This window comes from Paenibacillus sp. MMS20-IR301, assembly GCF_032302195.1.
Taxonomy (GTDB): domain Bacteria; phylum Bacillota; class Bacilli; order Paenibacillales; family Paenibacillaceae; genus Paenibacillus_AQ.
The window spans coordinates 6261200-6318870 of the sequence record NZ_CP135275.1; the positions used below are offsets into that span (position 1 = coordinate 6261200).

Below are 57671 nucleotides of genomic sequence, written 5' to 3' on the forward strand. Positions count from 1 at the left end.
GCTCTACGGTCTGGAGATTACGCTGGGGATTACCGTGCCCTTGATTATATATACAATGGTTAAGGCAGTAATCAGCCCGGATATCAGCTGGGATGCTATTCTGCAGGTGATGACCCATTCCTTGCATGCCCCGGATATGAACAGTATTGCCGCGGCAAGCTTTACGTTCAGCGGATATATTAACATGGCTATCTTTAACCGGGTATTCCATGGCCTGAAGGTCAAGCACCTGTGGATTCTAAGTCTGGAGGGACTGCTTGTGCTTGCGGTAAGCTTTTTTGTGCCGATCGGGTACCATGGAACCATCGGTGTGGAGCGGCATGTATATACCTGGTTCACTACGGCGGACAGCCTGCGGGTAGAAGCCTTTCTGATTGAACGGATGCTGTATATCTTCTACTTTGCTTATATCACCCTATCCCTGGTCAGCACTATTATCCAGTGGCATGTCGGTAAAGAGCTGCTGCTCAGCCTGCTGCCCTCTTCAGACAAACAGCCGAAGCGCAAGCTGCGGCAGGAAATTACAATCCTGGTCCTGTTTGCGGCCGGAACTTTGCTGATGCTGAGACTGGACCAGTATGCACTTAATCTGCTGGGTGTTTTCCTGCTGCATATCCGCTGGTACGGGGAGCTGCTGCTGATCATTCTGCTGTGCTGGTGCTTCTGGAAAGTAAGGAGGCAGAGAGCGTGAGAAGAAGGCAGAGGTTATGGAGCGCCCTACTTGTGCTGCTGGTATCCCTTGCTTTAACCGGCTGCAACTTCAAGGATATTGACCGGAGAATCTTTGTTGTCGCGATCGGAATTGATCCCGGCAAGGAGCAGGGCACCTTCAAGGTCAGTCTGAAGCTGGCCATTCCGCAAGGCGATGTGACGAAGATCGACGAGAAGATGCAGATCCTTACCGAAGAATCGGAGAGTATATCAGAGGCGCTGCGGCGGATGAAATCCAAGGTGGAGAAGGAACTGGACTACGTTCATTGCAAAACGCTGATTCTGGGGGAGCAGGTGGCTGCCAGGGATATCAGGCATGTGGTCGACTGGGCCGTACGGCGCAGGGATATCCAGCTGATTCTTAACTTCGCGGTGGGGAAGCCGGAGGCACTTGATGTATTGAAGGTGAAGCCGCCCTCTGAACGTATTCCGTCGAACTCGCTGATTCTGGCGATGAGCGGGCAGGGAACGGAATCACCGTTTATCTCCAGCGTGTATTCTTATCAGCTGATGAGGAGCATCTATGAGCAGGGGATTGATCCGATTCTGCCGATTATTGAAGCCCAGGGGGAGGAGCAGTTCCTGATCGACAAGATTGCCCTGCTGGATAAAAATAAAATCAAGCTCGTGCTCTCCCCGGATGAGAGCCGGCTGTTCAATCTGCTCTCCCGCCCTAATCTGCGGACGAACTTTCCCGCACATATCGGTGACGGAATGTACCAGTACTACACAGAGAGCAGTTCTTCAAGCTATAAGATTGTTACTCCGCAGGAAGAAGAGCCTTACATCCGCTATACGATTAAGATCAGTGCAATTCTTGAGGAGAACAGTACCGAGGAAATGGTCACTCACGCTCTGCTGAAGAAAATTGAACACGATGGGGAAGACGAGCTGAACAAGGCGGTTACGGCGCTGCTGGTCAAAATTCAGAACAGCGGAATGGACCCCATGGGCTGGGGGCTGCATTACGGGTCCAGACACTGGAACAATGACACTGAGATGGCGGAATGGGAAACGATCTATCCCCGGCTGAAATTTCAGGTGAAAGCGAAGGTGAATATCAAGTATTCGGGAATGATCAAATAGAAGCTGATCCGGATTGACGGTGCTGGCATCAAGATTTATACTTGATCTAAAAACAAGTTAGAGGATGATGAAGATGAGAACCCTGAACCTGACTTCTCAGCGTCAAGCCGTGTATGATATCGTCCGTAATTCCCATGACCACCCTACTGCCGCTGAAGTGATGAACCGGCTTGTAGAGCAGGGGCATAACCTCGCTTACGGGACTGTATATAATTCCCTGCGTTATCTGTCGGATAAGCAGATGATCCGGGAGCTGAAGCTTGGAGAGGCGGCAAGCAGATATGACGCCCGTCTGGACGATCACCAGCATATTATTTGTGAAGTATGCGGCGCAGTGGATGAGGTGATGAGCCAGGTTCCGCAGGAATGGATCGATACAGTTGCGGAGGATACCGGTTATTCCATTACCCACACTCATGTTGTGTTCGGGGGCGTATGCCCGGCCTGCCGGACCAAGGCTAAGCACTAGCACACTAGCGGACAATTCATAGTGATTCACAGCGGGAGTACGGCTGCGGATATAATTGATATATAACAAAAGACCGTTTTCATGCAAACGGTCTTTTGTTATGTGATTATAAAAATTATTAAGAAACATAGGAGAATACTAATAAGTTGGGGGAGAAAAGAGGGTTTACAAAGCCGGTATTTAATTATATATATAAGATTCAACTTTATCGTGCTTAAGACCTATAAAGAAAGAGAGAGTGAGTCCATCATATGAATAAAAAGGCGCGTCTGTCCATCCGCACGAAACTAATACTTACATATCTGCTAGTCCTTCTGGCTCCCAGCATCATTATCGGCTGGCTAACCTATCAGTCAGCCAGCGGCAAAGTGGAAGAGCAGCTCACCCGCAATGCCCTTGAGAGTGTGGTTGCAGTGAATGAAATTATTGATGCGAATATTCAAGCGAAGATTGATGATATAAGTTATTTCGCGGCACAGCTTTCGGCTGAGGCTATTAATAATGAAGCTGCGGGAGGGGCCGCGCCTGATCTGAAGACAAGGCTTAAGGAGTATGGCGAGCTGCATTCCGACGTGCTTGATATCTATGCCGGAACAAGCAAAGGCAGCAGCATCCGCGCATCTGATATCCAACTGCCGGACGGCTACGATCCGCGTAAGGAGAATGCGTATATCAATGCGCTTAAAGCCGGCTCAGGCGTTGTGATCTCACCGGTATTCCAGTCGGTAAATAATGAGACAGCGATTGCTATTTCGATGGTGCTCGCCGGCGGAAACGGGGTGGTGGGACTTGATCTTAATCTATCCTCTCTGGCTGATCTGACCGATATTAAGGTAGGCCAGCAAGGGTATATTCTGATTATCGACAGCAGCAAGAAATTCCTTGTCCATCCGGTGGAGACGATTGGCCAGGAATCGACGCTTGATTTCGTAAAGCAGATGTTCGCCGGAGAAAGCGGCAGCTTCGACTATAAGTATGAGGATACCGACAAGAAAATGACCTATATGGTGAATGAGCTGACCGGCTGGAGAATCGGCGGCACCATCAGCAAAAGTGAGGTTTCAAGCGCCACTGAGGATATCCGGCAAACCGTATGGCTGGTGATCTCTGTCTCAGTCCTGCTGGCGCTGTTTCTCATTTACCTCAATGTCTCCTCCATCCTGAAGCCGCTGGTCCGGCTGCGCCGGGCTACGGAAATGATCTCTGCCGGTGACTTGTCGCAGGATATCGGTAATTTCGCAAGCGATGAGATCGGCCTCCTGGCAGAGAACTTCCGTACCATGGTCGGTAATCTGCGGCAGATGATTATCAGCGTGCAGGAGATGACCGATAATGTCTCCTCCTCAGCCGAGCAGCTGACGGCCGGGGCCGAGCAGACTACCAAAGCCATTGAGCATGTTACCACTGCGATCCAGGAGGTTGCATCCGGAACGGAGCGGCAGGTGAGCAGCGTGCACAGGGGAATGGAAAGCACGGCGGCTACAACCAGTGAGGTTGAGCATATCTCCGAATTCATGGGCCAGGTCTCGGCGATGATGGACAAGACCTCGCTCTCGGCTTCAGAGGGTAATGAGTCTGTAATCAGTGTTGTGGATAAGATCAACGGCATTCATGAAACGGTTGAGGAGCTGGGGGGAGTTATTGACAGGCTGAATGAGCGGACCGGACAGATTCAGGGGATTGTCGGCGTAATTACCGGAATCTCACGGCAGACCAACCTGCTGGCACTGAATGCCTCAATTGAAGCGGCCAGAGCAGGTGAGCAGGGCCGGGGCTTCGCTGTAGTAGCCTCAGAGGTACGTAAGCTGGCGGAAGAATCCGAGAAATCAGCGAAAATGATCTCGGAGCAGATTTCGTCCATCCGCACAGAGATGGTTCAGGCTACGGCAACTATGGAATATGCGAAGAACCGGGTATCGGAGGGCATTATGGCAGTGGATACGACCGGGCGTTCCTTCTCACGGATCCGCCGGGCCGTCAAAGGGGCCGCGGAGAAGATTGAAGCGATGAACGGGGCGGTACATACCCTGACGCAGGAAGCGGACAGCATGGATAAGGCCATTCTGGAGATCCGGGGCATTACCCAGGAGGCTGCGGGCAATACCGAGACGATCTCGGCTGCTGCCCAGCAGCAGCTGGCCTCGGTGGAAGAAATCGCTTCCTCCACAGCCGATTTGAGTCATCTTGCCGATGAGCTCCAGCGGCTGGTCGGCCGGTTTAAATTATACACAGATAAACAATAATACGGATAATGAAGGAGAGGAACGATCATGGCAGAGCAATTAAAGGGCATAACTGTAGCCCTGGCCGGTCCGCGCAAGTCTGAGGAGATGGCCAAGCTTGTACACAATATGGGAGGGACCGCAGTGCATCGTCCGGCCCAGGGAACCTCTTTCCTGGATGATGAACTTCTGCGCAGCGGGCTGGCGGACTGGGTTGAACATCCGCCGGATCTGGCGGTGCTGACAACCGGGATGGGACTGGACGCCTTATTCGAGATGGCAGCGAAGCTTGCGCTTGAGGACAGGTTCCTCCAAGTGCTCTCTGCCTCCCCGATCGCAGCACGCGGCTATAAGACGGTGAATGCCCTGAAGAAACGGGGGCTGGAACCGGTGGTGCGTGATGATGACGGCAGCACAAGGGGCCTGATCCGCGGGCTGCAGGACTGGGAGCTGGAGGGGAAGCAGGTTGTACTGCAGCTGCACGGCGAGCCGGCTGTCAGGCTGGTTCAGTGGCTGGAACAGGCGGGTGCATCCGTCCGCTGCGTGCAGCCTTACCGGTACACGCCGCCCGGGCCGGAGGCACTGGCTCTGCTGCTGGCGGAAATTACGGAAGGCAGGGTGGATGCGGTAGCCTTCACCAGCGGACCGCAATTCCGCTTCCTGGCCCAGTATGCACGGGAGCAAGGCCGGCTGGCAGAGCTGGTTGAGGCGCTGGAGACCCGGGTGATTGCAGTATCTGTCGGCCGGATTACCTCGGAAGCACTGAAGGAAGAGGGCGTGCAGCGGATTGTGATGCCGGAGCATGAACGGATGGGCAGCATGTTTGTTGAGCTTGGCAGGTACTTGGCGGCTTCCCGGTAAAATAAAGGCTTCAGCGATCTCAGAGAGTGGCAGGCTGGAATTCCCGTCCGTTAGGGCGGGAATTCTTTATGAGAGGACATCTGTGCAAGGCCCCACTTTGTGGGGGGATTTTATGGACATCTCGGGCTGTTTTCCTTAGAATAATAGGCAACGTTCAACTACAAAGATAAAGATACAAGGAGGAGACACATGGATAAGAGAAAATGCCTGCTGCTTGGCGACTATACTCACCCCCGGTTTCACCCGCTGCAAGGCGTAGACAAGCAGGTCAGCGAAATATTGAATGATCTTCTGACCGTCCAGTGCTCGGAGAATAAGAAGCTGCTGCTAAGCGAGCATCTGGCGGGATATGATCTGTGTATCGCATATAACGAATTATGGAACGAAACGGTATCTCCGCAGCAGACCGCAGGCCTGCTGAGCTATGTGAGCGGCGGCGGCGGACTGATTGTGCTGCATACCGGTGTATCCCTGGCCAAGCGGTATGAGCTGGCTCATCTGATCGGCGGCAGGTTTACCGGACATCCTCCATACGCCCCGCTGAATTTCAAGGTCCGGGAGCATGATATTACGGAAGGCATTGAGGATTTCCAGCTGGATGAAGAGCCGTACCGCTTCGAGTTCGACCCGTTCACGGATAAGAAGATTCTGCTTGAATATGAAGCAGACGGCGAGCTGCTGCCTGCAGCCTGGTGCCATAGCTATGGCCTCGGCCGGGTAGTCTATCTGATGCCGGGCCACCACGAGCCTTCATTCACCCATCCGGCTGTACGCCAGCTCATTCTGCGTGCAGCGACCTGGGCAGCACGTATCCCGAGATAACATCCCGGCTGTAGGGGTGGTTTTGTGAAATGAACCGTTAAGGGGTATACTTTAGAAGATAAGAATTAATGTGTTTTGGGGTCCCCGCAAAGTACCTGAGCAATCACCTGCAGCAAAGCCTCACTTTGTGGGGTTATTATCCATAACTGGAATCTTTGGGAGGAAAGTACCATGAGTGATTTGTTAAAGAAAGCAATCTCTTTAGGAGTGGGCCTCACCATCGTCAGCAAGGAAAAGGTAGAAAAGGTTGTAGATGAGCTTGTAAAGCGGGGCGAGCTTGCGCCTTCAGAATCGAAAGCACTCGTAGACCGGCTGATTGAGCGAGGGGAAGAGGAACGCGGAGCATTCAAATCCGCCGTGCATGAGCAGGTCCAGAAGGTGCTGAAGGAGCTCAAAGTGCCTGTCCAGAGCGATATTGCCGGGCTGGAGTCACGTATAGCCTCACTGGAGAGCCGTGTAGCTGAACTGGAGGGCCAATCTCCCCAGGGAACAGCCGTGCCGGATACGCAAACGGAATAAATGGCAGTCCGCATACGGCATGCCGGGCGGTACCGGGCAATAGCCATGGCGCTTATGCGTCATGGCTTCGGCTATATGGTGGAGGAACTGGGCCTCTACCACCTTCTGTCCCTGCCGCGCCGGATGATTACGCAGGAGGTTCATGAAAGTGTGACACTCGGGGAGCGGATCCGCCGGGTGCTGGAGGAGCTGGGGCCGACTTTTGTCAAATTAGGCCAGCTGGCCAGCACCCGCTCCGATCTGCTGCCCGATTCTATTATACAGGAGCTTGTGAAGCTGCAGGACAGCGTGCCGCCGTTCTCTGCCGAGACCGCCCGCAACATTGTTGAGCAGGAGCTGGACCAGCAGATTGACGCGGTGTTCGAGTACTTCGAGAATCATCCGCTTGCTGCAGCCTCAATCGGTCAAGTGCACCGGGCTGTACTGCATGGCGGTAAGAGTGTGGCGGTCAAAATCCAGCGTCCCGGCATTATGCGGACGATGAGCCGCGATCTGGAGATTCTGCTCGATTTAAGCATCCTTGCCGAGCGGAAGCTGGACTGGGCCAAGCAGTACGGGCTGACCCGGATGGTTGAGGAATTCTCCCGTGCGCTGCTGGCAGAGCTCGATTACGGCCAGGAGGGACGCAATGCAGAGCGGATTGCCGGACAGCTGACCCCACAGGAACGGGTGTATATTCCCGTTATTTATTGGGACTATAGCTCTGCAAGGGTGCTGACTATGGAGTATGTGGACGGGATTACGCTGAACCGCAAGGACGAGCTGCTGAACCAGGGCGTTACCTTTAAGACGGTAGCCCAGCAGCTGGTGGAGATGATGCTGAATCAGATTTTTATCCACGGCTTCTTCCATGCTGATCCGCATCCCGGCAATGTTATGGTGCTGGAGGACGGCAAGCTGGCCTTGATTGATTTCGGGATGGTCGGGCGGCTGAGCGAGGAAATGAAGGACGGGCTGTCCGCGCTGGTCATCGCCCTGATGCGCAAAAATACGGATTCTATGGTGCGGGCCATTTTACGGCTCGGAGTGATCCCTGAGGATGCTGACCGGACGGCGCTGCATGATGACATGGACCGGCTGCGTGAGCAGTATTATGACATTCCGTTCAAGCAGGTCAGTATCGGCAAAGCGCTGAATGATCTGTTCGGCATTGCCCGCAAGCACCGGCTGGTTATCCCGCCGGATCTGGCGATGCTGGGCAAGACGATGCTGACGCTCGAGGGCATCGTCGCCAGTCTGGATCCGGCCTTCAGTATTGTGCAGATGGCTGAGCCGTTCGGCAGGCAGCTGGTGAAGCAGCGCTTCAGCGGAAGCCGGCTGCAGCGCAAGCTGCTGGGCGGTGTGGCCGATCTGGCCGAGAGCCTGGTGGAGCTGCCTGCCCAGGCCCGGCAGCTGTCTGCGCTTATCAGCAAGGGCAAGCTCAAGGTAGAGATCGGGGTGCCTGAGTTTCAGGATCTCGATCATAAATTCAGCCGGATCGGCAACAGGCTGTCCTTCAGTATTGTCCTGCTGGCGTTCAGCATTATTATGGCCGGGCTGATTATCGCCTCATCGCTGCGCGGTGAGCCTTCGCTGCTGTGGGATTTCCCGATTGTGGAAATCGGCTCGGTGATCGCCCTGCTGATGATGCTGTGGCTGCTGTTCTCGATCTTTAAGTCCGGGCGTTTCTAGCCGGAGAAGGCCGGAAAATATTTATTATGGCCGGGATGCACACAAACGGTACAAAATCAAGTACAATATACAAAGATAACTTGGGAAACTTGTAATGGAACGCAAATGGAGTGCTGTCTGAATTTCCGGTGATCACTGCTGCCTAAGAGAACCGGACTTCGGACGCCTGCCTTGCGCGTTAGTGGGACGGAAGAGCTCCGGCAACGGGGTTCTTCCGCTTTTGTTTGATAATGATGCTTAAGCGCCTTCGGCGGCGGTTTGCTGCCCCGGGGAGGACAAGTGTCTTTGATTACGGGCCGGCTGAAGCTATGAGTGCGTACATTACTCCGTTACTTGGATAAATATAAGTTATGAACAGAACAATTAGAATAATTAAGTGAGGTGGAAACATTGCCGGGTTTTAAGGAATTAGGAGTTTCTGAAGTGCTGAATGATTTGCTCAAAGGACAGGGGATTGTTAAACCGACGCCAGTGCAGGAGGAAGCTATTCCTCCGCTGGTTGAAGGTCTGGATGTCATTGCCCGGGCCAAGACAGGAACCGGGAAGACCCTGGCCTTCCTGCTGCCGATTATGGACAAGATCCGGGTGGAGAATGCTTACCCGCAGGCGCTGATTCTTGCGCCGACGCGTGAGCTTGCCCTGCAGATTACCGAAGAAGCGCGGAAGCTGGCGCGCCATACGGGCGTGAAGATTCTGGCTGTGTACGGCGGTCAAGATGTCGAGAAGCAGCTCCGCAAGCTGGAGGGCGGCAGACATCTGATTATCGGAACACCGGGACGGCTGCTGGATCACCTGCGCCGCGAAACGCTCGACCTCGGCGGTGTGAAGATGCTTGTACTGGATGAAGCAGACCAGATGCTGCATATGGGCTTCCTGGAGGATGTAGAAACGATTATTACGTCGGTGCCATACCGCCGCCAGACTATGCTGTTCTCTGCGACCATGCCGGACCCGATTAAACGGCTGGCTGCGAACTATATGAAAGAACCGCTCGATATTATTATCAAGAGCGGCTCTCCGATCCCGCTGGATAATATCCGCCAGCAGGTGGTGGAATGCTCGGACCGCAACAAGGAAGAAGCCCTGATCTCCCTGATCGAGCGTGACCGCCCGTATCTGGCGATTATCTTCTGCCGGACGAAGCGCCGGGTATCTAAGCTGAACGAAGCGCTGCAGGCCGCCGGGTACGATTGCGACGAATTGCACGGCGATCTGTCGCAGGGCAAACGCGAAGCGGTCATGAAGCGGTTCCGTGATGCCAAGCTGCAGCTGCTGGTTGCTACCGATGTAGCGGCGCGCGGGCTTGATGTGGAAGGGATTACCCACGTCTTCAACTATGATCTTCCGCTGGATGCGGACAGCTATATTCACCGGATCGGCCGTACGGGCCGCGCCGGAGGCAAAGGCCTCGCGATCACGTTCTCTTCGCCGCGCGAGCGCGCCGGGCTCGACGTGATCGAGCACGGCATCTCCCAGCGGCTGGACCGCCGCCGGTACGAGAAGGACGAATTCGGCGTTGGCGAATTCTCCTCGGTGCAGGGCGGCGGCTCGCCGCGCGGCGGGCGGCAGAGCGCTGCGCCTGAAGCAGCGCGTGCCGGGCGCGGCGGCCGCGGGCAGGGCCGCAGCGGCGGTGCGCCGCGTGCGGAGGCCGCAGGGCGTCCGGGCGGGCGCGGACGCGGCGGCAAGGATGCAGGCGGCTGGGGCGCGCCTGCGGAAGGCGGAAGCCGCAGCCGGAAGGACGCGGCAGGCGGTGGCAAGCGCAGCGCCTACGAAGCGGCTGCTGCGCCGAAGGGCGGCGGCTCTGCCGGCAAAAGCGCGGCGAAGCCAAGACCGGGCGGCGGCTATGGCGCCTTCGCGAGCGGCGGCGACAGCCCGGCTGGCGGTTACGCGGCTGGAGCAGGCGCCGCGGGCGGACGCGGCGGCAGCAAGGGCGGCGCGTCCAAGGGCGGGCCGAGCAGCGGCTACAGCTCGAACGTCTCCCGGGGCGCAGAAGCCGGCGGATTCAGCTACGGCGCTTCGAAGGGCGCCGGCTCCGGTGCCGGATACAATCCCGGCGGCGCGAAGTCGAGCCCGAAATTCCGGGCGCATGTAGCCCGCAGCAACGAAGCTGGAGGCGCTGGGGCGTCTGCTTCCCGAGGCGGATCGCGCGGCGGCTATAATGCCGGCGGCGGCTCCAAGGGCGGCAAAGGCGGGTCCGGCTCCGGCGGACGGAGCAGCGGAGGAAACGCCTCGCGCGGCGGACGCAGCGGCGGCGGCTCACGCGGCGGCCGGGGCTCATCCAGATAAAGGCGCTTTACTTAGGGGAGTGAAGCTTGTTACCATAGGGCAGTTAGCGTATCAGCTAACGGCCCTATGGTAATATTTGTTTTAGGGGCAGAAGCAGATTATTGATTTGAGCTGAAACATTTTCACCCTCAGGCCTGTCTAATAGATATTGATAATTGCAGTCTATGCTGCCGAGGCGGGTTTTGCGAAGGATACCCGGAACGCAGATGCTATACCACACTTTTAGGAGGAACTAATCAGGATGTCCAGAACAGCTAAGATTATTGTCTTATTCATTGTAGTTATTGCTGTTGGCTGGGGGATCGGGAAATATACAGCCCCGTCAGCTTCCCCGGAAGACGGAACTAACATAAACACAGGCACAGAGCTTGCCGGTGAACCTGGTGCGGCAGCTGAGCCTACCGCTGTGCCAAGTGCAGACCCAGACGGCCAGGAGCAGAATACGGGGAATAACGCAGGAGCAGAACCGGCGCCTGAAGTAACGGCTGCACCAGCGGAGACTCCGGCCCCCACCAAGAAGCCTGCTGCTACGGACAAGCCTGCTCCTACCAAGAAGCCGGCAACCGGTTCCTCCGGCAATAATAATGCTGAGATGACAGCTGCCGAACCGGAGAGCATCACGGTCATGGTTAATAAGCAGTACAAGCTGCCTGATAATTACAAGCCTGCAGATCTGGTCTACCCGGATGTACCGTTTATTTTCTCGGAGAAAATAGAGAAGCGGATGATGCGGCGCGAAGCAGCCAAAGCACTGGAAGAGATGTTTGCCGGGGCGAAGAAGGACGGCGTTTATCTGGCCGGGGTCTCCGGCTACCGTTCCGAGTCCACCCAGAAAAGACTGTTTAATAACTATGTTGCCAGAGACGGCGAAGAGAAGGCCCGCACCTACAGTGCGGTTCCCGGACACAGCGAGCACCAGACGGGCCTGGCCATTGACCTCTCCGGCAGTGACGGTAAATGCGCAGCCGAAAGCTGCTTCGCCGGCACGAAGGAAGCTAATTGGCTTGCCGAGCACGCTGCCGAGTACGGATACATCATCCGTTTCCTCGAAGGCAAACAGGCGATTACCGGCTACATTTATGAGCCTTGGCATGTCCGTTACGTAGGCAAAGAAATGGCTGCTGAAATCTTCGAAAGCGGGCTTACCCTGGAAGAATACTATGACGCCGTTCCGGTGTCGAAGTAATACATTGCTGCTTGAGCAGCTCCGTGATTGATGCGGGGCTGCTTTTTTTATACGAAATTATAACCAGCGAAGCCTGAAAACCAGTTGACATGAAAATATACGGAGTTTACAATTCGATTAAACATATGATCAAATATTCATATGTATTTCTTGAAGAGGTGATCTGATCATGACTGCACTGAATATTCTGTCATTGACGCTTTTTGGGATCTTTATCATTGCTTATGTATCGAAGCTTGTTATTCTCTACGGGAAGAACAGTATAAGGGCCAATGTACTTGCTAAGGGCAAGAAGATCTCCGGAATCAGATCCACTGAATTATTTGTCAAAATTGCAACTTTCATTTGGGGCGGAGCCTGGCTCTTTTTATCCTTGGCGGAATCTTTTATAGTCGGTATAGTGGGCCGCCATTTCAATGAACCGTTGGTAAACTTTATCGGCGCGGGTATCGTTAGTCTGGGGTGTGCCGTTTTTATTCTGGCTATGAAGGCAATGAGAACGTCGTGGAGGGTCGGGATCGATAAGTCTACAGCCACGAAGCTCATTACCAGAGGGATTTACAAGGTTAGCCGGAATGCGGCCTTTGTCGGCTTCGATCTTATGTTTGCCGGCTTATATTTGATGTATCCCAGCTTTTTGACACTGATTATTGCCGTATTTAACATCCTCGCCATACATCTGTTGATCCTGCAGGAAGAGAAGCATTTACGCGAAACGTTCGGTAAGGCATACAGCGATTACTGCCGTAAGACACCTAGATATATCTAACCTCTTTGTCAAAAATCTGTTTCATTTGGAGCTGCTCAGCTATGAAAATAAGTATTCTGGATCAATCTCCAGTCTCGTCAGGAAGCTCGCCTGCAGAAGCGTTAGCGCAGACAGCGCTGCTTGCGCGTGAGGCGGAGCGGCTTGGATATCACCGCTTCTGGGTAGCCGAGCACCATGCTGCATCCGGTCTGGCCGGCTCCAGCCCGGAGGTGCTAATGGCTCATTTGGCTGCCGTTACCTCGGATATCCGCATCGGCTCAGGAGCTGTGCTGCTGCCTCACTATAGTGCCTATAAGGTCGCCGAGAACTTCCGTGTTCTGGAGGCCCTGTATCCCGGGCGCATTGATCTCGGTGTGGGCAGGGCCGCCGGGGGCGGTGCCCCTGCGGCCAAAGCGCTCCAGGATACCCGTGTTAGTCCCGCTGGAGCAGACCGTTATGAGGAGCAGCTTCAGGAGCTTATCACTTATCTGCATGATGCTGAAGATGCGGGCACAGTAAACCCGGCCGGGCCGCAGGTCATGCCTGCGGTGCATTCTGCCCCGGAAATTTGGCTGCTTGGCTCAAGTCAAAGCAGTGCGGCACTTTCAGCCCGGCTGGGCACCGGGTATGCCTTCGCTCATTTCATCAGCGGCAGCGGGGGAGCAGAAGCGGTGCGTGAATACAAGAACCGCTTCATGCCATCCTGTGCCGGTACTGCGCCACGGCCGCTGGCAGCTGTATTTGCCGTCTGTGCTGAAACCGCAGCAGAGGCGGACCGCTTGGCAGCCAGTATGGATCTGTCCGTAGTACTGCTGGAGAAAGGGCATGTCTCTTCGCCCACCCCTTCGCCGGATACCGCTGTGAATTATACATACACACCGTTTGACAGATTCACCATCCGGGAGAACCGCAAGCGGATGATCGTAGGCTCCCCCGCAGAAGTCAGGGAACAGTTGCAGGCGCTGGCTGAACAATATCAGTGCGGGGAGCTGATGCTCTCCAGTCATATTCACTGCTTTGAAGACAAACTGAAGTCCTTCCGCCTTATTGCTGAAGCCTGTGGCCTACCCAGCAGGGAATAGCCTGTTGGGAAGCCCGCGGGGCTGGGGGGCCGGCGGAATGGATCTCAGTACAGAAAGTGGACAGTCACGCACCGGTTTTCAAGTACATAGTGTAGCATTGCGGACATGAGCGCCGTTAAGATGTGGAAAAGCGGCTGAATGCTGGTCTTAACGGACATCAGCGCCGTTATTTCACGAGAAAAGTGGAGATTTCACCAGAAAAGTGGCGATTAATCCCATGATGTCCGCAAACCCGTCAACTGGAATATAAAACGGGCTGATAAAGGCTGTGATGTCCGTAGTACCCGAATTGCTCGAAGTGCCAAAGTACCCAAAGTGCTCAAAGTACCCGAAGTGTTCAAAGTGCTCAAAGTACCCAAAGTATCCAAAGTACCCAAAGTACCCAAAGTGTTCAAAGTGCTCAAAGTGCCCAAAGTATCCAAAGTGCCCAAAGTGTTCAAAGTGCCCAAAGTACCCAAAGTACCCGAAGTGTTCAAAGTGCTCAAAGTACCCAATGTACCCAAAGTGCCCTAATCTCCGCCAGAAGGTGTACGTATTTGACTCTGGTAGTTATTGTTTCTTCCTCTATATTCACTCCGAAGCCACATTTAGGCGTACTTAGATGGATTTTTGGAATCGCCGCATTCTGGCCAGAGCGGATAGCTGAAATCAATGAGAAAAGTACCCTTAAATCCGCTGAAATTCGGTTGTTAAGCGAAATTAAGGGTAAAAATGCCCTTAATATTGCCGAAAGTAGGCAAGGAGAGGAAATTAGAGGTAAAAGTACCCTTAATTTCGCCGAAAGTGGGTGTTGAGAGGAAATTAGGGGTAAAAGTACCCTTAAATCAGCTGAAATCCGGTTGTTAAGCGAAATTAAGGGTAAAAACGCCCTTAAAATACTTTGAATTATTAAAAGTTGGTTTATGGCAAGCACTCCCCGCAATCCAGCCGCCAGCGAGCACTCCTCCCTATCTCCGCCGCCAGCCGTCAGCGAGCACTCCCCCACATCCCAGCCGCCCGTCCTTCAGCCAGCAGCTGCTCACATCTCATACTACCCTTCCCGGCCTTCCCCATACTTCATGCTTCCTCCCCCTCTCCAAACTCCTCCCGTGCCGCTCTATTCCCCCATCCGCCGCACGCTACATTTTGTATTAACCCGCGGATAAGATAAGATGGAGGTGCATGAGCTGCAGGATTATTTAATCTGCAGACTACAAAATCTACTGCCGAAAGGAAGCGAAGCAGGATGTCGATCTATAGTTTTGCCGGGGTTACACCATCGGGTACTGAAGTGCCGTTTAAGGACTATGAGGGCAAGGTGCTGCTGATCGCCAATACGGCAAGCCAGTGCGGACTGACGCCGCAATACGGGGATTTGCAGAAGCTGTATGAGCAATACAAAGATCAGGGGCTGGTCGTGCTCGGGTTCCCCTGCAACCAGTTTGCCGGCCAGGAGCCGGGAACCAGTGAGGAAGCGGAGGCTTTTTGCCAGATTAATTATGGCGTTACTTTTCCGGTGTTTGCCAAGGTGGATGTCAACGGGCCGGACGCGAGCCTGCTGTTTCAATATTTGAAGGGCCAGCAGCCGGGTGACGGCGAGAGCAGTGATATCCAGTGGAACTTCACGAAGTTTCTGGTAGACCGCAGCGGCAATGTAGCTGCCCGGGTGGAGCCGAAGGAATCACCAGAAAGCATGAAGGATACCATTGAATCACTGCTGTAGCAGCAGGCCCAGTCCAAAGCTTAACTCTCTCCTCCTCCCGGACCGTGGTGCGTATGCATCTGGCCCGGGAGTTTTTATTACAGGCAGTACTTGCTCTGAGCCTAGTTTTAGTCGGAGTACCCGGAATGGAACGGAGGAGTAGCGCAACCGCGCAGGTATCCGCCGGCTATATATTTTTGAACCTGTGATCTTGGGCTTCAGAATAGTGCGGGAGTAGAGAATTCATTCTATTGTACTTTGTACAGCAGATTACAATAAAATGAGCCTGAAAATAGAATCTGTTGTATTTTGTACACTCATTTCTTGGGATTTGGGCATTTTAAGCTCATTTTTCCGAAAAGCACTGTACGAAATACAATAGATTGGATTTTTCAGCTGTTTAGCATGGATTCAAATGTAGAAAATACAATTGCTCCATTATTATGGGTGTTCTCTTATTGCAAATACTCCTTAACGTTTCCAGTTCAAGCTATGTTCAAGCTATATAGTGTTTTTCTATTAATCAGCAGAGTTGTATGAAAATTATCCTTGTATCTTTTCAGAGACACTGTATTCTTTGAAGAGGAAAGTTTCATCCCTTACGGAATTGCATAAAGCTAAGAAGGATGCAGGATAATAACGGCAGGAGGGTTTCATAAAAGCATGAGGTTAATTACAGAGGTAGCATCGGCAGCAGGGATCCATGAGGAGCATCTGGAGTTGTACGGTAAATACAAAAGCAAGCTCTCCCCATCGCTATGGGAGGAACTGAAGCACAAGCCGGACGGCAAGCTGGTTCTGGTAACAGCGGTAAATCCCACACCGGCGGGCGAAGGAAAAACCTTAACCACCATCGGATTATCCCAGGCGCTGAATGCGGCGGGGATTAAGACGGTTGCTGCACTGCGTGAGCCGTCACTTGGGCCTTGCCTCGGAATGAAGGGCGGCGCAACCGGCGGAGGCAAGTCGCAGATTGTTCCGGCGGACGAGATTAATCTGCATTTCACCGGTGATATCCATGCCGTGACCTCTGCGCATAATCTGCTGTCTGCAATGATCGATAATCATATGTTCCAGGGCAACGCCTTAAGCCTCGACCCGCAGCGGATTGTCTGGAAACGTGTAATGGATATGAATGACCGCAGTCTGCGTAATATTGTGACCGGCCTGGGAGACGGCAACGGGACGGTGCGCGAGAGCGGCTTCCAGATCACAACAGCTTCCGAGATTATGGCTGTACTGTGCCTTTGCAATGATCTTGCCGATTTGAAAAAAAGACTGAGCCGGATGCTCATCGGTTATGATACGCTGGGCCAGCCGGTTACTGCCAAGGAGATTGGTGCAGTGGAGGCTATGACTGCGCTGCTGAAGGAAGCGGTGAAGCCCAATCTTGTGCAGACGCTGGAAGGCACGCCGGTTATTGTACATGGCGGACCTTTTGCCAATATTGCCCACGGCTGCAGCAGTGTGATCGGGACCCGCTACGCGCTGAAGCTTGGCGAGGTGGTTGTAACAGAGGCCGGCTTCGGTGCGGATCTGGGCGCCGAGAAGTTTATGGACATTAAATGCCGCCAGGCTGGCCTGTCTCCTTCGGCCGCAGTGCTGGTGGTTACAGTGAAATCACTGAAATATAACGGCGGTGTCCGTAAGGAAGAGCTGTATGCCGGTAACCGTGCGGCCTTGCTCGCCGGCTTGTCCAATATGGAGTGCCATATTGAGAATTTAAGCAAATTCGGTGTGCCGGTGCTGGTAGCGCTCAATCATTTCGAGGGCGATGCTCCGGCAGAGATCAATGATGTGCTGGAGGCTTGCCGCAGACTTGGTGTGCCTGCAGCCGTATCCAAGGTATGGGCGGAGGGCAGTGCCGGTGGACTTGAGCTTGCGTTTGCACTGAAGAAGCTGCTGGACCGGGAAGATGCTGTGAATTATGCACCGCTCTATGAAGACGGCCTGGATATTCCGTCCAAAATCAATAAAATCGTCACGGAAATTTACCGCGGCGCCGAAGTGGTGTTCTCTCCGGCAGCCAAACGCAGTCTGGCTGTGATCGACAGGCTGGGCCTGCAGCAGCTGCAGGTCTGCATGGCCAAGACGCCATATTCCTTCTCGGATCAGCCAAGGCTGCTTGGAGCACCCGAAGGCTTCACCATGGGTGTCCGGGATATCACGCTGTCCCTGGGTGCAGGATTCGCAGTTGTCATCACGGGCAATATAGTCACCATGCCGGGACTGCCGGCCAAACCCGCGGCGGAAGGGCTGCAGGTCGATGAGGGCGGTGTAATTTCCGGGTTAGAATAAAGGTTCTGGAAGGGACGCTGTAACTGCCCGGGTGTCCCTCCAGGCAATATAATCAGCCGTGCAGCCATCCAGCTGGCCGCTAATAAGACCTCACTTGCTCCGCATTTTCCTGCGGACGAGTGGGGTTATTTTATATAAACCTGCCTGTCTCTTCCTGCCGCTGGCAGACATAATGTGCTTCTGCCGGGGAAAACTAAGCCGGAGCGAAACGGACCTGCGCTTCACAGCAGCCAAGCTGATACCCGGTCCTGCCTGACTTTTCCTGAAAACTATTAAAATTTGAAATTGTGAACAATGTGAGAAAAATCACAAAAACTATTGCAATGTGATAATAATCACAATATAATCAGTGTATAAAGTGAAATTAATCACAAATACACATAAACAGGCTTTTAATTTGGAGGAGGAAGAAATCATGAAAGTAGCAGTCATTGGATGTACACACGCCGGAACCGCCGCCATTGTTAATACCGCACAACTATACCCGGATGCCCAGATTACAGTGTATGAGCGTAATGATAATATCTCGTTCCTGTCTTGCGGTATCGCGCTGTATGTAGGCGGAGTGGTTAAAGACCCGCAAGGACTGTTCTATTCTTCCCCTGAACAGCTGGCGGCGCTGGGTGTGCAGACGAAGATGCGCCACGAAGTTACGAATGTGGATACTGCCCGCAAAACCCTGAAGGCCCGCAACCTGGTCACAGGCGAAGAATTCGAAGATACGTATGATAAGCTGATTATGACGACAGGCTCATGGCCGATTGTGCCGCAGCTTGAAGGTATAGATTTGAAAGGCGTTCTGCTCTCGAAGAATTACAACCATTCCAACACCATCATTGAAGAAGCACAGAAGGTACAGAGAATTACTGTAGTCGGTGCCGGATATATCGGAGTTGAGCTGGTCGAAGCCTTCCAGATGAACGGTAAACAGGTTACGCTGATTGACGGCGAGGAGCGGATCCTGAGCAAATACCTGGATGAAGAGTTCACCGCACCGATTCAGCGGTCGCTGGAAGAGCACGGAATCAAGCTGGCGCTTGGCGAGAAGATCGCTGCTTTTGCCGGAGAGAATGGTAAGGTTACTAAAGTTATTACCAGCAAAGGTGAGCATGAGACAGATCTGGTCATTCTGTGCATCGGCTTCCGTCCGAATACAGAGCTGCTGAAGGGCCAGGTGGAGATGCTGCCAAACGGTGCGATTATGGTCAACGACTATATGCAGACCAGCCTGCCGGATGTATATGCTGCCGGTGACAGCTGTGCGATTCATTACAACCCGACCGGTAAACACGCCTATATTCCGTTAGCAACCAACGCTGTACGCATGGGTACACTTGTCGCCCGTAATCTGGTTACTAACACTATTCCGTATATGGGCACGCAGGGAACCTCGGGGATCAAGATCTACGAAGACAATATTGCCGGAACCGGCCTTACTGAGGATGCGGCCAAAGCAGAAGGACTGGATATTGAAAGTGTACTGCTGACAGATAACTACCGTCCGGAATTCATGCCGACTGTGGAGCAGGTTCAGGTAAAAGTGGTATATGAACGGGCTACCCGCCGTATCTTGGGCGCTCAGATCATGTCGAAGATGGATCTGACGCAGTCGATCAATACCGTATCGGTCTGCATTCAGAATAAAATGACCGTAGACCAGCTGGCCTTCATCGACTTCTTCTTCCAGCCGCACTACAATAAGCCTTGGAACTTCCTGAACACCGCAGGCCTGCAGGCATTGCCTAAAACTGTGGCTGTCAGAGAAACCGTAAACGTCTAAATTCCGCGATCATCCGCCGGGGCCGCTTAAGGCTCCGGTTTTTTTGTGTTGGTAAAAAATCTTCCGCCAATAAGGCTTTTGTGGTAAATTTGACATGTCAGTGAAAACTTTCACTTGGTTTTTCTGTGAGTGATATTTATCACGTAAATGTGACTGGGATCACGTTACAATGGCATAAAGGAACAAATTTTAAGTAATTAGAAGGGGATAGGAATCATGGCTTATAACAAACCGCAGGAGATCGCCGAAGTTACGGTAGAGAACGGAGTCAAGAAAGCGCACAATCCGCTCAGTGCTGTACTTATTCTCGGTTTTCTGGGAGGGGCGTTTATTTCGCTCGGATTTTTGCTGGATATTCGTGTCATTGCCGGTGCGCCTGCCGAATGGGGGTCCATTGCTAACTTTATCGGGGCTGCAGTTTTCCCTGTAGGGCTGATCCTGGTGCTGCTGGCCGGAGGAGAGCTGCTGACAGGCAACATGATGGCGGTGCCGCTTGCTTTTATCGCAAAGAAGATCTCGTTCTGGGAAATGTTTAAGAATCTGGTGCTGATAACGATCGCTAACCTGGCGGGTGCCTTGTTCGTCGCTTACTTCTTCGGGCACATTGTCGGCCTCACCTCAGACGGAGTGTATCTGGAGAAGCTGGTAAGCATGGCGGAGCACAAGATTGATGTGACCTTCCTGCAGGCCTTTGTCTCCGGGATCGGCTGTAACTGGCTCGTTGCGCTGGCGGTATGGCTCTCCTATGGAGCAGATAATTTCAGCGGTAAAATCCTCGGTATCTGGTTCCCGACAATGGCGTTTGTCGCCATCGGATTCCAGCACGTTGTAGCTAACATGTTCCTGATCCCTGCCGCTATCTTCGAAGGACACTTCACCTGGGGACAGTACTTCGGCAACTTTGCTCCGGTATGGCTCGGCAATCTTACAGGCGGTGCGATCTTCGTTGCAGCAGCCTACTATATGGCTTACCTGCGCAAGGCGCCGGCTGCGGCTGCATCCGCTAAGAGCATTCCTACAGGTGTGAAGAAACATGCTTAACAGATCAGGCAGCTGCAAGCTGCCTGTTGAATAGTTTTACCTGAGCACTTTCTGGTATCCCGGCATCCGGTTACCGGAAGGTGTTTTTGCAATCCGCAGCTGTTAGGCGGCTTCTGCTCTAACTTCTATCTTCCGGACAACACAAAATTCGCCGTGCATTTCCGACTCGGGGGAACGAAATCGGGCTCACGGCGAATAAATAGGGAGTGTTTCATATGCACTATTACCCGGGGATACGGGGAGCGAATCACTCAGGTACAGCTTATTTTCCATTGCATATATTTCATTTAATTGACGCGATAAAGCGTTAATATGGACGCTTGCTCTGCGCCCTCTTTTCAGATGATACTGGATGGATTAATGTCAACAAAGTAACAGGGGATGAAAGACAAGTTATGAGATTCTTGCAGGCTTATCCGAAGGAAGTCAAAGTATTCTTGATTGCCAGTCTGATTAATGCTACCGGCAGTGCGCTGATGTGGCCGCTGGTTACGATGTATGTATTCGATGAGCTGGGACGCAGTATGAAGGATGCGGGGATTGTGCTGCTGGTGCAGTCACTCGGCGGTATTGCCGGACAATTGCTTGGCGGATCACTGTATCATAAAGTAGGGGTAAACCGGCTGATCGTCGGGGCGCTGGCTATGAACGCACTGACCTTATTTGCGCTCCCGTGGGCAAGCGGCAGCTGGAGCCTGTTCATTATGGTCATGGGTCTGATGGGACTCTTCAATTCGCTGTCGCTTCCGGCAATCCAGGCGTTCATCGGCTTCCGGTTCGCGGAGCAGCGCGCAGAGCTTTTTAATATCATTTATGTTTCGAACAATATCGGGGTAGCCCTGGGAACGGCTCTAAGCGGGTTTCTGGGCAATTATATGCTGAGCTTTGTGCTGAACGGTGTGACTTCGGCTGTGTTCGCCGTCTTCTTCTTGGTTTATCTGCGCAAGGTGGGGGCTGCACCGGCCCATGAGACGGTCCGGAAGAAACAGCCCCAGCCGCAGGCATCCGGCCTGAAGCTGATGGGGCATACACGTATCTATCTGTATATGTCCATAGGCTCGATGTTCCTGCTGATCGGCAACTCGATCTGGAACACCGGAGTATCGCCGTTTATTATATCGGAAGGCTGGTCGAAGCAGCTCTACGGCTTCCTCTGGACGCTGAACGGCGTGCTGATCTTTGCCGCACAGCCGCTGGTCAGCCTGATCAAGCGCTGGTTCGCAGGTACCTCCACGGCACAGATGACGGCAAGTGCCGTCTTCTACTTAGGCGGGTATGCTGTAATCCTGTTTATGCCGACCTACCCGGGGATGCTGCTGGGTATGGTGCTGGCGACGCTGGGAGAGATGCTGATCTCCCCGGCCATGCCCTCCTTCATCTCAGAGCATGCCCGGCATCATGCCCCCTTCTTCCTGGGGCTTAGCGGCGGGATCGGTGCGGCGGGCAGAGTCATCGGCCCTTATCTGATGGGAATTCAATTTGATAGAGGCGGTCTCGCCCCGACAGGGTGGCTGGCTTGCGGGATGGCGGTGCTGGCTGTGGGCTTCTTCGCGGTCCACGCCTTTATTAACCGTCCGGCCCTGCGGCGTGATCTGCTGGAATCCTAATGGGATGATAAGGGGGAACAAGCAGTGCAACGAATTAATAAGGATTCAGTACTCCATATCCGTCTCTCGGAAATCAGGGATGCCCGGGAGCTGATTATTCTTGATAATATGATCTGGACAGAGCATACAACGCCGGGGCCGCTGATGTGGCGCTCCCGGGAGGACTATCTGCTGCATGCACCGCCCGGCTCACAGCTTGTGGCACTGCAAGGCGGAGAGCTATGCGGGTATGTAGGCTTCGGCTGCCCCAGCGGGATGGAGAGCAACCGTCATGTATGCGAGGTTAACATTGCGGTGCATCCGCGGTTTCAGCGGATGGGCATCGGGAGCCGGCTGATAGCCGAGATCAGGCGGCATGCTGCGGAGAACGGCATCCGTAAGCTGCGCCTGCGTGTACTCTCCAGCAACACGCCTGCGCTCGCGTTCTACCGCAAATGCGGATTCGAGGAGGAGGGGCGGCTGCGGGAGGAATTTTACCTCGGCGGACGATATGTGGACGAGATCTTTATGAGCTGCATGCTGGATAGGGAGGAATGAAGATGAAGGTTGTCTCACTTAATGTAGGCAAGCCGAAGACGGTAGATTACCGCGGCAAACCGCTGGAGACGGGCATCTACAAGCTGTCGGTTTCCGGCCCGGCGTCATTGCGGCGTGAAGGCTTTGACGGGGACGGGCAAGCTGATCTCATCAATCACGGAGGCGCAGACAAGGCGGTCTGTGTCTATCCGTTCGAGCATTATGCCTTTTGGGGGGAGCAGCTGGGCAAGAAGCTGGAATACGCTGCTTTCGGTGAGAATCTTACGGTCAGCGGACTGCTGGAGACCGAGGTATGCATCGGCGATATTTATGAGATCGGCACGGCGCTGCTGCAGGTCAGCCAGCCGCGCTTCCCGTGCTTCAAGCTGTCGCAGAAGCATGGTCCGGCAGATATGCCGGCGCGTGTACTGTCCACCGGATACAGCGGGTTCTACCTACGCGTGCTGCGCGAGGGGGAGATTGCCTGCGGAGACGGAATCCTCAAGCGGGAGAGCGGGGCAGGCGGCTTCTCGGTGAAGCAGGTGCTGTATTCCATGGAGCACGGGCGCAGGGATAAGACAGGGCTTGCCGAGCTTGCCGGGCTGGACAGTCTGGCAGCGGTAATCCGCGAGCGCTTCCGGGGCTGGCTTGCGGCTTGGGAGAGCTAGCAGATGCTGTATAGTCTTACTGTTGCAAAAACCCCCGGGTGCTGAAGCCGCATCCGGGGGTTTCCTGTGGATAGAGTGGTTTAGAGTATAAGTGCTGACAATACACAAGGCAGGAATACTCAGCCGAGCAGCTTCCATTCGCTGCGGAGCAGGCCGTACACTGCGTGATTAACGTAGCCTGCAGGCAGCTTCTCCGCCTCGCGGATTACACCTTCGAAGATGAAGCCCAGCCGCTCGGGAATCGCCCGGCTTGCACTGTTAGCTGTGGCGCAGCGGATCTCAACGCGGTTCAGCTCAAGCTCCAGCAGCGCATAATCCACGAAGACCCGGCAGGCACTGGTCATATAGCCGTGGCCTTCATAGCCTTCGCCCAGCCAGTAGCCGATTCCGACAGAGCGGTTATGCCAATCGATCCCGTGGTAGCCGATGACCCCGGCAAGCTCCTCGCGGACCCAGAGTCCGGCGGTGAAACCGCCGTTGTCACTGCCCTGCTTCACGGCATTTTTGATAAATCCGGTGAGATGATCCTGCTCGGCAACGCCGTCTACCCAAGGCAGCCACTGCCTGAGCCGGTGGCGCGAGCGCTCCACCAGCGCGAACATATGGCGGGCATGCTCCGGCAGAAGCGGCTTCAGCTTCAACTCTTCATCAATGACATAATTAAACATGCGGCTGCCCCCTTTGCGGGCGGAAGGGATACGTTCTTGCCTAACGCTTCTTCCACTCCAGTGCGTAAATGTCTTCCTCCAGAGCCTGCATACGCTGGTTAGCCAGTGTGCGGCAGTCGCCTAGCGCTCCGTTGTATATAGCCGGTCCAAGCTCCTGCAGGAAGAAATCCAGCAGATTATCTGCAGCCAGGTGGCCGATGGTCTCACCGCGTTCGGCTTCGAAGTAAGCACGGATATTCTCGGTAATCAGCTCCCGCTGCTCTTTCGGCAATTTGACGGGTTTCATGAGTACACCCCCTCTATTGAATGTTTCTATACCTCTCATGCTACCCTATCGCCCGGAGAGAAGTCAAAGCTGCATTATGCGCCGTAATCCGCCGCTTACAGCTGTTGAAGCAGCTTAAGTGAACGGGCCGCTGACCGGGGCGGACAGGCCTGTTATGCTTAACTTTATTGATCATTCCCTGCTTAACGGGTATATTAGTAGGAAACATGTTCATACAAGGAAGTAGTAATATTACAGAACGAAAGGTTGATCATTGTGGAGAATCAGGGTACCCCCTCCAATTTCATCAAGAACGTCATTACCGAAGATCTCCGCTCGGGCAAGGTTAAGGAAGTAGTCACCCGCTTTCCGCCGGAGCCGAACGGGTATTTACATATCGGACATGCCAAGGCGATCTGGATTAACTTCACGCTGGCTGATGAATTCGGCGGCAAGACTCACCTGAGATTTGACGACACCAATCCGCTCAAGGAGGACACCGAGTATGTGAACTCCATCCAGGAGGATGTGAAGTGGCTTGGTTATGAATGGGAGGAGCTCCGCTTCGCCTCCGATTATTTCAGCGAGATGTACGAGCGGGCTGAGTTGCTGATCAAGAAAGGCAAAGCCTATGTCGATGATCTTACTGCAGAGCAGATCCGTGAATTCCGGGGAACGCTGACCGAGCCGGGGCAGAACAGCCCTTACCGTGAGCGCGGCAGCGAAGAGAGCCTGGACCTGTTCCGCCGCATGCGGGCAGGCGAATTCAAGGACGGCGAGAAGGTGCTGCGTGCCAAGATTGACATGGCTTCGCCGAACATCAATCTGCGTGACCCGGTCATCTACCGTATTTCCCACTCCCATCACCACAATACCGGCGATGCATGGTGCATTTATCCGATGTACACCTTCGCGCATCCGCTGGAGGATGCTATTGAGAGTGTAACGCATTCCCTGTGCTCCCTGGAGTTTGAGGACCAGCGCCCGTTCTATGACTGGGTTATTGCCGAGTGCGAGATGCCGGCGGTACCTCGCCAGTACGAATTCGGACGGCTGAATCTGGCCCAGACGGTAACAAGCAAACGCAAGCTTAAGCTGCTGGTGGATGAAGGTCATGTGGACGGCTGGGATGATCCGCGTATGCCGACAATTTCCGGACTGCGCCGCCGCGGGTACACCCCGGAAGCGATCCGCAGCTTCGTGCACGAGACCGGTATTTCCAAAAGCCAGGGCCTGGTCGACCTGCAGATGCTGGAGCACTTTATCCGTGAGGATCTGAAGCTGACCGTGCCCCGGACCATGGCTGTGCTGCGGCCGCTGAAGGTGGTCATTACGAATTATCCGGAAGATCAAACCGAATATTTCGAGATTGAGAACAATGTGGAGAACCCGGAAATGGGCAACCGCCAGATTCCGTTCTCCCGTGAAATTTATATTGAACGCGATGACTTCATGGAAGTGCCGCCAAGCAAGTATTTCCGCCTGTTCCCCGGCAACGAAGTACGGCTGAAGAATGCTTATTTCATCAAGTGCAACGACTTCATTAAGGATGAGAACGGTGAGGTTGTAGAGCTGCACTGCACATACGATCCTGAGACCAGAAGCGGCAGCGGGTTCACCGGACGCAAGGTCAAGGGGACACTGCACTGGGTGGATGCCAGCCAGGCGGTACCGGCGGAATTCCGCCTGTATGAGCCGCTGATCTCTGCCGAGGCAGAAGAGGCTGAAGCGGATACCGAAGGCCTGGATGCTTCCGAGGGCAAGCCGGAGCCCACCTTCCTGGACCAGCTGAATCCGTCATCCATTGAGATTCTGCAGGGCTTCGTCGAGCCTGGCCTGAAGGGCAGTGTGCCGCAGGACAAGTTCCAGTTCTTCCGCCACGGCTACTTCAACGTAGACAGCAGATATTCGTCACCGGAGCATCCGGTGTTCAACCTTGTAGTTTCGCTCAAAAGCTCATTCCAGCCTAAGAAAGGCTGATCTGCAGCGGTGGTTTACCGGAAGCCGGGAGCAGATTGTGCTCCCTATAGCTACTAAGCAAACAGGCTTGGCCTCCCTTTACGGGTAGCCAAGCCTGTTTGCTGTATGCTATGCCAGACGGATATTGAATTTCTGCTGAATTCAATGTAATGGAGAACGGCTGTTCAAGTGCGGGAATTCCATCTGTCCTCATCCGCTTCAAGTGTTGACGCCGGATCTTCTGGATCAGCCGGTGGCCGGTAGCTGCCGCGGCTGACGAACAGCCACATAAAGCCAAAGCCGAGTGTACCGAACAGAGCGAGAATGGCTCCGGACTGGTACATGACCTGTACTCCGAGATTCTGGTACATCCAGCCTCCGAATATGCCGCCGAGAATCCCGGAGACCCCGCTCCACGTAAGCGTGTAGAGCGCTTGTCCCGAGGAGCGGTACGGCCGCGGCACCAGCAGCATAGTCAACTGGGTCCCGACATAGAAGAATCCGCCGAACGTAATGCAGTGCAGCACCTGAATCAGGGCAACCTGAAGCGGGGTGGTTGCATCCGCCATCAGCCACCAGCGGAGGAAGAACAGGCCGCTGACCAGGGCGAGCGAGCCAAGCAGCACGGAGATGCGCCGCTTGAGGAACCGGTCGCAAAGGACAAGCACGCCCATCTCCAGAATGGAGGAGAGGAAGACCGCGAGTCCGATCATGGTCTTGCTCCCGCCCAGCTCCGTGATGTACAGTGACACAAAGGTGTTATTCATCGTATTCGGGATGGACACCAGAATGCCGAATAGAATAAAGCACAGGAAGAACGGGTTGTAGAAGATCTGCCGCATTCCTCTGAACGGAAGCGGGGCAATGCCGATGGAATGGCTCAGCCTCGGCATGGTAACCAGGGCGATCATTGCCGCGCAGAGCAGTGCCGCAAAGAGATAGGACAGCACGGATATGTTCGTCCATTCAATGACAGGCCCGGCCAGGATGGCGGTCAGCGCCCACCCGAGGGATCCCCAGAGGCGGAACGAGCTGAACCGCAGGGAGGTGCCGTCAATATAACTGAGAATCATGGTGTTGCTCTGGGCAAAGAGCGGCCCTTGAAAGAAATAGAAGAACAGAATCGATATATATACCATCTCATATGTATTCGCCTGAAACACGAGCTGGGACAAGACCAGCGTACCTGTCAGCATAACCAGTACAATGCGCCGGATGTTCTGGTAGCGGTCACTCCAGATGCCCCAGAAGGGGTTGGCAATGATTGAGACCAGGGCACCGACTGACATCAGGCTGCCGATCTCCAGCTTGTTCATGCCGACGATCTGAAGATATAACGGAAAGAAGCTGGTGAACAGGACAACTGTGCCATAGACAAAGAAGTTGAACCATTTCAGAGAGGTGAATGATGGCTGTTTACCGGGGATCTCCTGCAAACTTTGCCCTCCTTTCCCGCAAGAATATGTGCATACCTTGCTGCGGCGGCCGGAATCATGCCGCTTCTATCACTGTAACACTTGTTGAAAAGGGATACAAACCAACTTTTATACGGATTTACAAATCAATGGTAAAGAGCGGAGAGAAGAGGAAGAAAGCAGTCCAGTCTGCAGGGCTCAATTTAACTTGAGTTTAAATTACACAGGTATTCTGAGGTCAAAGGCGGACACAGGATGCCTACTAAGCCTGATAACATTCTGCCGGAAAAGGGGGATTTTCTATGAATAAGACTCAAAGCCCGCGTAAGCCGGGGGCGGCAATGAAGCCATTTTTGAAGTTACTGCACGAAACCAAACCATCCTATCCTCTGCTGGCGCTGGCGCTTGGCCTCAGTATGATTTCAACTCTTGTGGGTCTCGTTATTCCGATGTTCACGAAGAATCTGGTGGACGGCTTCTCTCTGGCTTCCGTCAGCAAGCTGCAGATTGCGGGTATTGCCGCGGCCTTCATCGCCCAGACGATTGCCGGCGGAGTCTCGATTTATCTGCTGAATGCTACAGGACAGAGAATTGTCGCCGGACTGCGGGACCGGCTGTGGCGCAAATTCCTGGTACTGCCTGTCTCCTATTATAATGAGAACCGGACAGGAGAAAGTGTCAGCCGCATGACTAATGACACGGGAATTCTTAAGACGCTGATCTCGGAGCATCTGGCCAGCCTGTTCACCGGGGTAATCTCTATTGCCGGGTCGATCTCCGTACTGCTCTATCTGAACTGGAAAATGACGCTGGTGCTGTTCACGGTCCTTCCGCTCTCGGCGCTGATACTGGTGCCGCTGGGCCGGCAGATGTACAAAATATCCAAGGGTACACAGGATGAAACGGCAGCCTTCACGGCTACGCTAAGCGGTGTGCTGTCCGAGATCCGGCTGGTCAAAGCCTCCGGGGCTGAGCAGAAGGAATACGAGGCCGGACGCAGCGGGATTGTGAACCTGCTGTCCTTCGGGATCCGCGAGGGTAAAATCAGTGCGATGATCAGTCCGCTGGTCTCCTTTGTATTCATGATGCTGCTTGTAGTCATCATCGGCTATGGCGGCATGCAGGTATCCTCAGGCGCGCTGACCGCCGGTGAGCTGGTCGCCTTCATTCTGTATCTGATTCAGATTATTATGCCGCTGACCCAGCTGACGCAGTTCTTCACCCAGCTCCAGAAAGCTAAGGGGGCTTCCGAACGGATTATCGAGACGCTCGCAGCCGAGGAAGAAGTGTATGACGGCGTAGAGGAGGCTCATGAGGACGGGCCGGTTACGGTTGATGAGCTCAGCTTCAGCTACAAGACGGGCGAGAGGGTGCTGGATAAGGTAAGCTTTACAATGCTGCCCGGTCAGGTAACGGCAATTGTTGGTCCAAGCGGGGGCGGTAAAACTACATTGTTCTCCCTCCTGGAGCGCTTCTATGAGCCGCAGGGCGGAGTAATCCGGCTGGGCGGCAAGCCGGTATCACTATTCTCCCTGAAATCCTGGCGGGGGCGGATCGGCTATGTCTCACAGGAAAGCCCTCTGCTTGCCGGCACGATTGCCGAGAACCTCGGGTACGGGCTGGACCGTGAGATCAGCAAGGAGGAGCTGCAGCGTGCAGCGGCTATGGCTTACGCCGACCGCTTCATTGAGGAGCTTCCCGGCGGCTATAATACAGATGTTGGTGAACGCGGCGTGAAGCTGTCCGGCGGACAGCGGCAGCGGATTGCCATCGCCAGGGCACTGCTGCGCGATCCCAGGATCCTTATGCTGGATGAAGCAACTTCCAGTCTGGACAGCCAGTCTGAAGCTGTTGTGCAGAAGGCGCTGGGCAATCTGATGCAGGGGCGGACCACGATTGTCATCGCCCACAGGCTCGCTACAGTGGTGAATGCGGACCAGATTATTTTCATGGAGAAGGGCCGGATTACCGGCAAAGGCACACACGAAGAGCTGCTGCGTGATCACGCGCTGTACCGGGAATTTGCGGAGCAGCAGCTGCAGATGAATACGCCGGAGCTTCCGGGCAGTGGCATAGAGGAGGGTTCAACAGGTTATGGCCAAAATACTGGTAGTGGACGACGATCCGCATATCCGCGAATTGGTGGGAGTCTTTCTGAGGGCTGAGGGCATGGAAGAGGTATATAGCGCTGCTGATGGTCTGGAGGCGCTGCGGCTGCTTGAAGAGACAGGGGCGGATCTGGCAATCATTGACGTCATGATGCCGAATATGGACGGCTGGGAGCTGTGCCGGGAGCTGCGCAGACACTATGACTTCCCGATTCTGATGCTGACGGCTAAAGGCGAAACCTCGCAGATTGTCAAAGGCTTTGAGCTGGGGACAGACGACTATCTGGTCAAGCCGTTTGAGCCGCCGGTGCTGATCGCCAGAGTCAGGGCGCTGCTGAAGCGGTATCAGATTTCGGCAGCCCAGAGCGTAACGGTCGGCAGCCTGCGGATGAACCGCAGAACCTATGAGATTGTTTGCGGCGACAGCCAAATCACATTGCCGCTTAAGGAGTTCGAGCTGCTGTTCAAGCTGGCCAGCTATCCGGGGCAGACGCTGACGCGCGACCGGCTGATCGAAGAGATCTGGGGGTATGATTTCGAGGGCAATGAACGGACGCTGGATGTGCATGTGGGGCGTCTGCGTGAGCGGTTCCCCCGGGACAAATTCGGATTCGCCATCCGTACCATCCGGGGGCTAGGCTACCGGCTGGAGGGGGGAGCAGAATGAGCAGGCTCTGGACGGCACTTAAGGTAATTGCCAATTTTGCCGGCGTACTTACCGTACTCTTCCTCTCCTGGAACGGAAGCTATTTCGGATCACGGCTGCTGGTGCAGCACTTCGGCTGGTCGTTCCCGGATTACGGCTATCATATGCTTATTATGGCCATGCAGGTCGTGCTCTTTATTTGCATCGGAGGGATTATCGCCTTCGCAACCCGCGGCCAGGAGCACCGGTTCTATATGCCGATTCTGACGGCCATGCAGCAGATTTCCAAGGGGAATTTCAAAATCGAACTGGAGAACAGCAAGCAGTACCGGCAGTTCGGCGGTATTGTCGAGGGAATCAATGAGATGGCCAGCGAGCTGAGCCGGATGGAGACGATGCGCCAGGATTTCATCTCGAATGTATCGCATGAAATCCAGTCACCGCTGACCTCCATCCGCGGATTCGCTGCCGCACTTCAGGATAACAGCCTCAGCCCGGAGAGCCGCAAGCATTATCTGGATATTATTGAAGCGGAGAGCCGCCGCCTGTCCGGCCTGAGTGATAACCTGCTGAAGCTGTCGGCGCTGGAGGCGGAGAGCTTCCCGTTCGAGCGTAAGCCCTACCGGCTCGACAAGCAGCTGCGGGAGATGATTCTGGCTTCAGAGCCGCAGTGGCTCGGCAAGGAGATTGAGGTGGAGGCGGAGCTTGCAGAGACTACCGTAGTGGCTGTAAAAGATCTTCTAAGCCAGGTATGGACCAACCTGCTGCATAACAGCATCAAATTCACGCCGCAGGGCGGAGTGATTACGGTCTCACTGCGGATGACAGAAGAGTGGATTGAGGTGGAGGTTAAAGACAGCGGAATTGGTATTGCCGAAGAGGACCTGAAGCGGATCTTTGAGCGGTTCTATAAGGTGGACAAATCCAGAAGCGTTACCAGCGGCGCCGGCAGCGGCCTGGGCCTGCCGCTGGTGAAGAAGATTGTTGAACTCCACGAAGGAAGCATACAGGTAACAAGCCGTCCCGGTGAAGGGACGGCTACAACAGTCCGGCTGCCGCCCAGGGTCAGATGAATCCGCCGTTGATGCGGATCGTCTGTCCGGTGATCCAACCGGAGTCTGTACCCGCCAGGAAGCTGACAGCACCGGCGATATCCTCGGGCTCGCCCAGACGTCCGAAGGCGTTGGTCTTCTTCAGCCCTTCCAGCACGGCTTCGGATTTCCCCTCCAGGAACAGATCTGTAGCTACCGGCCCCGGGGCAACGGCGTTAATGGTGATGCCCTTGCTGCCGAACTCCTTGGCAAGCTGGCGGGTGAATTGTTCCACCGCTCCCTTGGTACCGGCATAGATGCTGTAGGCCGGGAACATCAGACCGACGACCGAGGTGGAGAAATTAATGATCCGCCCTCCCTGCTCCAGATGGAAGAAAGCCTGCTGGCAGGAGAAGTAGGTTCCTTTAACGTTGATGGCGAACTGCTTGTCGAACTGCTCCTCGGTAGCCTCGCCAATCAGGGAATTCAGCATAATCCCCGCATTATTAACCACAATATCAATCTTTCCGTATAACGCCTTGGTATCCTTGAACAGCTGTTCAATCTGCGCAGGTTTGCTGATATCTGCCTGCAGGGCTGCGGCTGTTCCGCCTGCAGCCTGAATGGCCTGCACAGCTTCCTCAGCCTGCTTCGGGCTGTTAGAGTAGTTAATAATGACCGAAGCCCCCTGCTCCGCCAGCCTCCCGGCGACAGCCCGCCCGATTCCCCGTGATGATCCCGTAACTATAGCCACCTTGCCTTGCAGTGATAGTGTCATTCGTGTGTCCTCCTTAAGTTTATCGCGGTGAGAGTCCCTGCTCCAGCAGTGTCCAGAGCTGCCTGAATTGCTGCCTGATCTCCGGGCTGCGCCATTCATAGGCATGGGCCGGATGGTGGAAGCGGGCTGTGGCATAGAAGACAGAGCGCGCGAGTATCGCAGCATCCGTATTTCCCGTAATTTGCTGCTGTTCTATACCTCTATTGATAATCATGCTGATCTGGTCCAGAATCCGTCCGATATGTGCTTCGATCAGTCCGGCAGATTCCTCTGTGACGGCGGCGTACATTTTGAACATCTCGCTGTCCTGCGCGGCATATTGGTACTTAAGCTCAGAGAGCTCGGCCAGATATTTGCCCAGGTGCTCAAGAGCATTCTCCGGGACTGTCCCGGCGGTCTCGCTTAGCGGGGCTACGATCTTCTCCTCCAGCCAGCGTTCTGTCACAGCCTCCCTAAGAGCAGCTTTGCTGGGAAAATGCCTGTATAGCGTTCCGTGGCTTACGCCCAGCAGTTTGGCTACATCCGTAACCGAGGCCTTGTCCGGCCCGTACCTGCGCAAGGTTTGCTCTGCGGCATTCAGTATTTCGGTTTTGCTCAAAAAAGGTCCTGATTTATTCACGGATTAAATCCCCTTCCTGTGAAAAAAGTCTAGCATAAACAGAAACAAATAACAAATAATATTATTTGTCATTTGTTTCTTGGACTGGCTTGAGAATATTCGTACTCCTAAATTAACGGGTTATCTGATTAATTCAGCCAGCAGGGCAATTCCGCGCTCCAGCTCTGCCGGGGAGGCGTAGGCGTACGAGAGCCTGAGATGACGGGCATCGCTGCGGTCATAGAGGTCGCCTGTGTTGAGCAGCAATCCGGCCTGGAGTGCTGCCGTGAAGAGCTTGCGCGGAGCCGCGGGACGGTGCAGGGTCAGCCAGATATAGAAGCCCCCGGCCGGAATATTCCAGCTGGCAAGACCCGTGCAGTGAACGGCCAGCAGCTCAAGCAACAGCCTGCGCCGTTCGCGGAGTCTGCTGCGCAGCACCTGAAGATGCTCCTCATGATAGCCGCCCTCCAGCCAGCGGGCTGCGGCCAGCTGTGACAAGGAGCTTGCGCCGTAATCGGTCTGCATCTTGATATCGGCCAGCCGCCGGACTACCGGCTCCGGGCCGACAATCCAGCCGATGCGCAGGCCGGGGCTGGCCGCCTTAGACAGTGTGCCCAGATGCAGCACCCGTCCCTCGCGATCCAGCGCCTTAAGCGGGGGCGGCGGCGGCGTATCCAGCCACAGCTCCTGATAGGCCCCGTCTTCGAGAATGGGCAGACCCAGGCTGCCCGTAATCTGCATGAGCTCGCTGCGCCGCTGCTCATTCATCAGAATCCCGGTGGGATTGTGGAATGAGGGGATGCTGTAGAGCATCGCCGCCCGGCTGCGGACAGCCTCGGCGGCAAGCTGCTCCGGGATCAGCCCGTGCCCGTCCATAGGCAATCCGCTGAATTTCACTCCGGCAGACTGGAAGGCATGAATGGAGTAGAGATAGGAGGGCTTCTCCAGCAGGATAGTCGAGCCCCGCGGCAGAAGCCCCAGTGCAATAAGCTGCAGCCCCTGCAGCGCCCCCGAGGTGATGAGGATGGAGGCCGGATCGGCAGTAATGCCGGTTGCCGCCAGCGTCCGGCTTACCGCAGCGCGCAGCCCCGGATTGCCGAGCGGCTCCTCATAGGACAGCGGCGGAAGCTTCTGCCGGGAGAGCCCGGCCAGCACCCGGTTTATTGCCGGGCCGGGCAGCAGCTCCGGGGCAGGCTCACCGGTGCCAAGCCGGATCAGCCCGGGCTCGTACTCCAGCCTGTTGATGTCCTGCACAGTCGGCAGATTAGGATAATAGCTGCCTTCCTCCACATAATCATTCCAGTTGCCGGCAGGCTGAGCCTCATCCTGATCCGGAACGGCTGCGGGGCCGGCAGGGGAACGGACTGCGGCTCGTCCGCCAGCGATTACAGTTCCGCCGCCCCGCCTTCCTTCAATCAGGCCCAGTGCAGCCAGCTGCCCCAGAGCCGTCACTACGGTGCTGCGGTTGACGCCAAGCCGGCGGGCCAGCTCGCGCTGCGGGGCGAGGCGCATGCCGGCAGGCCAGGCTCCGCTGCTGATCTTGCCCAGGAAGTAGGCCGAGATCTGGCTGTGCAGCGGCCGCGGTGAGGCAGGGTCAGGCGCCCAGGCTCCAAACGGCACGGAAGCGGACGCGTGCTCCTGTTTCTGCCGGAAAGAGGAAGATTCAGTGCCAGCAGGCGGATGCTCTGGCGGGAATTGTTGTGTCACAGGACCGGCTCCTCTTAATTGAAATATAAGACCTCTTCTTGCTATTGAACTTACGAATGTAACCTGGCGGATGCAACCGGCTTCTTTCCTAAAGTGTACCATGATTTACTTTGATTCTTTAAGCTTGGTTGGGAGTAAGGAAGGTCATTTGGATGGTTACGGCTGCTGCTGCAGCAGAGTACGATCAGTTAGTGCCGGCAAGGGAACAAATAATGCCTGCTGCCGGCGCCATTTCATGGCTTGGATAGAGGGGGAAATATAATGGCAGAAGCCATCGTGCATGGTATTATATTGGCCTTTGGGCTTATTTTGCCGCTGGGCGTGCAGAATATATTCGTATTCAATCAGGGGGCGCAGCATCCGAGGTTCCGCAGCGTACTGCCGGTTGTGTTAACGGCATCCTTATGTGACACCCTGCTTATCGGGGGGGCCGTGGGCGGTGTCTCGCTGGTGATTGTGTCCCTGGACTGGGTCACCCCGGTGATATACAGCGCAGGGATTCTGTTTCTTCTCTTCATGGGCTGGAGAATCTGGCGCTCTGCTCCGGCCACCGCCGAGGGGAAACGCCTGTCACCGAAAGGACAGATAGCCTACGCACTGTCGGTGTCGCTCCTCAATCCGCATGCACTGCTGGATACAGTGGGTGTTATCGGGACAAGCTCACTGCAATATGACTCAGCGGAGCGCTGGGTGTTTGCGGCAGCAACGGCGGCAGTCTCCTGGATCTGGTTTCTCAGTCTTGCCGCCGCCGGCCGGATACTTGGCAGGGTGGATTCAAGCGGCCGGATCATCCGGGGATTAAACAGCGTTTCAGCCCTGCTGGTCTGGGCGATCGCTGTGTATATGGGAGTTCAGCTGTGGAGGGTATTTTGAGCCTGTCAGGCCATATTCCGAAGCGTTTGGCAACCCGGTTGCCAAACTGTTCACGAAACTTCACACTTTCATTATTTATCTGAATCTAGTCTATTGACCAATGGAATGCCAACGCCTACTATTACAGATATAAACACAAAGTTCTAAATACTGGTATTATAAAGGTGGTGTTTCATTGGGGCCGACAGCCATGATTCGAGATCAGCTAGCGAACTATTTATCCCTACACGGGATGTCTATCAATCAATTTGCTATAAGATCCGGCATTAATTCCGGAACATTAAGCCGGATTATTAATGGCCATCAGCCGATTGCCATGAGCCATCTGGAATTAATTACTGCGGGAATGGGGGTGAGCGAGGATTATTTTTACAGCCTGTATGTAGATGAATGCTTCTTTCACTCGGCACCAACCTGGCGGCGGCTGCGCCCGTTCATTATCCGTTGTGCCGAGCTTGGGCGTATGGATTGTATCGAGCGTTTGGTACATAACCTGCTCGATAATCTCACCTATGTTCCTCTTCTGTTTGAAGTAGCCGAAGGGCTGTTCAGGCAGGGACACTTCCAGGCAGCTGCAGTGCTCTATGAGAATGTGAGCGCCAGCGAGAAATATCAGTATTCCGAAAGGCTGGCTACCTGCCAGTACCGCCTGTTCCGGATTGCGCTCGGGAATGACCAGAATACGAATCTGCGCGCGGCAACCTTGTTTGAGAGCTATATCCCGCGTCTGGATGAGGCGGAGCAATTGGATGCTTTGAAGGATCTGGCTAATGTATATAACTCACTTCACAGATGGAATAAAGTTGATGAGCTCGCCAGCGAGTTGCACCGGATTGCCTCTATTCAATACGAACTTCAATACTCGTTGCACCAGAACCGGAAAGTGTACAAGCAGTCATCAAGGCCGATTTATGGATATATCTTATATTCTTATCTCTTAAGGTCTTTAGTCTGCGAAGAGCAGGGGGATTATGCTGAGGCTCTAGAGCTTGTCAGTAAATATGCTGATGGCAGCTGGATTCGGGAACAAACGGATGAATCCAGACAGACAATTGCCCAGTTTCAAGAGTGGGCAATTGCGAATAATTACCTATACCGGATTCTGAATGGTTGTCATGATGTCTTAGCAGAATATGTGGAATATATTTCGGTTAGAGAAAGTGAGATCTTTACCGGAGTATTCAAAATTATTCAGGCTGCAAACGAATATGCCTGGGATATAGATGATATTCTGGAGCAATTCTCGGACTACCTGCCATTTCGGACATATTCTACGATTCTTGGCGACTACAATACGCAAGTAACAGCAGATCATTACGCACAGTTTCTTATAGAATTTGCTACCTATCTTCTAAATCATAAACGGAACGAAGGCATACAGGCTATATTGCAAAGCCTGGAATACTCTATCAAAATCAACAGTGAAGGAAAAGTTATTAAGTGTATAGATTTGTTTGAACAGCATCGTGACAAAGCGAATAATGAACAAAAGCAACAATACAAAAATTCTATTAGTGAGGGGCGAAGTCATTATGAAAAGAAAAGGGATATTATTTCTAGTTATGTGTAGTATGGTTGCTCTGCTCATTGCTCCTGTAGCGTACGGGGATCCGGTTATTGGGACAACTGTCACTACCTCCACACCAACAGTTCAACCCTTAGGGCACGGCAGTGGCGGATATTAAATAATAGTTCAACCAATGGGACATGGTGCTGGCGGATTATAAGCCTATGGGGACAATTATTGTAGAACCTGTATGATTTCAACAATATTAAGATTCCGGCGTTCCTGCTAACTCAGGAGCGTCTTTTTTATGAACAATTTCCGTAGTTATGCGCATTTATTGTCCTGTTTCAGCAGGTGATGCACCCAGGCTAATATTTTATAATTTTACATAAATATCTATAATATTGCATGAGGAGGCGGAATTTACATGTATAATCCGGCAAGTGTCAGAATTCGTATTGAAAGGGCAAGAAGCAGGCTCCACCAGCTGCAGACCCGGCATGGGGGATTTGGACATCCGGAGGTGCTGCGGCAGTCTGTTGTGCTGGACGAACTGCTCAATACTTATGATAATGTTTACCGGATTAAGAAAAGGCCGCCTGCGTAAGCTGATCTCGGGATTAAGTGAAATAACGGGGCATTTGAACGGATGCCTTAAAGCATCGGAAATGAACGGGAAGCGTGTGAAAAGGATGATTATAGAGTGAAGCATACAATCAAAATCCGGGACGAAATTGCAGCTTATCTCTCGGAGCATGATCTGTCCAATAATCAGTTCGCCATCATCTGCGGGATTCATTCCGGTACGCTCAGCCGGGTTATGAAGGGCCAGCAGGCGCTGGCGATGAACCATCTTATCCGGATTACACGGGCCATGGGGCTTGCAGAGGATTATTTTTACGGTAAATATGTAGATGAAATTATGGTTGATTCCGCTCCTACGTGGCGGCGTTTGCGGCCTTTTCTGCTGCAATGTGCTTCACTCTCGCGCCTGGACTGTATTGAAGCCATCGTACAGAACCTGCTGGATAATCTTTTGTATGTGCCGCTGCTTTTTGAGGTAGCCGAGGAATTATATCAGCAGGGACACTTACAGGCTGCGGCCTTAATCTATGAGAATGTGGGGGCCAGTGAGAAATATCAGCATTCCGAACGGCTGGCGCTCTGTCAATATCGTTTGTTCTTAATGGCTCTCGGCGACGATCCGCACAATAATCTAATTGCGGCCGTCTTGTTTGAGAATTATGTAAGTAAGCTGGATGAGCTGAATCAGCTGGATGCCCTGAAGCAGCTGGCGCATACGTACTCTTCTCTTCATCAATGGCAGAAGGTAAGCGAACTCGCCGATGAGCTGCTCCGGCTGGCTTCGCTGCAGTATCAGCTGCTTAAAGGCGGCAGCCGCACAGCGGATCATGGGCGGGTCGCCCAAAGACCGGTGTACGCATATATTTTGTATGCCCAGCTTCTCCGCGCCAATGTGCTTGAGGAATGCGGTGACCATAAAGCTGCTCTGGAACTGATTCCTGTATATATGGACGCAGGCTGGATACGGGAAGATGATGAAGAGGCCAGAAGGATTATTGCGCAATATCAGGTTTGGGGGACAGCAAATATCTATTTAAACCGGCTGATGGACGGACAGATTGAGGTGCTTGACGAGTATGTTGAATACATCTCGGTCCGGGAAAGTGAGATTTTCACAGCCTTATCCAAAATCGTCCAGTCCGCTAACCGCTACAATTGGAATGTGGATTCTATTCTGCGGAGATTCGCGGCTTACATTCCCTACCGGCAATATTCCAGTATTTTCGGTGTAAGCAACAAACTGATAATGAACGATAATTATACCCGGTTCTGCAAAGAACTGGCTGCTTATTACTTGTCACGCAGGCGTTACAATAATGATGATGTCAGCATGCGGGGTGTAGACCTGTCCGTCAAACTCGACAATACCCAGAATGTGATCCGGGGGACCTTGTCCGTGGATTTCGAAATTCTTCTTTCCGATTCCACCTGGCTTAATTAAGCGTTGATAACGTGGAGTATACTACCTTGAACTATAAAATACCCCCACAAAGTGGGGCTTCCGCTTCGAGGTTGACTCAGGTACTTTGCGTGGACCCCGAAACATATACATTCTAGTCTTTATAAAAAACGGCTGAGATTCCTCCGGGAATGCTCAGCCGTTTCTGTTTGTGCCGGCAGATGATGGCGGGCGGCAGTTAGCCGCCGATCTGTGACATCCGGCGGGTGGTAGGGGTATGGCTTTGCGCCTTCCGCTCCAGCGCCAGCGCCATTTCATGATTATGCGGCTTGTTGCCCAGTGCCTGGCGGAACAGTGCCTGTACCGCAGCCGGATCGCTTATCAGCGGACGCACATTATATTCATCTGCCCAATAGAGGCAGGCCTTGATATTACCGTCGGCGGTGAGCCGCAGCCGGTTGCAGTTGTCGCAGAAATGCTCGCTTACCGGATGAATCAGTCCGAAGGTACCCTTGGCTCCGGCAACCCGCCTGTTTTGCGAAGGGCCGTTGCCGGAAGGCATGTCGGCTTCCTCGGTGCTCCAGCCGGCTTCATTGCATGCTGCTACTACAGTTTCGAGCGGAAGGTAGGTCTGCCGCCAGGCATCGCTGCTGCTGCCGATCGGCATATATTCAATAAAACGTACATTCAGCGGGCTGTCCAGCGTTAGCGCGATGAAATCCTTAATCTCATCATCATTTATCCCCTTCATCAGCACGACATTGAGCTTGATGGGGGAGAGACCGGCAGCCTCCGCAGCTTCAATGCCTTTCAGTACTTTGATTACCTCGCCCCCGCGGGTAATCATAGCGAAGCGGTCCTGCCGCAGGGAGTCGAGGCTGATGTTCACCCGTGACAAGCCTGCCTGCTTCAGGGATGCGGCCTTCATGGGCAGCAGCAGACCGTTTGTGGTCAGCGAAATATCGTCAATGCCCGGAATAGCGGCGATCATGGAGACCAGCTTCTCCAGCTCCCTGCGCACCAGCGGCTCGCCTCCGGTCAGCCGGACCTTACGCAGTCCGAGCGGTGCCAGCGCCTGCACTACGGCGGCAATTTCCTCATAGCTCATAATCTCGTCCTGCGGCTGGAATTGCATTCCTTCCGCAGGCATACAATAAATACAGCGCAGGTTGCAGCGGTCTGTAACCGAAATCCGGAGATAATCATGCAGGCGTCCAAAAGGGTCCGTCAGCGGCTCCATGGCGTTGCTCCCTTCATCTGTGAGGTTTTGCTTTAAATTTTAGTGAATATCCTTTTCGCAGTCAATCTTCGGGTACGGAAATCCGGTGGAATCAGCAGCTCAGAAGGAGGGGGAAGGCTTTATAAACGGACAAACTGAATCATATGCGGCACAGAATAAAAGGCCCAGGCTAATTTTGACAAATGTACGACAATTTCAGGGAATGGTCATAGAATGCTCACCGAAAGCGCTTTACATTTTCGATATAATTTAAGTGCGGAAGATTACAACTTTATAACCTATCACTTTTGCGAAGAGCACAGCTATGATACCGGAACGCTCAGGCGGCAATCCGAGGGGATGCCCCGGCGCCCGGCAAACCAATAGGGAGGATTTGCAAAATGACTATACCTACAGTTCCATCACTTGTCGTGCCGGAGGCGTTCAGCCGCTGGTTGGAGAGTCGGGGATTAATATATCAGCTGCTTGTTGATTTCTATGGAAGAAAACCATCGCTTTCCCTGGTCGCTGAATGGAGAGGCAAACGCGAAATGAGCTTTGCTGCGGAGATGACCGAAGGCGGGCGGGAGATCAAGCGGTACCTGTGCAGCCAGGAGCCTGCAATGTTACGTTCCATCTGCGAGAAGGAGAAGCTCGAATATACACGCCTGATGAATGAGCATGCGGTCAGCCCTTTCGTAGCCCGTGAAGCGGCTCAGCTGGGCCGTGAGGAAGAATTCTGCAATGTGATTTCGGATGTATATGCTTCGGCGGGAGTCGTCTTCAAGAAATGCGGCGGCGAAGCTGATGATCATATTGCCATTGAGCTGGAATTCATGGCGGTTATGCATGAACGGATGCTGTATAACAGCTTCTCTATCCGCAGCGCGATGGAGCTGCTGGAGATTCAGGAGAACTTCCTGGAGGAGCATCTGCTGAAATGGACGCCGCAGTTCTGCAAGAAGCTGAATGCTGCGACCGACAGTCCGTTATATCTTGGACTCAGCCATATGCTGGAGGAATTCCTGCCGCAGGATCTGCATATGCTGCGCGCCTGGAAATCTTCGCTGGAGAGCAGCGCGGCAGCAATGGTGTAATATCTGAAGCAGCAAGGCGCCCTTCGAATTTAGAAAGGCGCCTTATTTGTGTTGTAATTTGCCTCTGCATAGAGGTTACAGTTTTGTAGCTATTTCAGTTTAGACAAGGATTCCAGTAGGAAGAAACCGCTTCTTCGTGTAATATAAAAATGTGTCATTTTAGTGATGAACGGCGAAACGAGAAGGTAGGTTGTATATGAGAAGAGGACTGCAGGCTATAGTTATCATAGGGGCTTTGCTGGCTTTTTACTATTTTGGATTCGGGATTTTCGGCAGCACGGCCGGGACGGTTATCAGTATTTTTTCCACGCTGACCGTCATCTCCATCGGGCTGGGGATTTTCATGGAGAACCGCAATCCGTCGACAACGATGTCCTGGATTCTGCTGCTGGCCCTGATTCCGGTGCTGGGACTCGTCTTCTATTTCCTGTTCGGGCAGAATGTGTTCAAACGGCGCAAATACGACAAGAAAGCCCAGCGCGATCTGATGGCCTATGAGCGGATTGAGAATGATGCCCTGCGCATGCATCAGGACTGGTCCGTGTTCAGTCCGGCGCGCCAGAAGCTGATTGGTTTATCACAGCGGCTGGGACGTACACCGATTTCCTTCAGCTCGGAGACGCGGATTCTCACCAACGGCGAAGAAACCTTCGGCACGCTGCTGCTTGAGCTGCGGCAGGCGCAGCATCATATTCATATGGAATATTATATATTCCGGGCGGATCATATCGGTACGCGCATTCAGCAGATTCTGATCGAAAAGGCGCGCGCAGGGGTAGCTGTCCGGTTCATGTACGATGCGGTCGGCAGCATTCAGCTCTCCAAGGCCTTCCTTAAGGAGCTGAGCGATGCCGGAGTACAGGTGGCCGCATACGGCAACTCAACCTCCTTCTTCTCCAGCCGGGTGAACTACCGGAACCACCGTAAGATCGTGGTCATTGACGGTGATGTCGGATTCATGGGCGGACTTAATGTCGGGGACGAGTATTTGAGCCGCAGCAAGACTTACGGCTTCTGGCGCGATACGCATATGCTGCTGAGAGGCGAGGCGGTGCGGACGATGCAGATTATTTTCCTGCAGGACTGGATGCATACCACCGGCGAGAAAATACTGGAGCAGGATTATCTCTCCCCGCAGCTGCGGTTTACAACCGGAGACGGGGCCGTGCAGATTATTGCCAGCGGGCCGGATAATGAGCGGCGTGCGCTGAAGAATATCTTTTTCTCCATGATCACCTCTGCGGAGAAATCGGTGTGGATCGCCAGCCCCTACTTCATCCCCGATGAGGACATCCTGACCGCCCTGCGTGTGGCGGCAATGTCAGGTCTGGATGTACGGCTGCTATTCCCGGCCAAACCGGATAAATGGCTGCCGTTCCTGGCTTCGCACTCCTACTTTCCGGCGCTGCTGGAATCCGGGGTGAAGATCTATGAATATGAGAAGGGCTTTATTCATTCAAAGCTGCTGATTGCCGACGGGGAGATCGCCACGATTGGCACAGCCAACATGGATATGCGCAGCTTCCATCTTAACTTTGAGGTGAATGCGCTGCTGCTGCAGACCGAGAGCGTCTCGCGGATCGTCGCGGACTTCGAGCGGGATTTGCTCTCCACCCGGGAGATTATCCATGAGACCTTCATGGATAAGCGGCTGCTGGAGCGGCTGCTGGAATCGGCCGCCCGGCTGATGTCCCCGCTGCTGTAACTGAACAATATAAGACCGCCGGAGAAGCAGAGCTTCCGGCGGTCTTTTTTTGCAGGAGGAGGATTCAGAATGTGGTAAATCCGAGACGGGTCTGCAGCCGGTAGATGATGTATTTCAACCAGGTGATTTCGCTCTGATAGTCCTCCAGCGGCAGGCTGTACCGGGCATCCTCGTTGTTCCACAGACGGGTGAAATAGCTTTCTACTTCCGTATACAGCGGCTGATCCCGCGGAACGGATACAAAGAGATTGTTCTCAAGATTATAGTCATCCAGATTGCGGGCCGTGAAATTGGTTGATCCGCCGAGGACGATGGAATTGCCTGACGCTTTGGCAATGAACATCAGCTTGCTGTGATATTGCTCCTGGCCTGTGTTATACCAGCGGATGGCAATCCGGCCATTAGAGCGCCGGTTCAGATCCATGGCTACCGGACGGTTCGGAATGCCGATCTTGTCCCGGCCGAAGGCGTTCTGATTCGGATCGAGCAGCAGCCTTACCTCGGCTCCGCGTTTGTCAGCGGCAAGCAAGGCGTCGATAATCCGGTCATCTGCCAGATAGAACATGCCCATCCAGATGATATCGCCGCGGCCTGCTGCACCGAGGCTCTCCAGCGCGGATGTATATACTTTACCTTCGGTCAAATAACGGACTTCCAGCGCAGCTTCTGGGGAGGAATTAACCTCCTGCCGGAATTGGGGCGGCTTGCTTAATAGCGGGCCTGCCCCCGACAGATCGGCTGCAGCCTGCTCGCTCTGCAGAATGTCTGCCAGTATAGGACCCTGCACTTCGAGGGCAATATTGGAATGATAGGCGCTGGCGTCATGCACATTCCCGGAGGAGATGAGGGCAGTGCTCTCGCTGAGCACTACCTTGCGGTGGTTGGCTTTGACATTCAGCAGCTTCAGATAGGAACGCGCCGTAATGTCCGGTCCGCCGCTGGCCATCAGATTCGGAATCCAGCCCCGGCCGGATTGGCCGAACCACTGGATGAAGGTACGCCAGACTGCAGAGTAGGCCGGGGTTGAATCGCGCAGATCATCGACATCGGTCATAACCACCCGGATCCCGGCGGCTTTCATATCCTCCAGCAGCTGATTGGGGGCAGAACCGTAATTCGTATTTACCTCATCGGTAATGAAGGCGATCTCCATTCCGGGATATGCTGATTTCTGGGCAATAAGCTTATCGGCCAGCTTCCGGCTCACCGGGGGAAACTGCTGGTCAACATGGGTATAATCATTGAACAGAAACAGATCGATGACGAGGAATTCTCTGGAGTCCTCTACAATCTGCAGGATCCGCGGAAGAATCTGCTCCTCCCTGACAGCGGCCCCGCCAGCGTCCTGATAAGTCAGATCATGCCAGAAGTCGACGCTGCTCACCTTATACAGGGGACTTTCTGCGGACAGGCCGGGCGGCAGCGGTTTATGGGTCTGATACAGCATCACACCGGCCAGCCATAGAAAGAGCAGCAGGAAGGCTGTCATTACCTTGAAGCGGCGGGGCCGGAGAACACGGGATTTCCGCTTGCCGGGCGGCTTAACCGCACCGGAAGCTATAGTTAGCTGTGATTGTTCGGATGTAATGGAGCGGCTGCCTTGCATCATGAATTAGTCCTCCTGGGGGCAGAGCCAAGCAACACTTCCTTGGACTCCGGCATGGTAACTATTTATTAACGCCCTCCGGAGAGAAGTGAAGCAGCTGGCCCGCAATTATCCGGATGGTCTATTGTTGCTGGAATCACTGAATTTATACGGAATCGCTGCTGCGAAACGGGCTGCACAAGCCCTGATGACATAAGACACCAGCAATTGTATAATGAGTGTAAATAATTTGTATAAGGTTTGAATATTCAAAGTATTCAGTGTAACTAGGAAAAGAGAGTGAGAACCATCGTGTATTCCATCAAACAGGTCGTCGAAATGCTCGATATTCCTTCGGTTACTCTGCGGGCATGGGAGAACAGATACCAAGCTGTCGTTCCGGAACGTACCGAATCCGGCTACAGGCTGTACAGCCAGGAGAATATTGAGGACCTTCGCTGGTTGAAGGAACAGACGGAGAAGCAGGGTATCAGCATCTCCCATGCCGTGCGGATGCTTAAGCTGCAGAGACAGAAGCAGCTGGAGGAACGCCTCACTGCAGCAGGCGGAGATTCCAGGGATGCCATCGACAAGATGAAGCAGCAGATCTATACAGCATTGTACGAGATCCAGGGCGAGCGGGCAGATGCGTTAATCGACTTCGGTTTCTCATTGTACGGGTATGAAGCTATGGTGCATCAGGTGCTTGTGCCGGTACTAATCAGGGTGGGCGACGCCTGGGAAGCAGGAACAGCAACGGTAGCCCAGGAGCATTATATGACGCATATGGTCTCGAACCGGCTGTCGCAGTTTTTTCATGTGTTTCCCGTTTATGCGCATTTGCCGAAGGTGCTTGCCTTCTGTCCGGCAGGGGAGCATCACCAGGTCGGACTGCTGCTATTCTCCCTTTTTCTGCGTAAAAACGGGGTTGAAGTCATCTACCTGGGAGCCAATACGCCCGAAGAAGGCGTCCTGAATATGCTGGAGAAGCAGAGCCGGATCGGAGCGGTCTGCCTTTCGGTTACCGATAGCGGACTTGTGCCTTACTGTGAAGGGTTGTTTGAACGGCTCAGCCGCAGCTATCCGGAGATGAAGTTTATTGCCGGAGGTAAAGGTTATGAGACGGCGGAGCCGGAGGTTACCAAGGCAACCTACAGGATGAGCGGGGCTCCAGAGCAGTGGCAGGCCTGGTATGACCAGGAGTTTGCCGGCATGCGGCAAGGAATGTAGCTGAGGCTGGAGCTGTAGCCGGGAATTTAATAGACAGTAATATTTTAGAATCGACGGGACCCTCCTGCGGGCGGCCTGCCGGTTCTTTTTTTATGCCGGTAGAAGCATATGACCGAATTTATGGAAGCCGGGGTGAAGACATTTACACGGCGCTGCAAAGCCTGTATGATATTTGTATCATTATTGTATAGTTCTTGTATAATGTTTGAGAGCTGTTATTGGCCTGCAGATCGACAGGGAGAAGGAGGAAAGGGCTTGACTGGACCCAAACGTACCGCGAAAGTTGCAGTGATTGGCGCAGGACCGGGAGGACTGGCCGCAGCTATGCTGCTTGCCGCCGAAGGATTTGCAGTGGACCTTTACGAGAAGCAGGAGACGGTTGGCGGAAGATCGGGGGAGCTCAGACTGGGCAGCTACCGGTTTGACCGGGGCGCTACCTTTTTGATGATGCCGCATCTGCTGGAGGAGCTGTTCGCTCTGGCCGGGCGTTCCGTGCACGATTATGCTGTATTGAAGCCGCTGGATCCGCTGTATTCGCTGCATTTCGGAGATACCGTATTTACCCCCTCAACGGATCAGAAGCAGACTGCCGAGGAGATTGAGCGGCTGTTTCCCGGCAATGGCAGCGGCTACCGGCGGTTCATGGCCGACGAGGGCGATAAGCTGGAGCGGGTGATTCCGCTGCTGCAGCGTCCGTTCCAATCCGTAGGCGATTATATGAAAAAAGATGTACTGCACGCGCTGCCTAAGCTGAATGCCGCAGATAATGTGTACAACCGGCTGTCGCGGTATTTTGATGATGAACGGCTGCGTTACTCGTTTACTTTTCAGGCGAAATATCTTGGCATGTCACCCTGGGAATGTCCCGGCACATTTACTATCCTCTCCTACATGGAGCATCGTTACGGCCTGTACCATCCGGTGGGCGGAATTAACCGTGTTCTGCAGGCGATGGCTGAGGTCATTCAGGAGCATGGCGGGCGGGTGCACACTTCAAGCGGAGTACAGCGGATATTGGTCAAGAACGGGCATGCCGCGGGGCTGCTGCTGGAGAACGGAGACAAGGTGGATGCGGATTATGTTGTAATCGGAGCAGACTTCGGCTCAGCGATGACGCAGCTGTTCGAGCCTGGCATTCTGAAGAGATATACCCCTAGTAAACTGGCCCGTAAAAGATATTCCTGCTCAACGGCCATGCTCTATCTGGGCGTCGATGGAGAGGTGGAGCTGGATCATCATTCCGTTCATTTCGCAGCAGACTACCGGCGTAATGTCGAGGAGATCACTAAGCTTGGGGTATTATCCGAGGATCCCTCCATCTACGTCCATAATCCGTCAGTGACCGATAAGACGCTGGCACCGCCGGGCAAGTCCTCGCTCTATGTGCTAATGCCGGTTCCGAACCTGCAGGCCGGAGTGGACTGGCAGGAGGAGGGAGCCGGGGTTGAAGCCCAGATGATGGAACGGCTGCAGCAGATTCCGCAGCTGGCCGGGCTGAAGGCAAGGGTAGAAGAGCGGCTGTTCTTCTCGCCGCTGGACTGGCAGAGCAAGCTGAATGTATATAACGGTGCGACCTTCAATCTGGCGCATAATCTCGGGCAGATGATGCATCTGCGGCCGCACAACACCTTTCAGGAGGTGCGCGGCATCTGGCTGGTCGGAGGCGGAACCCATCCGGGCAGCGGCCTGCCGACAATCTTCGAGTCGGCGAAGATCAGTACGCGGCTGCTGCGGGAGCATGACCAGGCTCTGCACGGCAGATTCACCATGCGGGCCGGCGCTCCCGGTGCGGGGGTTCCGTTATGAGCCGCGTTGCGATTGTGGGCAGCGGAATCGGCGGACTGACCGCAGCGCTGCTGCTTACCCGGCAGGGGCACGAGGTTGTAATGTATGAGCGTGCTGCACAGGTAGGCGGGCGTGTCGCTTTTGAAGAAGAGGCGGGCGGCTACCGGATTGACCAAGGGCCGACCATCGTACTGCTGCCGGAGATGCTGCTGGATATTCTGGAAGAAGGCGGTTTGCCGCGCAGCAGCCTTACGTTGCTGCGCTGTGATCCGCTCTACCGGGTTCACTTCCGGAGCGGCCGCACCTTGACCAAATATGCCGGAGCTGCGAAGCAGGCAGAGGAGATTGAACGGCTGTACCCCGGAGAAGGCAAAGGCTTTCTGCGGTTTATGAACGACATGTCGCTGCTGTACCCGAAGGGCAGGGCTTCGTTCCTTGAAAGGGGATATAGAAGCAAGCGTGAGTTCTTCAGTCCGGGAAATCTGGCACTGATGATCCGCCTGCGTGCATACAGAAGCCTGCGCTCAGCCATCGGGCAATATTTCCGGCATGAGGAGCTCAGGGACGCGTTCTCCCTGCAGAGCCTCTATATCGGCGGTGCGCCCTTCCGCACACCGGGAATCTACACGATGCTTCCCTATGCGGAGCATGCCTTCGGCATCTGGATGGTGAAGGGCGGGTACGGCAGGCTTCCGCAGATTATGGCCCGGGAGCTGGAAAGCCGCGGAGTGCCGATTCATACCAGCACAGAAGTAGAGTCGCTGATCGTAGAAGACGGGCACTGCCGCGGGGTGGCCGTTCAAGGCAGGCAGATTTCCTATGATGCCGTGCTGTATAACGGTGATTTCCCGCATGTGGAGGCATTGCTTCCGGCTGGTCTATTCCAGCAGGAGAGGAGTGCTGCCGGGATTGCGGCTAAGCCGGGCGGTGCGCCTGACAAACGGCTTCCGCGCGGAAGCTACAAGCCTTCCTCGGGCTGTCTGCTGATTTATGCAGGGGCAGCCAAGCGGTGGCCGCAATCTCAGATCCACCAGTTTTTTCTGCCGGACAGCCTGAACCAAAGCCTTCACGAATTGTTTGACCGCGGGCAGGTTCCTGCAGATTCTTCTTATTATGTATTTAATCCGGTAGTGCTGGATGACAGTGCGGCTCCGCCGGGAGAAAGTGTGCTGTATTTCCTTATTCCTGTTCCGGCTGTGCCGGATAAGGATTGGGAGCATATCGCTGAAGCATTGGCTGATAAAGTGCTGCGGGATGCCGAAAGCCGGGGTTTTCCGGGGCTAACAGCCAGTATAGTCTGGCGGAGGCTGAGAACACCGGCGGATGCCCGGAAAGAAGGGCTGTTCGGCGGCGGCAGCTTCGGCATTGCCCCGCTGTTAAGCCAGTCGGGTGTATTCCGGCCCCAGCCGAAGCCTTATTCCATAAAAGGGCTGTATGCGGCAGGCGCATCCGTGCATCCCGGCGGCGGGGTACCGATTGTTATGCAAGGCGCAAAGCTGGCAGTCCAAGAATTGATAAAGGAGATGAGCGGTCATGAATGAACGGATATTGCAGCAATGTGAAGAATTAATGAAAAAGGGGTCCACTTCATTTCATAAGGCATTTGATGTTCTGCCAAGCCCCAGGCGTGAAGCAGTACATGTTATTTATGCCTTTTGCCGGATTATTGATGACAGTGTGGATGAGCCCGGCCAATCGCCGTACAGCATTCATGAACTGATGGCGCATTTCAGCAACCTGGAGCAGGCGGAAGGCCATTTTATCTGGCCGGCGCTGCGCTGGCTGTTCAGCAGCTTCCCGCAGCTGCGGCAGGAGCCGTTCCAGCTGCAGATGGAAGGCCAGCTCAGGGATCTCTCTTTTACCCAGTACCAAAGTATGCAGCAACTGGAGAGCTATTGTTATCTCGTGGCCGGGACTGTCGGTGAGATGCTGCTGCCCGTTCTGCGCGAGGACCAGAATGAAGCTGCGCAGGCTGCAGGGATATCACTGGGCATCGGCATGCAGCTAGTCAATATTATCCGCGATGTCGGCGAGGACCTGCGGCGGGGGCGGAGATATGTGCCGCTGGAAGTGATGGAGAGGAACGGCTACAGCCAGCAGGAGCTTGAGAATGGAGAAATCAATGAGCAGTTTATCGCTGTGCTTCATGAACTCAAGGCAGAGGCGCTTAAGCAGTTTGAAAAAGGCCTGGTGAATGTGCATACGTATCCTTGGGAGAGCGGTCTGGCGATTGAACTTGCAGCCTCCTTCTATGCCGCCATTCTCGATGCTGTGGAGGCGGACGGCTATGACGTATTCCGCAAGCGGTCATATGTCAGTGATGAAGCGAAGCTCCGGCTGTTCCGGCGCGTGGTAGTACGCTACACCGGTGTACAAACTGTGGTGGTGTAAGCATGATCAGAACCCTTTTTTGGATCTGGTATACCATCGGCGCTCTGCTGCTGATCTGGTTCGGGATTCCGGAAAGCCTGCGTTTCTCTAGCGGTTTGTTTCTCGTGTTCTATGCAGCGTATGCCATGGATTTACTATCGAAGGGTGAGGCCCGGCCTTTCATGTCTGACTGGTCAGTCAGTAAAGAGGGCTTCCGGTGCAATATCCCTATCTGGTACGCTGCCGGCCTGATTTGGCTTGGAGGAATGGCTGTCGAATGGGTGGGGGTTCATACCGGAAAACTGTTTGGGGAATATAGTTACTCTACCGTACTTGGGCCTTTGTTATCCGGCGTACCGGTTACGCTCGGTTTCGCCTGGATCGCGGTAGTGTGTAACGCTGCACTAATCAGCTATGATTTCGGACTGCGCGGCCTACGCCTGCGGCTGCTGAGGGCGGCGCAGGTCGGCTGCTGGACAGTGCTGCTGGATCTGGTGCTTGACCCGGTGGCCCATGCCAGGGGCTTCTGGAACTGGGAAGGCGGCGGGGGCTTCTATTATGTGCCCTGGAGCAATTTCGGCGGCTGGCTGATTGCCGGTGCCGCCTTGTCTCTGCTGTTACCGGCTGTACCCGTTACCCGTACCGCTGCCCGCCGGGGGACGCGCCTATATCAGGCCGTATTGATTTTGTTTGGCCTCATAAGCCTTACAGAGGGCTTACCGGTCTGTGCAATTATCGCCGGAGCGGGCAGCGCTCTGGCTGAAGGGAGCTTGCGTTATGCTGGAGGCCGCCAAGTCGGGAAGCTTTGACCGCTTGTTCTACCGCTATAATTCACTTTACTTGCTGCGCAGGCATTTTCATTCCATTGGAATCAGCGGAGAATTGCAGCCCCCGGCGGCCGCAGGCAGAGGCATCTTCTACCTGATGAACCACAGCTCGTGGTGGGATGGCCTGCTCGCATACCATGCAGCAGGGAAGCTGCCCGGAAGCAGGCATTATTTCATGATGGAAGAGGAGCAGCTGCGCAAATATGCCTTCTTCCGGAGGCTTGGCGCTTATTCCATTAACCCTGGCAGTCCGGGAGATTCGCGGGCTTCCCTGCGTTATACGGCCGGGCTGCTGCAGGCGGGAGAGCGGGTCTGGATGTATCCGGAAGGTGAAATTCTGCCGCTGGAGCACCGTCCGCTGAGCTTGAAAGAAGGGGCTGCCCTGGTTCTACGGCTCAGTCCGCAGGCTGCCGTAGTGCCGGTAACGCTGTATCACGGCTTGTTCCGTCATACCAAACCGGAGGCAACCCTGCTGGCTGGTGATCCGCTGATCTTCCCTTGGGCGGGGATGGAACGTGCAGATATTGCCCGCAGACTTGAGGCTGTTCTCAGTGAACAGCTGGAGGCGCACCGCAGCAGGATTGTTAATAATCGGGGCTATATGCCGGCCGAATTCAAGCCGCTCCTTAGGAAGGGGAGGTCAACCCATGAATGGTATGATCTCCTGCGGCGGGGCGGGAGGAGCCAGTCATGATCATCGTCTTGCAGATTATAACCGGTATGCTGCTGCTCCAGCTGCTGTTTGCGTTATGGAATGCAGCGCAGCTGCCGAAGCTGGGGGCTGGAGCGGACCAGAGTGTTCCAGAAGCGCTCCCGGTGAAGGCCGCTCCAGAAGGACGGCGCTTGTCGGTGCTGATTCCCGCCCGGAATGAGGCGCATAATATTGCCAATTGTCTTTCCTCAGTGCTGGCCTGCAGCAAGGGCGGAATCGGACCGGAGATTATCGTGCTGGATGATTCCTCATCAGACGGAACCGGGGCGGTTGCTGCTGCGGCCGGGGGAGTAAGAGTGCAGGTTCTGCAGGGTCAGGAGCTGCCGGAAGGCTGGCTGGGCAAATCCCATGCCTGCGCTCAGCTCGCCAAGGCAGCAGAAGGCGAATGGCTGCTGTTTCTGGATGCCGATGTCCGCCTGCAGCCGCCCGCTCTGCAGGCTGCCCTCTCCACGGCCTATGCCCAGGGAGGCGGCATGGTCACGGGATTTCCCCGGCAGGATACCGGGACATGGCTGGAGCGGCTGGTTGTTCCCCTGATGGTCTTTACAGTTATCTGCCATCTGCCGGTTCCGCTCGTCCGCGGTTCAAGGGACCCGCGTTTTGTTGCGGCCCACGGCGGCTTCATTCTGATCCACCGGGACTGCTACGCCCGCTGCGGTGGCCATGAAGCGATCCGCAGTGAACTGGTGGATGACATGGCACTGGCGCGGGCGGTGAAGCGGGCGGGAGAGCCTGTGTGCCTCGCAGATATTACAGACTACGTAAGGGTGAGGATGTACCGCAGCGCAGGCGAAGTATGGAACGGCTACCGCAAAAATATTTACGCCGGCACCGGCCGCAGCCCCCTGCTGCTTCTGGCTGTACTTATAATGTACTTCTTATTCTACCTGCTGCCGCCGGCAGCAGTTCTGTATTATTGCCTGACCGGGCAGCCGGGCGCTGCACTTCTGCCGGCGGCGGCTGTGCTAACCGGGATTGCCATCAAGCGGATCAGTGATGCTGCCGGCAGACAGCCGGTCTGGTTCTGCTTCCTTCTGCCGGCCGGCATATTCTGCTTATCTCTGATTGCAGCAGCATCCTGGCGCGGAAGCGGGTCCCGCCGGGGCTACGAATGGAAAGGAAGGCGTTATTCATGAAACCGAAAGCTGTAATTATCGGTGCCGGCTTCGGGGGGCTGTCCTGTGCGGTAACACTGGCCGTCAAAGGCTGGGAAGTAACTGTGCTGGAACGGCAGGAGCAGCCGGGCGGCAAGCTGCAGCGGGTAGAGGCGGGAGGATACATGTTCGACCGTGGCCCGAGTACCATTACCATGCCGCATGCTTTCCGCTCACTGTATGAGCTTGCCGGAACCCGCATGGAGAAGTACGTGCAGCTGTATGAGCTGGAGCCGCGCACGCGGAATGTGTTTGCTGACGGCAAGACCGTCGACTTCTCGCGGAATACCGGGGCGATGCAGGAGCAGATTGCCGCCTACAGCTCACGCGACGCTGCGCGGTACCCGGAGTTTCTGGCCGAAGCGGCACAGCTGTACCGGCTCAGCGAGAAGCAGTTTCTGAACAGGCTGCTGCTGTCCTGGAGGGATAAACTATCACCGTCCCTCGCGCGGGATTTGCTGCGCACAAGGCCCTTTGTCAGTCTGCATGCCTTGCTGCTAAGGTATTTCAGCCATCCGAATACCCTGGCTATGCTGGGCCGTTATGCCACCTATGTCGGCTCCTCGCCCTACCTTGCCCCTTCGATATTTGCCATGCTTGGACACGTGGAGATTATGGAGGGGGTATACGGTGTCAGGGGCGGAACCTATGAGCTAATCAGAGGCTTAACTGCACTGGCCCGTGAACTGGGCGTTCAGCTGGTTACAGGCACGGAGGTTACCCGGATTTCAGTCGTATCCGGTGCTGTGGAAGGCGTCGATACGGCGCAGGGATTCTATCCGGCGGCGACAGTCATCGCTGGCGGTGATGTGCTGAGCATGAACCGGATGCTGCTGCCCGAAGCGGACCGTCCGCGGATGACGAACCGCCGGATCGAGGCCTATGAGCCCTCCCTGTCAGGCTTGATAACGCTGGCGGGAGTGCCGCGCACCTATGCCGGTCTGCTGCATCATACCGTATTTTTTCCTGAGCATTATGAGCAGGAATTCAAGGATATCTTTGAGCATAAACGCCCTCCGCAGCAGCCTGCGGTCTATGTATGCCACTCGGGCTACTCCGAGCCCGGGCTGGCGCCGCCTGGCGGCAGCAATCTATTTATACTGGCTAATGCGCCGTACTTGAGTCCTGCCTGTGACTGGAGCGAAGAAGCTTCCGAATACGGGGAACGTGTACTGTCGGTGCTGGAGGGTCATGGCATTACAGGTCTGTCCGGAGCGGATGTCCTGCAGCGCTATACCCCGCAGGATATATCCGCTGATACTTTGGCCCACCGCGGGGCCATCTACGGCATATCCTCAAATTCAGTCCGGCAAACCTTCTTCCGCCCCGCCAACCGCTCGAAGGATGTTAAAGGGCTTTGGTATGTGGGCGGAACGACGCATCCCGGCGGCGGGACCCCGGTAGTGTCATTATCGGGAAGGCTGGTAGGTGAATTTATTGCCGGCCTGCGTTAAAATCAGCGTGAATCCGCCTGCTGGCAACGGTTAGGCGGTCTTGTGCTATAATGAAATGTACTTGCGCTTAAACAGCAGATTAGTGGCGCCTCTCGCTACCCGACATATATAAATAAAGGTTAGAACGGAGGAAGACAGCATGAATCAGATGCCGCAGGACGGTGAGCTGCAGAATTCAGGGAAGCAGCCGGACACACGCGCGGAGTCAGAGCCGCAGGCTGCCGGCGCTTCAGGCCATAAATCCCTGCTGCCTGACTCCAGAACAGGGGAACGGAAGATTGAGCATGTACGCCTCTGCCTGAACGAAGATGTGGCGGCAAGCGGAATCACGACCGGCTTCGAGCAGTACCGCTTCCGGCATAATGCGCTGCCGGAGCTGAACTTTGCAGACATCTCGCTGAGCGCGGAATTTCTCGGGCGGGAGCTGCGCACACCGCTGCTGATCAGCTCCATGACCGGCGGGAGCCAGGCTACCGGGCATATTAATGCCCGGCTCGCCGAAGCGGCAGAGCGCCGGGGCTGGGCGCTTGGTGTCGGATCGGTCCGGGCCGCTGTTGAGCGTGCGGAGCTGGCTTCCACCTTCCAGGTGCGTGACAAGGCTCCTACAATTCCGGTGATTGCCAACGTCGGGGCGGTACAGCTCTCTTACGGCTTTGGTGTGGACGAATGCCGCCGGGCTGTGGAGATTGCCGGAGCGGACTGGCTGGTACTGCATCTGAACGGCTTGCAGGAGGTGTTCCAGCCGGAGGGGGATACCGGCTTCGCCTCGCTGCTTGAGCGGATAGCGGAGCTATGCCGGAAGCTCGAAGTGCCGGTCGGCGTGAAAGAGGTCGGCTGGGGCATCGACGGAGAAACTGCCGGCCTGCTGTATCAGGCCGGCGCTTCCTTTATCGACGTCGCCGGAGCGGGCGGTACCTCCTGGAGCCAGGTGGAGAAGTTCCGCAGCAGCGACCCGGTGCGGCGTGCAGCGGCGGAAGCTTTCGCGGACTGGGGCATTCCGACGGCGGAATGCATTGCCGAGGTGCGGGCAGCCGCTCCTCAAGGCGCACTTATCGGCAGCGGCGGGCTGAAGCACGGCGTAGATGCTGCGAAGGCGCTGGCGCTTGGCGCCGATCTGGCCGGCTTCGGGCGGAATCTGCTCGGCCCGGCAGTGGCATCCGAGGAAGCGCTGGATCAGGCGCTGGCCCAGGCGGAGCTTGAGCTGCGGACGGTGATGTTCGGCATTGGCGCACCTGATATTAAGGCACTGCGCGGAACCCGCCGCCTGGTCCGGAAGTAAGAGCAAGCTGATGATTACGGAAGTAGAGGAAGGGCTAAAATCATGATCAGACTGGTCCAGATGGACGAATCCGCATTTCAATTTTTTTTAAAGCAATCGACCCGTGATTACGCTGAGGACAAAATCAAAGCCGGGACCTGGGATGCCGAGACAGCCATGCAGCTGTCCAAGGATGCGATGACGCGCTTCCTGCCCAAAGGGCTCTACACAGAGGGGGCATATCTCTACTCCGTAGTGGAAGCGGAGAGCGGGGCCCAGGCTGGTTACATCTGGTTTAATATGAGTGAAAGCCGGGGCATCCGCGAAGCGTTTATTTATGATTTTTACATTTTTGAGCCGTTTCAGAGCAAAGGCTACGGCAAGCAGGCACTGGCGCTGCTGGACGAGGAAGCCCGCAAGATGAATGTGACCAGGATCGGGCTGCATGTTTTTGGACAGAATGACCGTGCTTTCGAGCTGTATAAGAAGATGGGCTTTACCGTTACGGATATTACGATGTCAAAGACGCTTTAGGTGCGGGTCCGGAAATAGCGGTATATTAAGACACTATGTGGTTTTTTACATCATTTGCAGAGTTCTGGGGTCCCCGGAAAGTATCTGATTAATCATCGAGGTTAAAGCTCCACTTTATGGGGCGGCGTCCCCTTGACATCCGCTGTTGCTGGTGGTTTTGTTCTAATATATAATGGTTTAGATCAGAGCGGTAATTCAGGCGTTGATTAATTCAACCGAAAATAGGAGTTGTCATATAAAAATGGCTTTGAAAGCTGGTATTGTTGGACTTCCAAATGTTGGTAAATCGACATTATTTAATGCTATAACGCAAGCAGGGGCAGAATCAGCCAACTATCCTTTCTGCACGATCGATCCGAACGTGGGTGTTGTAGAAGTTCCGGACGAGCGTCTGGATAAGCTGGTGGAGCTGGTGCAGCCGAACAAGACGGTTCCGACTGCCTTTGAATTCGTAGATATTGCCGGACTTGTGCGCGGCGCGAGCAAGGGAGAAGGCCTTGGCAACAAATTCCTGGCCCATATCCGTGAGGTGGACGCGATTGTTCATGTCGTACGCTGCTTCGTGGATGAGAATGTTACCCATGTGGACGGCAAAGTGAACCCGATCAGTGACATCCAGACGATTAACCTGGAGCTGATTCTGGCTGACCTTGAAAGTGTGGAGAAGAAGATCGAGCGCTCCCGCAAAAATATCAAGGGCGGCGACAAGAAATTCGCTCAGGAAGTTGAAGTACTGGAGCGCGTCAAGGAAGCTCTGTATCTGGACCAGCCAGCGCGCAGCTTAGAATTGTCTGATGATGAGCGCCTGATTATCCGCGACCTCCACCTGCTCACACTGAAGCCGGTGCTGTATGCGGCAAATGTGGGTGAGGATGAAGTGGCGACTGCCGAAGAGAATCCTTATGTGAAGCAGGTCCGCGAGTTCGCTGCAGCGGAGAACGCTGAAGTTGTGCCGATCAGTGCCAAGGTAGAAGCGGAGATTGCGGAGCTGGAAGGCGAAGACAAGGCGATGTTCCTGGAAGAGCTGGGCCTGCAGGAGTCCGGGCTGAACCGTCTGATCAAAGCGGCTTACAAGCTGCTTGGCCTATACACCTACTTCACTGCAGGTGTACAGGAGGTCCGTGCCTGGACCATCCGCAAGGGAACCAAGGCTCCGGGAGCAGCCGGAGTCATTCATACCGACTTCGAACGCGGCTTCATCCGGGCCGAGGTTGTGGCCTATACCGATCTGGTAGCTGCAGGTTCGATGAACGGCGCCAAGGAACGCGGCCAGCTGCGGCTGGAAGGCAAGGAATATCTGGTGCAGGACGGCGATGTTATGCACTTCCGGTTCAATGTATAACGTATAACTGTTTTATTAATGAAGAATATTAGAGGGACCATCCAAGAGTAGTGTTTTTACTTGCTGGATGGTTTTTTTAAAAGATAAGAATTCCGGCTGCTTATATTGTAGCCAATTAGCATGAATGGTGGTATAATATAAAGTCGTATATCTATTTCTGTTGTATCAACAATTTGAAGTATTATAACTGAAGAAATTGAATCAGGAGAGGTGAATTCCCTTGTTGGACCGATTGCAATCATTGGCGGACCGCTATGAGAAACTCAGTGAACTGCTTTGTGACCCGGATGTTGCAAACGACAGTAAGAAACTGAGGGACTATTCCAAAGAACAATCTGACTTGCAGCCCGCCTTTGAGGCGTATAGCGAATATAAAAATGTTATGGAAGAGCTTGAAGCCGCCAAGATGATGCAGGCTGAGAAGCTTGATGATGAAATGAAGGAAATGGTCAAGATGGAGATCGAGGACCTGTCCTCACGCCAGACTGTGTTGGAGGAGAAGATCCGTCTGCTCCTGCTCCCTAAGGACCCTAATGATGATAAGAATGTAATCGTGGAAATCCGCGGCGCAGCCGGCGGGGATGAAGCGGCGTTATTCGCCTCCGA

The 57671-nt window shown here is 54.5% G+C and carries 49 protein-coding genes (2 of these 49 running past the window's edge); 41 read left to right on the forward strand and 8 right to left on the reverse strand.

Annotation, left to right across the window (positions count from 1 at the left end; translation table 11 throughout):
* From LOS79_RS26835 to LOS79_RS26925, 19 genes are all read left to right on the forward strand, one after another.
* Nucleotides 1-691 carry the 3' portion of a GerAB/ArcD/ProY family transporter gene (locus LOS79_RS26835; RefSeq protein ID WP_315413692.1) on the forward strand. 371 nt of this gene lie to the left of the window's left edge, so 691 of the gene's 1062 nt are visible here — the last part of the coding sequence; its start codon lies off the left edge, out of view; its stop codon occupies nt 689-691.
* The gene (locus tag LOS79_RS26840; RefSeq protein ID WP_315413694.1) at nt 688-1797 is read left to right on the forward strand and encodes a Ger(x)C family spore germination protein; all 1110 of its coding nucleotides are present in this window, start codon (nt 688-690) and stop codon (nt 1795-1797) included. The genes LOS79_RS26835 and LOS79_RS26840 overlap by 4 nt, the downstream gene beginning before the upstream one ends.
* 73 nt (nt 1798-1870) lie before the next feature.
* The gene (locus LOS79_RS26845) at nt 1871-2266 is read left to right on the forward strand and encodes a Fur family transcriptional regulator (RefSeq protein WP_315413696.1); all 396 of its coding nucleotides are present in this window, start codon (nt 1871-1873) and stop codon (nt 2264-2266) included.
* A gap of 251 nt (nt 2267-2517) precedes the next feature.
* On the forward strand, nt 2518-4509 hold the full coding sequence (locus LOS79_RS26850) for a methyl-accepting chemotaxis protein (protein WP_315413697.1): 1992 nt from the start codon (nt 2518-2520) through the stop codon (nt 4507-4509).
* A 27-nt stretch (nt 4510-4536) separates the two neighbouring features.
* Complete coding sequence (locus LOS79_RS26855) at nt 4537-5349, forward strand: uroporphyrinogen-III synthase (protein ID WP_315413698.1); 813 nt, start codon at nt 4537-4539, stop codon at nt 5347-5349.
* A gap of 189 nt (nt 5350-5538) precedes the next feature.
* Nucleotides 5539-6171, forward strand: coding sequence for a ThuA domain-containing protein (locus tag LOS79_RS26860; protein ID WP_315413700.1), 633 nt, complete (start codon nt 5539-5541; stop codon nt 6169-6171).
* A 171-nt stretch (nt 6172-6342) separates the two neighbouring features.
* The gene (locus tag LOS79_RS26865; protein WP_315413701.1) at nt 6343-6690 is read left to right on the forward strand and encodes a phasin family protein; all 348 of its coding nucleotides are present in this window, start codon (nt 6343-6345) and stop codon (nt 6688-6690) included.
* On the forward strand, nt 6691-8361 hold the full coding sequence (locus LOS79_RS26870; protein WP_315413703.1) for an ABC1 kinase family protein: 1671 nt from the start codon (nt 6691-6693) through the stop codon (nt 8359-8361). It begins immediately after the preceding gene.
* Nucleotides 8362-8751: 390 nt separating this feature from the next.
* On the forward strand, nt 8752-10647 hold the full coding sequence (locus LOS79_RS26875; protein ID WP_397386696.1) for a DEAD/DEAH box helicase: 1896 nt from the start codon (nt 8752-8754) through the stop codon (nt 10645-10647).
* 241 nt (nt 10648-10888) lie between these two features.
* The gene (locus LOS79_RS26880) at nt 10889-11833 is read left to right on the forward strand and encodes a M15 family metallopeptidase (RefSeq protein ID WP_315413706.1); all 945 of its coding nucleotides are present in this window, start codon (nt 10889-10891) and stop codon (nt 11831-11833) included.
* Nucleotides 11834-12002: 169 nt separating this feature from the next.
* Nucleotides 12003-12602: a methyltransferase family protein gene (locus LOS79_RS26885; RefSeq protein ID WP_315413707.1), complete on the forward strand. Its 600-nt coding sequence runs from the start codon at nt 12003-12005 to the stop codon at nt 12600-12602.
* Nucleotides 12603-12643: 41 nt separating this feature from the next.
* Nucleotides 12644-13663, forward strand: coding sequence for an LLM class flavin-dependent oxidoreductase (locus LOS79_RS26890; RefSeq protein WP_315413709.1), 1020 nt, complete (start codon nt 12644-12646; stop codon nt 13661-13663).
* Nucleotides 13664-14888: 1225 nt separating this feature from the next.
* Nucleotides 14889-15365, forward strand: a complete 477-nt coding sequence (locus LOS79_RS26895; RefSeq protein WP_315413711.1) for a glutathione peroxidase — start codon at nt 14889-14891, stop codon at nt 15363-15365.
* Nucleotides 15366-16007: 642 nt separating this feature from the next.
* Complete coding sequence (locus tag LOS79_RS26900) at nt 16008-17642, forward strand: formate--tetrahydrofolate ligase (RefSeq protein ID WP_315413712.1); 1635 nt, start codon at nt 16008-16010, stop codon at nt 17640-17642.
* A 415-nt stretch (nt 17643-18057) separates the two neighbouring features.
* The gene (locus LOS79_RS26905) at nt 18058-19422 is read left to right on the forward strand and encodes an FAD-dependent oxidoreductase (RefSeq protein ID WP_315413713.1); all 1365 of its coding nucleotides are present in this window, start codon (nt 18058-18060) and stop codon (nt 19420-19422) included.
* A 216-nt stretch (nt 19423-19638) separates the two neighbouring features.
* Nucleotides 19639-20463, forward strand: coding sequence for a formate/nitrite transporter family protein (locus tag LOS79_RS26910; protein ID WP_315413715.1), 825 nt, complete (start codon nt 19639-19641; stop codon nt 20461-20463).
* A gap of 395 nt (nt 20464-20858) precedes the next feature.
* Complete coding sequence (locus tag LOS79_RS26915; RefSeq protein ID WP_315413717.1) at nt 20859-22070, forward strand: MFS transporter; 1212 nt, start codon at nt 20859-20861, stop codon at nt 22068-22070.
* 24 nt (nt 22071-22094) lie between these two features.
* Nucleotides 22095-22607 carry a GNAT family N-acetyltransferase gene (locus tag LOS79_RS26920; RefSeq protein ID WP_315413718.1) on the forward strand — a complete coding sequence of 171 codons (513 nt, stop codon included), beginning with the start codon at nt 22095-22097 and terminating at the stop codon, nt 22605-22607.
* A gap of 2 nt (nt 22608-22609) precedes the next feature.
* A complete protein-coding gene (locus LOS79_RS26925; protein ID WP_315413719.1) occupies nt 22610-23254 on the forward strand; it encodes an MOSC domain-containing protein in 645 nt (214 codons plus the stop codon).
* Between the two features lie 119 nt (nt 23255-23373).
* Here LOS79_RS26925 and LOS79_RS26930 read toward each other — a convergent pair whose 3' ends face one another.
* Together LOS79_RS26930 and LOS79_RS26935 are read right to left on the reverse strand one after the other, a co-directional pair.
* Entirely contained in the window at nt 23374-23922 is a 549-nt protein-coding gene (locus LOS79_RS26930; RefSeq protein WP_315413721.1) for a GNAT family N-acetyltransferase, read from the reverse strand.
* Between the two features lie 40 nt (nt 23923-23962).
* Nucleotides 23963-24208 (reverse strand): DUF2164 domain-containing protein, encoded by a 246-nt coding sequence (locus LOS79_RS26935; RefSeq protein ID WP_315413722.1) that lies wholly within the window; start codon nt 24206-24208, stop codon nt 23963-23965.
* A 246-nt stretch (nt 24209-24454) separates the two neighbouring features.
* On the opposite strand from LOS79_RS26935, the gene LOS79_RS26940 reads away from it, so the two are divergent.
* Nucleotides 24455-26167 (forward strand): glutamine--tRNA ligase/YqeY domain fusion protein, encoded by a 1713-nt coding sequence (locus tag LOS79_RS26940; RefSeq protein ID WP_315413724.1) that lies wholly within the window; start codon nt 24455-24457, stop codon nt 26165-26167.
* Between the two features lie 164 nt (nt 26168-26331).
* Here the strand turns inward: LOS79_RS26940 and LOS79_RS26945 are convergent, their stop codons facing one another.
* Entirely contained in the window at nt 26332-27582 is a 1251-nt protein-coding gene (locus tag LOS79_RS26945) for an MFS transporter (RefSeq protein ID WP_315413726.1), read from the reverse strand.
* Nucleotides 27583-27863: 281 nt separating this feature from the next.
* Here LOS79_RS26945 and LOS79_RS26950 point away from each other — a divergent pair, with 281 nt between their 5' ends.
* The 3 genes from LOS79_RS26950 to LOS79_RS26960 are packed head-to-tail and all read left to right on the forward strand — an operon-like array spanning nt 27864 to nt 31388.
* Complete coding sequence (locus LOS79_RS26950) at nt 27864-29726, forward strand: ABC transporter ATP-binding protein (protein ID WP_315413727.1); 1863 nt, start codon at nt 27864-27866, stop codon at nt 29724-29726.
* Complete coding sequence (locus LOS79_RS26955; RefSeq protein ID WP_315413728.1) at nt 29656-30336, forward strand: response regulator transcription factor; 681 nt, start codon at nt 29656-29658, stop codon at nt 30334-30336. The genes LOS79_RS26950 and LOS79_RS26955 overlap by 71 nt, the downstream gene beginning before the upstream one ends.
* Nucleotides 30333-31388, forward strand: a complete 1056-nt coding sequence (locus LOS79_RS26960; protein WP_315413729.1) for a sensor histidine kinase — start codon at nt 30333-30335, stop codon at nt 31386-31388. The genes LOS79_RS26955 and LOS79_RS26960 overlap by 4 nt, the downstream gene beginning before the upstream one ends.
* On the opposite strand, the gene LOS79_RS26965 is transcribed toward LOS79_RS26960, so the two are convergent.
* From LOS79_RS26965 to LOS79_RS26975, 3 genes are all read right to left on the reverse strand, one after another.
* Nucleotides 31381-32124 carry an SDR family oxidoreductase gene (locus LOS79_RS26965; protein ID WP_315413730.1) on the reverse strand — a complete coding sequence of 248 codons (744 nt, stop codon included), beginning with the start codon at nt 32122-32124 and terminating at the stop codon, nt 31381-31383. The two genes, LOS79_RS26960 and LOS79_RS26965, sit on opposite strands and share 8 nt — an antisense overlap.
* 19 nt (nt 32125-32143) lie before the next feature.
* Nucleotides 32144-32743, reverse strand: a complete 600-nt coding sequence (locus LOS79_RS26970) for a TetR/AcrR family transcriptional regulator (RefSeq protein WP_397386697.1) — start codon at nt 32741-32743, stop codon at nt 32144-32146.
* A gap of 120 nt (nt 32744-32863) precedes the next feature.
* The gene (locus LOS79_RS26975; protein ID WP_315422470.1) at nt 32864-34342 is read right to left on the reverse strand and encodes an aminotransferase-like domain-containing protein; all 1479 of its coding nucleotides are present in this window, start codon (nt 34340-34342) and stop codon (nt 32864-32866) included.
* A 348-nt stretch (nt 34343-34690) separates the two neighbouring features.
* Here LOS79_RS26975 and LOS79_RS26980 point away from each other — a divergent pair, with 348 nt between their 5' ends.
* The 4 genes from LOS79_RS26980 to LOS79_RS26995 all read left to right on the forward strand — a co-directional run bounded on the left by LOS79_RS26980 (nt 34691) and on the right by LOS79_RS26995 (nt 38835).
* The gene (locus tag LOS79_RS26980; protein WP_315413732.1) at nt 34691-35302 is read left to right on the forward strand and encodes a LysE/ArgO family amino acid transporter; all 612 of its coding nucleotides are present in this window, start codon (nt 34691-34693) and stop codon (nt 35300-35302) included.
* A gap of 190 nt (nt 35303-35492) precedes the next feature.
* Nucleotides 35493-36872, forward strand: a complete 1380-nt coding sequence (locus LOS79_RS26985) for a helix-turn-helix domain-containing protein (RefSeq protein WP_315413734.1) — start codon at nt 35493-35495, stop codon at nt 36870-36872.
* Nucleotides 36873-37236: 364 nt separating this feature from the next.
* Nucleotides 37237-37416 (forward strand): aspartyl-phosphate phosphatase Spo0E family protein, encoded by a 180-nt coding sequence (locus LOS79_RS26990; RefSeq protein WP_315413735.1) that lies wholly within the window; start codon nt 37237-37239, stop codon nt 37414-37416.
* Between the two features lie 96 nt (nt 37417-37512).
* Nucleotides 37513-38835: a helix-turn-helix domain-containing protein gene (locus LOS79_RS26995; protein ID WP_315413736.1), complete on the forward strand. Its 1323-nt coding sequence runs from the start codon at nt 37513-37515 to the stop codon at nt 38833-38835.
* Nucleotides 38836-39031: 196 nt separating this feature from the next.
* Here LOS79_RS26995 and moaA read toward each other — a convergent pair whose 3' ends face one another.
* Nucleotides 39032-40033 carry a GTP 3',8-cyclase MoaA gene (gene moaA / locus LOS79_RS27000; protein ID WP_315413737.1) on the reverse strand — a complete coding sequence of 334 codons (1002 nt, stop codon included), beginning with the start codon at nt 40031-40033 and terminating at the stop codon, nt 39032-39034.
* 380 nt (nt 40034-40413) lie between these two features.
* Here moaA and LOS79_RS27005 point away from each other — a divergent pair, with 380 nt between their 5' ends.
* Nucleotides 40414-41109 (forward strand): TorD/DmsD family molecular chaperone, encoded by a 696-nt coding sequence (locus tag LOS79_RS27005; RefSeq protein WP_315413738.1) that lies wholly within the window; start codon nt 40414-40416, stop codon nt 41107-41109.
* Between the two features lie 196 nt (nt 41110-41305).
* Nucleotides 41306-42814: a cardiolipin synthase gene (cls, locus tag LOS79_RS27010; RefSeq protein ID WP_315413740.1), complete on the forward strand. Its 1509-nt coding sequence runs from the start codon at nt 41306-41308 to the stop codon at nt 42812-42814.
* Between the two features lie 64 nt (nt 42815-42878).
* Here the strand turns inward: cls and LOS79_RS27015 are convergent, their stop codons facing one another.
* Nucleotides 42879-44423 (reverse strand): phospholipase D family protein, encoded by a 1545-nt coding sequence (locus LOS79_RS27015; protein ID WP_315413741.1) that lies wholly within the window; start codon nt 44421-44423, stop codon nt 42879-42881.
* 276 nt (nt 44424-44699) lie between these two features.
* On the opposite strand from LOS79_RS27015, the gene LOS79_RS27020 reads away from it, so the two are divergent.
* From LOS79_RS27020 to prfA, 12 genes are all read left to right on the forward strand, one after another.
* Complete coding sequence (locus LOS79_RS27020; protein WP_315413742.1) at nt 44700-45629, forward strand: MerR family transcriptional regulator; 930 nt, start codon at nt 44700-44702, stop codon at nt 45627-45629.
* A gap of 255 nt (nt 45630-45884) precedes the next feature.
* Entirely contained in the window at nt 45885-47435 is a 1551-nt protein-coding gene (locus LOS79_RS27025; protein WP_315413743.1) for a phytoene desaturase family protein, read from the forward strand.
* Nucleotides 47432-48955 carry a phytoene desaturase family protein gene (locus LOS79_RS27030; protein WP_315413745.1) on the forward strand — a complete coding sequence of 508 codons (1524 nt, stop codon included), beginning with the start codon at nt 47432-47434 and terminating at the stop codon, nt 48953-48955. The genes LOS79_RS27025 and LOS79_RS27030 overlap by 4 nt, the downstream gene beginning before the upstream one ends.
* Entirely contained in the window at nt 48948-49805 is an 858-nt protein-coding gene (locus tag LOS79_RS27035) for a phytoene/squalene synthase family protein (protein ID WP_315413746.1), read from the forward strand. Before LOS79_RS27030 ends, LOS79_RS27035 begins: the two co-directional genes overlap by 8 nt.
* Before the next feature lie 2 nt (nt 49806-49807).
* Nucleotides 49808-50593, forward strand: coding sequence for a carotenoid biosynthesis protein (locus LOS79_RS27040; protein WP_315413748.1), 786 nt, complete (start codon nt 49808-49810; stop codon nt 50591-50593).
* A complete protein-coding gene (locus LOS79_RS27045; RefSeq protein ID WP_315413749.1) occupies nt 50562-51305 on the forward strand; it encodes a lysophospholipid acyltransferase family protein in 744 nt (247 codons plus the stop codon). Before LOS79_RS27040 ends, LOS79_RS27045 begins: the two co-directional genes overlap by 32 nt.
* Entirely contained in the window at nt 51302-52459 is a 1158-nt protein-coding gene (locus tag LOS79_RS27050) for a glycosyltransferase family 2 protein (RefSeq protein WP_315413750.1), read from the forward strand. The genes LOS79_RS27045 and LOS79_RS27050 overlap by 4 nt, the downstream gene beginning before the upstream one ends.
* Nucleotides 52456-53931, forward strand: coding sequence for a phytoene desaturase family protein (locus LOS79_RS27055; RefSeq protein WP_315413751.1), 1476 nt, complete (start codon nt 52456-52458; stop codon nt 53929-53931). The genes LOS79_RS27050 and LOS79_RS27055 overlap by 4 nt, the downstream gene beginning before the upstream one ends.
* Nucleotides 53932-54070: 139 nt before the next feature.
* Nucleotides 54071-55210, forward strand: coding sequence for a type 2 isopentenyl-diphosphate Delta-isomerase (gene fni / locus LOS79_RS27060; protein WP_397386698.1), 1140 nt, complete (start codon nt 54071-54073; stop codon nt 55208-55210).
* Nucleotides 55211-55252: 42 nt separating this feature from the next.
* Nucleotides 55253-55723, forward strand: coding sequence for a GNAT family N-acetyltransferase (locus LOS79_RS27065; RefSeq protein WP_315413752.1), 471 nt, complete (start codon nt 55253-55255; stop codon nt 55721-55723).
* A gap of 241 nt (nt 55724-55964) precedes the next feature.
* Nucleotides 55965-57065, forward strand: a complete 1101-nt coding sequence (gene ychF / locus LOS79_RS27070) for a redox-regulated ATPase YchF (RefSeq protein WP_315413753.1) — start codon at nt 55965-55967, stop codon at nt 57063-57065.
* Nucleotides 57066-57285: 220 nt separating this feature from the next.
* Nucleotides 57286-57671, forward strand: the start of a protein-coding gene (gene prfA, locus LOS79_RS27075) for a peptide chain release factor 1 (protein ID WP_315413754.1). 682 nt of this gene lie beyond the right edge of the window; only the first 386 of its 1068 coding nucleotides appear in the window; it begins with the start codon at nt 57286-57288; the stop codon falls past the right edge of the window.

Coding starts and splice junctions, on each gene's coding strand:
- LOS79_RS26845 (WP_315413696.1), top strand. CDS start 1,871: ATGAGAACCCTGAACCTGACTTCTCAGCGTCAAGCCGTGTATGATATC.
- LOS79_RS26850 (WP_315413697.1), top strand. CDS start 2,518: ATGAATAAAAAGGCGCGTCTGTCCATCCGCACGAAACTAATACTTACA.
- LOS79_RS26855 (WP_315413698.1), top strand. CDS start 4,537: ATGGCAGAGCAATTAAAGGGCATAACTGTAGCCCTGGCCGGTCCGCGC.
- LOS79_RS26860 (WP_315413700.1), top strand. CDS start 5,539: ATGGATAAGAGAAAATGCCTGCTGCTTGGCGACTATACTCACCCCCGG.
- LOS79_RS26865 (WP_315413701.1), top strand. CDS start 6,343: ATGAGTGATTTGTTAAAGAAAGCAATCTCTTTAGGAGTGGGCCTCACC.
- LOS79_RS26870 (WP_315413703.1), top strand. CDS start 6,691: ATGGCAGTCCGCATACGGCATGCCGGGCGGTACCGGGCAATAGCCATG.
- LOS79_RS26880 (WP_315413706.1), top strand. CDS start 10,889: ATGTCCAGAACAGCTAAGATTATTGTCTTATTCATTGTAGTTATTGCT.
- LOS79_RS26885 (WP_315413707.1), top strand. CDS start 12,003: ATGACTGCACTGAATATTCTGTCATTGACGCTTTTTGGGATCTTTATC.
- LOS79_RS26890 (WP_315413709.1), top strand. CDS start 12,644: ATGAAAATAAGTATTCTGGATCAATCTCCAGTCTCGTCAGGAAGCTCG.
- LOS79_RS26895 (WP_315413711.1), top strand. CDS start 14,889: ATGTCGATCTATAGTTTTGCCGGGGTTACACCATCGGGTACTGAAGTG.
- LOS79_RS26900 (WP_315413712.1), top strand. CDS start 16,008: ATGAGGTTAATTACAGAGGTAGCATCGGCAGCAGGGATCCATGAGGAG.
- LOS79_RS26905 (WP_315413713.1), top strand. CDS start 18,058: ATGAAAGTAGCAGTCATTGGATGTACACACGCCGGAACCGCCGCCATT.
- LOS79_RS26910 (WP_315413715.1), top strand. CDS start 19,639: ATGGCTTATAACAAACCGCAGGAGATCGCCGAAGTTACGGTAGAGAAC.
- LOS79_RS26915 (WP_315413717.1), top strand. CDS start 20,859: ATGAGATTCTTGCAGGCTTATCCGAAGGAAGTCAAAGTATTCTTGATT.
- LOS79_RS26925 (WP_315413719.1), top strand. CDS start 22,610: ATGAAGGTTGTCTCACTTAATGTAGGCAAGCCGAAGACGGTAGATTAC.
- LOS79_RS26930 (WP_315413721.1), bottom strand. CDS start 23,922: ATGTTTAATTATGTCATTGATGAAGAGTTGAAGCTGAAGCCGCTTCTG.
- LOS79_RS26935 (WP_315413722.1), bottom strand. CDS start 24,208: ATGAAACCCGTCAAATTGCCGAAAGAGCAGCGGGAGCTGATTACCGAG.
- LOS79_RS26950 (WP_315413727.1), top strand. CDS start 27,864: ATGAATAAGACTCAAAGCCCGCGTAAGCCGGGGGCGGCAATGAAGCCA.
- LOS79_RS26955 (WP_315413728.1), top strand. CDS start 29,656: ATGGCCAAAATACTGGTAGTGGACGACGATCCGCATATCCGCGAATTG.
- LOS79_RS26960 (WP_315413729.1), top strand. CDS start 30,333: ATGAGCAGGCTCTGGACGGCACTTAAGGTAATTGCCAATTTTGCCGGC.
- LOS79_RS26965 (WP_315413730.1), bottom strand. CDS start 32,124: ATGACACTATCACTGCAAGGCAAGGTGGCTATAGTTACGGGATCATCA.
- LOS79_RS26980 (WP_315413732.1), top strand. CDS start 34,691: ATGGCAGAAGCCATCGTGCATGGTATTATATTGGCCTTTGGGCTTATT.
- LOS79_RS26985 (WP_315413734.1), top strand. CDS start 35,493: ATGATTCGAGATCAGCTAGCGAACTATTTATCCCTACACGGGATGTCT.
- LOS79_RS26990 (WP_315413735.1), top strand. CDS start 37,237: ATGTATAATCCGGCAAGTGTCAGAATTCGTATTGAAAGGGCAAGAAGC.
- moaA (WP_315413737.1), bottom strand. CDS start 40,033: ATGGAGCCGCTGACGGACCCTTTTGGACGCCTGCATGATTATCTCCGG.
- LOS79_RS27005 (WP_315413738.1), top strand. CDS start 40,414: ATGACTATACCTACAGTTCCATCACTTGTCGTGCCGGAGGCGTTCAGC.
- cls (WP_315413740.1), top strand. CDS start 41,306: ATGAGAAGAGGACTGCAGGCTATAGTTATCATAGGGGCTTTGCTGGCT.
- LOS79_RS27015 (WP_315413741.1), bottom strand. CDS start 44,423: ATGATGCAAGGCAGCCGCTCCATTACATCCGAACAATCACAGCTAACT.
- LOS79_RS27030 (WP_315413745.1), top strand. CDS start 47,432: ATGAGCCGCGTTGCGATTGTGGGCAGCGGAATCGGCGGACTGACCGCA.
- LOS79_RS27035 (WP_315413746.1), top strand. CDS start 48,948: ATGAATGAACGGATATTGCAGCAATGTGAAGAATTAATGAAAAAGGGG.
- LOS79_RS27040 (WP_315413748.1), top strand. CDS start 49,808: ATGATCAGAACCCTTTTTTGGATCTGGTATACCATCGGCGCTCTGCTG.
- LOS79_RS27045 (WP_315413749.1), top strand. CDS start 50,562: ATGCTGGAGGCCGCCAAGTCGGGAAGCTTTGACCGCTTGTTCTACCGC.
- LOS79_RS27050 (WP_315413750.1), top strand. CDS start 51,302: ATGATCATCGTCTTGCAGATTATAACCGGTATGCTGCTGCTCCAGCTG.
- LOS79_RS27055 (WP_315413751.1), top strand. CDS start 52,456: ATGAAACCGAAAGCTGTAATTATCGGTGCCGGCTTCGGGGGGCTGTCC.
- fni (WP_397386698.1), top strand. CDS start 54,071: ATGAATCAGATGCCGCAGGACGGTGAGCTGCAGAATTCAGGGAAGCAG.
- LOS79_RS27065 (WP_315413752.1), top strand. CDS start 55,253: ATGATCAGACTGGTCCAGATGGACGAATCCGCATTTCAATTTTTTTTA.
- ychF (WP_315413753.1), top strand. CDS start 55,965: ATGGCTTTGAAAGCTGGTATTGTTGGACTTCCAAATGTTGGTAAATCG.